At 72.9% G+C, this 55138-nt stretch carries 57 protein-coding genes and 1 tRNA gene (2 of these 58 cut by a window edge); 21 read left to right on the top strand and 37 right to left on the bottom strand.

Annotated features, from left to right (window positions below; translation table 11 throughout):
* From ACFY4B_RS14765 to ACFY4B_RS14750, 4 genes are all read left to right on the top strand, one after another.
* Positions 1 to 244 carry the final stretch of a hypothetical protein gene (locus tag ACFY4B_RS14765; RefSeq protein ID WP_387968127.1) on the top strand. Its footprint begins 314 nt before the window's first position, so 244 of the gene's 558 nt are visible here — the last part of the coding sequence; the start codon falls outside the window, past its left edge; its stop codon occupies positions 242 to 244.
* A gap of 67 nt (positions 245 to 311) precedes the next feature.
* Positions 312 to 1025: an RNA polymerase sigma factor gene (locus ACFY4B_RS14760; protein ID WP_387968125.1), complete on the top strand. Its 714-nt coding sequence runs from the start codon at positions 312 to 314 to the stop codon at positions 1023 to 1025.
* Complete coding sequence (locus tag ACFY4B_RS14755) at positions 1022 to 1777, top strand: hypothetical protein (RefSeq protein WP_387968123.1); 756 nt, start codon at positions 1022 to 1024, stop codon at positions 1775 to 1777. Before ACFY4B_RS14760 ends, ACFY4B_RS14755 begins: the two co-directional genes overlap by 4 nt.
* A gap of 208 nt (positions 1778 to 1985) precedes the next feature.
* Complete coding sequence (locus ACFY4B_RS14750; protein ID WP_387968121.1) at positions 1986 to 3719, top strand: hypothetical protein; 1734 nt, start codon at positions 1986 to 1988, stop codon at positions 3717 to 3719.
* A gap of 15 nt (positions 3720 to 3734) precedes the next feature.
* Here the strand turns inward: ACFY4B_RS14750 and ACFY4B_RS14745 are convergent, their stop codons facing one another.
* Complete coding sequence (locus tag ACFY4B_RS14745; protein ID WP_387968119.1) at positions 3735 to 4088, bottom strand: ArsR/SmtB family transcription factor; 354 nt, start codon at positions 4086 to 4088, stop codon at positions 3735 to 3737.
* Between the two features lie 109 nt (positions 4089 to 4197).
* On the opposite strand from ACFY4B_RS14745, the gene ACFY4B_RS14740 reads away from it, so the two are divergent.
* On the top strand, positions 4198 to 5253 hold the full coding sequence (locus ACFY4B_RS14740; protein WP_387968117.1) for a zinc-binding alcohol dehydrogenase family protein: 1056 nt from the start codon (positions 4198 to 4200) through the stop codon (positions 5251 to 5253).
* Between the two features lie 258 nt (positions 5254 to 5511).
* Here the strand turns inward: ACFY4B_RS14740 and ACFY4B_RS14735 are convergent, their stop codons facing one another.
* Positions 5512 to 5697, bottom strand: a complete 186-nt coding sequence (locus tag ACFY4B_RS14735; RefSeq protein WP_117487948.1) for a hypothetical protein — start codon at positions 5695 to 5697, stop codon at positions 5512 to 5514.
* A 177-nt stretch (positions 5698 to 5874) separates the two neighbouring features.
* Here ACFY4B_RS14735 and ACFY4B_RS14730 point away from each other — a divergent pair, with 177 nt between their 5' ends.
* Both ACFY4B_RS14730 and ACFY4B_RS14725 read left to right on the top strand, forming a co-directional pair.
* Positions 5875 to 7161: a LuxR C-terminal-related transcriptional regulator gene (locus tag ACFY4B_RS14730; protein ID WP_387968115.1), complete on the top strand. Its 1287-nt coding sequence runs from the start codon at positions 5875 to 5877 to the stop codon at positions 7159 to 7161.
* A 123-nt stretch (positions 7162 to 7284) separates the two neighbouring features.
* Entirely contained in the window at positions 7285 to 8148 is an 864-nt protein-coding gene (locus tag ACFY4B_RS14725) for an NAD(P)H-binding protein (protein WP_387968113.1), read from the top strand.
* Here ACFY4B_RS14725 and ACFY4B_RS14720 read toward each other — a convergent pair.
* The gene (locus ACFY4B_RS14720; RefSeq protein ID WP_387968111.1) at positions 8129 to 8791 is read right to left on the bottom strand and encodes a hypothetical protein; all 663 of its coding nucleotides are present in this window, start codon (positions 8789 to 8791) and stop codon (positions 8129 to 8131) included. The genes ACFY4B_RS14725 and ACFY4B_RS14720 overlap by 20 nt on opposite strands.
* 204 nt (positions 8792 to 8995) lie before the next feature.
* A complete protein-coding gene (locus ACFY4B_RS14715) occupies positions 8996 to 10483 on the bottom strand; it encodes an MFS transporter (protein ID WP_259316882.1) in 1488 nt (495 codons plus the stop codon).
* 220 nt (positions 10484 to 10703) lie between these two features.
* Here ACFY4B_RS14715 and ACFY4B_RS14710 point away from each other — a divergent pair, with 220 nt between their 5' ends.
* Complete coding sequence (locus ACFY4B_RS14710; RefSeq protein WP_387968109.1) at positions 10704 to 11159, top strand: MarR family winged helix-turn-helix transcriptional regulator; 456 nt, start codon at positions 10704 to 10706, stop codon at positions 11157 to 11159.
* A 100-nt stretch (positions 11160 to 11259) separates the two neighbouring features.
* Positions 11260 to 11904, top strand: coding sequence for a hypothetical protein (locus ACFY4B_RS14705; protein WP_387968107.1), 645 nt, complete (start codon positions 11260 to 11262; stop codon positions 11902 to 11904).
* A 36-nt stretch (positions 11905 to 11940) separates the two neighbouring features.
* Here the strand turns inward: ACFY4B_RS14705 and ACFY4B_RS14700 are convergent, their stop codons facing one another.
* From ACFY4B_RS14700 to ACFY4B_RS14675, 6 genes are read right to left on the bottom strand one after another with little or no spacing between them, the layout of a single operon-like run.
* Complete coding sequence (locus tag ACFY4B_RS14700) at positions 11941 to 12678, bottom strand: hypothetical protein (protein WP_387968105.1); 738 nt, start codon at positions 12676 to 12678, stop codon at positions 11941 to 11943.
* A gap of 34 nt (positions 12679 to 12712) precedes the next feature.
* Positions 12713 to 13747, bottom strand: coding sequence for a 2-dehydropantoate 2-reductase (locus ACFY4B_RS14695; protein WP_387968103.1), 1035 nt, complete (start codon positions 13745 to 13747; stop codon positions 12713 to 12715).
* 57 nt (positions 13748 to 13804) lie between these two features.
* Positions 13805 to 14626 (bottom strand): class II aldolase/adducin family protein, encoded by an 822-nt coding sequence (locus ACFY4B_RS14690; RefSeq protein WP_375874743.1) that lies wholly within the window; start codon positions 14624 to 14626, stop codon positions 13805 to 13807.
* 43 nt (positions 14627 to 14669) lie between these two features.
* Positions 14670 to 15056 carry a hypothetical protein gene (locus ACFY4B_RS14685; RefSeq protein WP_049650290.1) on the bottom strand — a complete coding sequence of 129 codons (387 nt, stop codon included), beginning with the start codon at positions 15054 to 15056 and terminating at the stop codon, positions 14670 to 14672.
* 43 nt (positions 15057 to 15099) lie between these two features.
* Positions 15100 to 15363, bottom strand: a complete 264-nt coding sequence (locus ACFY4B_RS14680) for a hypothetical protein (RefSeq protein ID WP_074005068.1) — start codon at positions 15361 to 15363, stop codon at positions 15100 to 15102.
* Positions 15360 to 15728 (bottom strand): ATP-binding protein, encoded by a 369-nt coding sequence (locus ACFY4B_RS14675; protein WP_079272654.1) that lies wholly within the window; start codon positions 15726 to 15728, stop codon positions 15360 to 15362. Before ACFY4B_RS14675 ends, ACFY4B_RS14680 begins: the two co-directional genes overlap by 4 nt.
* 229 nt (positions 15729 to 15957) lie before the next feature.
* On the opposite strand from ACFY4B_RS14675, the gene ACFY4B_RS14670 reads away from it, so the two are divergent.
* The 3 genes from ACFY4B_RS14670 (at position 15958) to ACFY4B_RS14660 (ending at position 18105) form a co-directional block, all read left to right on the top strand.
* Entirely contained in the window at positions 15958 to 16809 is an 852-nt protein-coding gene (locus ACFY4B_RS14670; protein WP_063780084.1) for a helix-turn-helix transcriptional regulator, read from the top strand.
* 3 nt (positions 16810 to 16812) lie between these two features.
* Positions 16813 to 16998 (top strand): DUF397 domain-containing protein, encoded by a 186-nt coding sequence (locus tag ACFY4B_RS14665; RefSeq protein ID WP_049650293.1) that lies wholly within the window; start codon positions 16813 to 16815, stop codon positions 16996 to 16998.
* A gap of 342 nt (positions 16999 to 17340) precedes the next feature.
* Positions 17341 to 18105, top strand: coding sequence for a GNAT family N-acetyltransferase (locus tag ACFY4B_RS14660; protein ID WP_387968217.1), 765 nt, complete (start codon positions 17341 to 17343; stop codon positions 18103 to 18105).
* 1048 nt (positions 18106 to 19153) lie between these two features.
* On the opposite strand, the gene ACFY4B_RS14655 is transcribed toward ACFY4B_RS14660, so the two are convergent.
* Positions 19154 to 19663: a hypothetical protein gene (locus ACFY4B_RS14655; RefSeq protein WP_387968100.1), complete on the bottom strand. Its 510-nt coding sequence runs from the start codon at positions 19661 to 19663 to the stop codon at positions 19154 to 19156.
* A gap of 372 nt (positions 19664 to 20035) precedes the next feature.
* The gene (locus ACFY4B_RS14650; RefSeq protein ID WP_074005062.1) at positions 20036 to 20536 is read right to left on the bottom strand and encodes a ricin-type beta-trefoil lectin domain protein; all 501 of its coding nucleotides are present in this window, start codon (positions 20534 to 20536) and stop codon (positions 20036 to 20038) included.
* 441 nt (positions 20537 to 20977) lie between these two features.
* Here ACFY4B_RS14650 and ACFY4B_RS14645 point away from each other — a divergent pair, with 441 nt between their 5' ends.
* Positions 20978 to 21376 carry a hypothetical protein gene (locus tag ACFY4B_RS14645; RefSeq protein ID WP_198959475.1) on the top strand — a complete coding sequence of 133 codons (399 nt, stop codon included), beginning with the start codon at positions 20978 to 20980 and terminating at the stop codon, positions 21374 to 21376.
* A gap of 65 nt (positions 21377 to 21441) precedes the next feature.
* Here the strand turns inward: ACFY4B_RS14645 and ACFY4B_RS14640 are convergent, their stop codons facing one another.
* The 13 genes from ACFY4B_RS14640 to ACFY4B_RS14580 all read right to left on the bottom strand — a co-directional run bounded on the left by ACFY4B_RS14640 (position 21442) and on the right by ACFY4B_RS14580 (position 34236).
* Positions 21442 to 22005 carry a hypothetical protein gene (locus tag ACFY4B_RS14640; protein WP_387968098.1) on the bottom strand — a complete coding sequence of 188 codons (564 nt, stop codon included), beginning with the start codon at positions 22003 to 22005 and terminating at the stop codon, positions 21442 to 21444.
* Positions 22006 to 22088: 83 nt separating this feature from the next.
* Positions 22089 to 22679: a hypothetical protein gene (locus ACFY4B_RS14635; protein ID WP_387968096.1), complete on the bottom strand. Its 591-nt coding sequence runs from the start codon at positions 22677 to 22679 to the stop codon at positions 22089 to 22091.
* Between the two features lie 152 nt (positions 22680 to 22831).
* Entirely contained in the window at positions 22832 to 23605 is a 774-nt protein-coding gene (locus ACFY4B_RS14630) for an ABC transporter permease (protein ID WP_387968094.1), read from the bottom strand.
* A 26-nt stretch (positions 23606 to 23631) separates the two neighbouring features.
* Positions 23632 to 24603, bottom strand: coding sequence for an ATP-binding cassette domain-containing protein (locus ACFY4B_RS14625; protein ID WP_387968092.1), 972 nt, complete (start codon positions 24601 to 24603; stop codon positions 23632 to 23634).
* The gene (locus ACFY4B_RS14620) at positions 24603 to 25442 is read right to left on the bottom strand and encodes a DUF4097 family beta strand repeat-containing protein (RefSeq protein WP_049650301.1); all 840 of its coding nucleotides are present in this window, start codon (positions 25440 to 25442) and stop codon (positions 24603 to 24605) included. The genes ACFY4B_RS14625 and ACFY4B_RS14620 overlap by 1 nt, the downstream gene beginning before the upstream one ends.
* Positions 25443 to 25550: 108 nt before the next feature.
* Positions 25551 to 26123: a toxin-antitoxin system HicB family antitoxin gene (locus tag ACFY4B_RS14615; RefSeq protein WP_387968090.1), complete on the bottom strand. Its 573-nt coding sequence runs from the start codon at positions 26121 to 26123 to the stop codon at positions 25551 to 25553.
* A 178-nt stretch (positions 26124 to 26301) separates the two neighbouring features.
* A complete protein-coding gene (locus ACFY4B_RS14610; RefSeq protein WP_375874793.1) occupies positions 26302 to 27342 on the bottom strand; it encodes an adenosine deaminase in 1041 nt (346 codons plus the stop codon).
* Positions 27343 to 27477: 135 nt separating this feature from the next.
* Positions 27478 to 28773: a DUF445 domain-containing protein gene (locus ACFY4B_RS14605; RefSeq protein ID WP_259316613.1), complete on the bottom strand. Its 1296-nt coding sequence runs from the start codon at positions 28771 to 28773 to the stop codon at positions 27478 to 27480.
* Positions 28774 to 28864: 91 nt separating this feature from the next.
* A complete protein-coding gene (locus ACFY4B_RS14600; protein ID WP_375874752.1) occupies positions 28865 to 30166 on the bottom strand; it encodes a nucleotide sugar dehydrogenase in 1302 nt (433 codons plus the stop codon).
* Entirely contained in the window at positions 30163 to 31401 is a 1239-nt protein-coding gene (locus ACFY4B_RS14595) for a glycosyltransferase (RefSeq protein WP_053111993.1), read from the bottom strand. Before ACFY4B_RS14595 ends, ACFY4B_RS14600 begins: the two co-directional genes overlap by 4 nt.
* Positions 31402 to 31570: 169 nt before the next feature.
* On the bottom strand, positions 31571 to 32533 hold the full coding sequence (locus ACFY4B_RS14590; protein ID WP_049650304.1) for an ATP-binding cassette domain-containing protein: 963 nt from the start codon (positions 32531 to 32533) through the stop codon (positions 31571 to 31573).
* A 34-nt stretch (positions 32534 to 32567) separates the two neighbouring features.
* Entirely contained in the window at positions 32568 to 33446 is an 879-nt protein-coding gene (locus ACFY4B_RS14585) for an ABC transporter permease (protein WP_375874753.1), read from the bottom strand.
* Positions 33439 to 34236: an ABC-2 family transporter protein gene (locus tag ACFY4B_RS14580; protein ID WP_074005053.1), complete on the bottom strand. Its 798-nt coding sequence runs from the start codon at positions 34234 to 34236 to the stop codon at positions 33439 to 33441. Before ACFY4B_RS14580 ends, ACFY4B_RS14585 begins: the two co-directional genes overlap by 8 nt.
* Positions 34237 to 34509: 273 nt before the next feature.
* On the opposite strand from ACFY4B_RS14580, the gene ACFY4B_RS14575 reads away from it, so the two are divergent.
* Positions 34510 to 36858 (top strand): transglycosylase domain-containing protein, encoded by a 2349-nt coding sequence (locus ACFY4B_RS14575; protein WP_375874754.1) that lies wholly within the window; start codon positions 34510 to 34512, stop codon positions 36856 to 36858.
* 19 nt (positions 36859 to 36877) lie between these two features.
* Here ACFY4B_RS14575 and ACFY4B_RS14570 read toward each other — a convergent pair whose 3' ends face one another.
* From ACFY4B_RS14570 to ACFY4B_RS14560, 3 genes are all read right to left on the bottom strand, one after another.
* Entirely contained in the window at positions 36878 to 38047 is a 1170-nt protein-coding gene (locus ACFY4B_RS14570) for a winged helix DNA-binding domain-containing protein (protein WP_375874755.1), read from the bottom strand.
* Between the two features lie 137 nt (positions 38048 to 38184).
* Positions 38185 to 38487: a co-chaperone GroES gene (locus ACFY4B_RS14565; protein ID WP_049655715.1), complete on the bottom strand. Its 303-nt coding sequence runs from the start codon at positions 38485 to 38487 to the stop codon at positions 38185 to 38187.
* Between the two features lie 235 nt (positions 38488 to 38722).
* Complete coding sequence (locus ACFY4B_RS14560) at positions 38723 to 39064, bottom strand: DUF3618 domain-containing protein (protein ID WP_049655697.1); 342 nt, start codon at positions 39062 to 39064, stop codon at positions 38723 to 38725.
* Between the two features lie 166 nt (positions 39065 to 39230).
* On the opposite strand from ACFY4B_RS14560, the gene bcp reads away from it, so the two are divergent.
* A complete protein-coding gene (gene bcp / locus ACFY4B_RS14555; protein WP_049655699.1) occupies positions 39231 to 39704 on the top strand; it encodes a thioredoxin-dependent thiol peroxidase in 474 nt (157 codons plus the stop codon).
* 101 nt (positions 39705 to 39805) lie between these two features.
* On the opposite strand, the gene ACFY4B_RS14550 is transcribed toward bcp, so the two are convergent.
* A complete protein-coding gene (locus tag ACFY4B_RS14550; protein ID WP_375874794.1) occupies positions 39806 to 42163 on the bottom strand; it encodes a chitinase C-terminal domain-containing protein in 2358 nt (785 codons plus the stop codon).
* Between the two features lie 432 nt (positions 42164 to 42595).
* On the opposite strand from ACFY4B_RS14550, the gene ACFY4B_RS14545 reads away from it, so the two are divergent.
* Positions 42596 to 42679 (top strand) — tRNA-Leu (locus tag ACFY4B_RS14545).
* A gap of 74 nt (positions 42680 to 42753) precedes the next feature.
* On the opposite strand, the gene rdgB is transcribed toward ACFY4B_RS14545, so the two are convergent.
* From rdgB to ACFY4B_RS14525, 4 genes are all read right to left on the bottom strand, one after another.
* Complete coding sequence (rdgB, locus tag ACFY4B_RS14540; RefSeq protein WP_074005051.1) at positions 42754 to 43359, bottom strand: RdgB/HAM1 family non-canonical purine NTP pyrophosphatase; 606 nt, start codon at positions 43357 to 43359, stop codon at positions 42754 to 42756.
* A 31-nt stretch (positions 43360 to 43390) separates the two neighbouring features.
* Positions 43391 to 43780 (bottom strand): hypothetical protein, encoded by a 390-nt coding sequence (locus ACFY4B_RS14535; RefSeq protein ID WP_049655703.1) that lies wholly within the window; start codon positions 43778 to 43780, stop codon positions 43391 to 43393.
* A 269-nt stretch (positions 43781 to 44049) separates the two neighbouring features.
* The gene (gene rph / locus ACFY4B_RS14530) at positions 44050 to 44775 is read right to left on the bottom strand and encodes a ribonuclease PH (RefSeq protein ID WP_049655704.1); all 726 of its coding nucleotides are present in this window, start codon (positions 44773 to 44775) and stop codon (positions 44050 to 44052) included.
* Between the two features lie 129 nt (positions 44776 to 44904).
* Positions 44905 to 45138: a glucose PTS transporter subunit EIIB gene (locus tag ACFY4B_RS14525; RefSeq protein WP_030060521.1), complete on the bottom strand. Its 234-nt coding sequence runs from the start codon at positions 45136 to 45138 to the stop codon at positions 44905 to 44907.
* Between the two features lie 397 nt (positions 45139 to 45535).
* On the opposite strand from ACFY4B_RS14525, the gene ACFY4B_RS14520 reads away from it, so the two are divergent.
* The 4 genes from ACFY4B_RS14520 to ACFY4B_RS14505 all read left to right on the top strand — a co-directional run bounded on the left by ACFY4B_RS14520 (position 45536) and on the right by ACFY4B_RS14505 (position 51311).
* Positions 45536 to 46825 carry a PTS transporter subunit EIIC gene (locus ACFY4B_RS14520; RefSeq protein ID WP_387968085.1) on the top strand — a complete coding sequence of 430 codons (1290 nt, stop codon included), beginning with the start codon at positions 45536 to 45538 and terminating at the stop codon, positions 46823 to 46825.
* A 386-nt stretch (positions 46826 to 47211) separates the two neighbouring features.
* On the top strand, positions 47212 to 48489 hold the full coding sequence (locus ACFY4B_RS14515) for a PTS transporter subunit EIIC (RefSeq protein WP_049655708.1): 1278 nt from the start codon (positions 47212 to 47214) through the stop codon (positions 48487 to 48489).
* Positions 48490 to 48954: 465 nt separating this feature from the next.
* Positions 48955 to 50028, top strand: a complete 1074-nt coding sequence (locus tag ACFY4B_RS14510; protein ID WP_387968083.1) for an LLM class flavin-dependent oxidoreductase — start codon at positions 48955 to 48957, stop codon at positions 50026 to 50028.
* Positions 50025 to 51311 carry an LLM class flavin-dependent oxidoreductase gene (locus tag ACFY4B_RS14505; RefSeq protein ID WP_387968081.1) on the top strand — a complete coding sequence of 429 codons (1287 nt, stop codon included), beginning with the start codon at positions 50025 to 50027 and terminating at the stop codon, positions 51309 to 51311. Before ACFY4B_RS14510 ends, ACFY4B_RS14505 begins: the two co-directional genes overlap by 4 nt.
* 35 nt (positions 51312 to 51346) lie before the next feature.
* Here ACFY4B_RS14505 and ACFY4B_RS14500 read toward each other — a convergent pair whose 3' ends face one another.
* The 3 genes from ACFY4B_RS14500 to ACFY4B_RS14490 all read right to left on the bottom strand — a co-directional run bounded on the left by ACFY4B_RS14500 (position 51347) and on the right by ACFY4B_RS14490 (position 54114).
* Positions 51347 to 52669, bottom strand: coding sequence for an LAETG motif-containing sortase-dependent surface protein (locus tag ACFY4B_RS14500; RefSeq protein WP_387968079.1), 1323 nt, complete (start codon positions 52667 to 52669; stop codon positions 51347 to 51349).
* A 260-nt stretch (positions 52670 to 52929) separates the two neighbouring features.
* Positions 52930 to 53676: an MBL fold metallo-hydrolase gene (locus ACFY4B_RS14495; protein ID WP_074005047.1), complete on the bottom strand. Its 747-nt coding sequence runs from the start codon at positions 53674 to 53676 to the stop codon at positions 52930 to 52932.
* Between the two features lie 246 nt (positions 53677 to 53922).
* Complete coding sequence (locus tag ACFY4B_RS14490) at positions 53923 to 54114, bottom strand: MarR family transcriptional regulator (RefSeq protein ID WP_079272642.1); 192 nt, start codon at positions 54112 to 54114, stop codon at positions 53923 to 53925.
* A 189-nt stretch (positions 54115 to 54303) separates the two neighbouring features.
* Here ACFY4B_RS14490 and ACFY4B_RS14485 point away from each other — a divergent pair, with 189 nt between their 5' ends.
* Positions 54304 to 54762 (top strand): type II toxin-antitoxin system PemK/MazF family toxin, encoded by a 459-nt coding sequence (locus ACFY4B_RS14485; protein WP_387968077.1) that lies wholly within the window; start codon positions 54304 to 54306, stop codon positions 54760 to 54762.
* Between the two features lie 3 nt (positions 54763 to 54765).
* Here ACFY4B_RS14485 and ACFY4B_RS14480 read toward each other — a convergent pair whose 3' ends face one another.
* On the bottom strand, positions 54766 to 55138 hold the 3' portion of the coding sequence (locus tag ACFY4B_RS14480) for a PLP-dependent cysteine synthase family protein (protein WP_049654320.1). The gene runs 596 nt beyond the window's last position; 373 of the gene's 969 nt are visible here — the last part of the coding sequence; its start codon lies off the right edge, out of view; it ends in the stop codon at positions 54766 to 54768.

Below are 55138 nucleotides of genomic sequence, written 5' to 3'. Positions count from 1 at the left end.
CCGCCCGCGTGCGGTGGTGCTCGCGGCCTCGCTCGGCGCCGTCGGCCTGGCCCTGCTGTGGACGCCGTTCGTCGGCTGGTGGGCCCTGCCAGGTACGGGCATGACCCCGCTCGGCCACACCCTGGTCGGCTTCCTCTACCTGCCGACCGTCGCCTGGGCGCCGCTGCTGGCGGCCGTCACCGTGTCGTACCACCGCCGCCACCGGGCGCCGTCGGCGGCGACGACGCTCCCGCGGACGGCCTGAAGCACAGCCGGGCAGGCATGTGACGCGGATCACGGCAGCGCCCGGGGCCCGCCGGACAGGACCGGGTGTGGAGCAATCGATACGGGCGCGGATCCGCGCCGGGGACGCCGAGGCGTTCGGGCAGGTCTTCGAGGATCACGCCCGGGCGGTGTACCGGCACGCCGTACGGATGACCGGGGACCGGACCGTCGCCGAGGACGTGGTCTCGCTGACCTTCCTGGAGGCCTGGCGGCTGCGCGCCCGGATCGCCCCCGAGCGGGAGGACGGCGCGGAGAGCCTGGCGCCGTGGCTGCTGGGCATCGCCGGGAACGTCATCCACAACACCCGCCGGGCGGCCCGCCGGCACCAGAAGGCGATGGCCAAGCTGCCGCCGCGCGAGGTGGTGCCGGACTTCTCCGGCGAGCTGGCGGGCCGGATCGCCGACGCCGAGGAACTGGCCGCCGCGAAGGCCGCGTTGGAGCGACTGCGGCCGGTCGAGCGGGAGGTCTTCGCGCTGTACGTGTGGGAGGGGCTGGACCACGCGGCCGTCGCCGAGGCGCTCGGCCGCCCGGTGGGTACGGTCCGCTCCCGGCTCTCGCGTGCCCGCGCCCGGCTGCGGGAGCTGACCGAGCGGGAGCTGGCCGCGGCGCGTTCGGCGCGGGCGGAGCAGCGGGGCGCGCCGCCGGCAGGCCACCAGGCCGGCCACCGGGCGGCGGAGACCGCGCAACGCCCGGGCAGCACCGGACAGGTACCAGGTGACCGCACCCCCGCGGTCCGGCCGACCAAGGAGACGATCCGATGAGCGCCACCCCCCGGCACCGGTCCGAACAGGCCGATCGGGAGGAGCTGGCCCGGCTGCTGCCGGCCCCGGCCGCTCCGGTCCTCCCCCGGAGCCGCCACCTCCTGCTCAAGGAGCACCTGTTGGACAGCATCACCGACCCGGACGGCACCCCCGACACCCCTCGGCGCACCACCCCCCGACGCACCGCCCGTCGACGCGGCCTGCTCCTGGGCGCCGCCCTCCCGCTGGGGCTGGCCGCCGCGCTGACCGGGGTCCTGCTCACCACCGGCACCGACGGCTCCGCCCCCGGCGGCGACGACAGCGGACGGTCGCTGGGCAGCAGCAGCGGTGTCGCGTACACCCTGGAGAGCGAGGAGGAGGTGGTCCGGCTGACCATCCTCGAGGACTACAAGCCGGTGGACGTGGACCAGTTGCAGCGCGACATCGACCGGTTCGGGATCCGCGCCCGGGTCTACCCCGGCGAGCCGGGCTGCAAGGCCCGCGAGCCGAAGCAGCCCTCCCACGTGGACCTCACCGCCGGGTGGGACATCGAGCACGGGCCCGGGGAGCCGCTCGTGCTGACCGTCCACCCCCGTCGGCTCCCGGCGGGCACGGAGATCTTCATCTACCTGCCGCTGGCCAGGACTTCGCCGGCCAACAGCTCCCGCGAGATGCAGGCCGGACTGATGAAGTCCCCGGGCCCTTCCTGCATGCCGGCCAAGGAGTACGTCAACCCGCTGGCGAGCCTGTACCCGACCCCGCCGGCGAAATGACCCGGCCCGGCCCGTAGGCGCCCGCCCCCTTCCGTGGAACCAGTCGGACTACATATGCAGTCCAACGACATATACAGTCGTCCGACAGTCGACAGAAGGGGGCGCGCCCATGCCACCCCGCACCACGACCCGGCCCGACCCGACCCGGCCCGACCCGACTCCGCTCGCCACCGGTCGAAGCACCGCCCGAAGCACCGCCCGAACCGCCGTGCGTGCCACAGCCGCCACCGTCCGCGCCGCCGTCGTCCGGACCGCCACCACCCGGCCCGCCGTCGTGCTGCTCGTCGGCTACCTGGCCGAGCTGCTGTTCCGTCTCGTCCTCGTCCGGTCCATGGACTTCCCGTCCGTCCACCCCGACGAGGACTCCTACCTCGCCGAGGCCCGGGTGCTGGCCGGCGGCTCGGCGACCGAGATCCCGGTCGGCGTGGTCATCCCCGGCGGCTACCCCCTGCTGATCTCCCCCGCGCTGCGCCTGGCCGACGACCCGACGACCGCCTACCACCTGGTCATGGGCGTCAACGCCGCCGTCAACGCCCTGGTCTTCCCGCTCGCCCACGTCGCGCTGCGCCGCCTCGGCCTGGACCGCCGCCTCTCGTACGCCTTCGCCGCCGCGACCGCGCTGCTGCCGCCGGTGGTCTTCTACTCGCAGTTCGTGCTGACCGACGCCGTCCTGCCCGTCCTGGTGCTCGCCTGGCTGCTCTGCCTGCACGGCTGGCTCGCCGACGGCCCGCCGCGGCGCCGCACCTGGCACGCCGTCGGGGCGGGGGCGTCGGCCGGCTACGCGATGGCGGTGCACGACCGCGGCGGCGTGGTGGTGGCGCTGACCGCCGCCGTCCTGCTCGGCGTCCTGCTGCTGCGCCGGGCGCCGTGGCGCGCCACGGCGGCCGGGCTCGCGGCGCTCGGCCTCGGTGTGCTCGGCGCCGAGCTGCTGTCGGCCTGGCTGCACGCGCGGTTCACCGTCCCGGACAGCGACGTCGGCGGCTCGCTCTGGAAGGGCCTGACCGATCCGGGCACCGCCGTGCAGACCCTCGCCCGGGCGGCCGGTCAGATCTGGTACTTCACCGTCTCCACCTGGGGTGTCGGCGGACTCGCCGTCGTCGCCTGCCTGTGCGCGGTGTTCGACCGCCGCCGGCCGCCCGCCCTGCGGACCACCGGCGGCGTGCTGGTGGCCCTGCTGTTCGGCACGGCCGTGGCCTCCGCCGCCGCCCTGCCGCTGGACGGCCGGGTCGACGACTGGGTGTACGCCCGGTACACCTCCTACCTCGTCCCGTCGGCCTTCGTCGCGGGCGTCGCGGTGCTCGCGCGGTACGGTCGCCGCGCGCTGGTCCGGACGGCGACGGTCGCGGCCGGACTCGTCCTGCTGCTCGCCGGGGTCGTGGCGCTGGCGGCCGGCGAGCGGCTGCACACGTCGATGTTCATCCCCTGGACCCTGCCCGACGTCTCCTTCCTGGCCGCGGACTGGGGCCGGATCGACCTGCCCCGCACCTGCGCCGCCGTGCTGGTCCTGCTCGGCGCGGCGGTCCTGGTCCGCCACGCCGGGGGCCGCCGGGTGCTCGGGGCGCTCGGCGTCTCGCTGGCGCTGTTCGCCGCCTTCGCCACCACGACGATCACCGCACAGGTCGCCCGGCCGCACGCGGAGGGCCGCGAGGGCCTGGCGACCGGCTTCACCCGCGCCGCCGGGATCACGGCGGACGACAACGTGGTGTTCGCCTGGGACGTCGACTGGTCGCTGCGCGCCGCCCAGACCTTCGAGGTCTACCGGGGGCGGGTCTGGTCCCGCGATCCCCGCTGGCAGCCCGTCCCGGCGGAGGCGAACGTGATGGTCCTCCCGCTGCCCGGGGAGGGGAAACCGCCGGAGGCGTACTGGCCGGGCCACCCCGCCGACTGGTACGTCGAGCGCTTCGACGCCCGGCAGAACTGGGCGGTCTGGCACCGGCGTTGAGCGCCCCGGTGTCGCCTAACCCGCCGTACCGGCGTGGGCGACGGCGGCGGCGTGGGCGGCGAGGACGGTGTCGAGCAGCCCGGGGAAGCGCTGCTCCAGGTCGACGGTGCGCAGGGCGGAGAAGCGCCGGTTGGCCTCCTCGCGCTGGACGATCAGGCCGGATTCGCGCAGCACCTTGAAGTGGTGGCTCAGGGTGGAGGGCGCGACGTCCACCGGGAAGGTGCCGCAGGCCCGTTCGGGCTCGGTGCGCAGAACGCGGACGATGGTCATCCGGGTGGGGTCGGAGAGCGCGTGCAGGACGTCGAAGAGGTCGATCTCCTCGGCTGCGGGGTGGGCGAGCGCCGGTCGTCGGCGGGTGCTGCGGGGCATGGGTCGACCTCCCTGATCTGCGATGTTCGACATCCATGGAAATGGCGTGGTACCACTGTCCCGCGCCAATTTCGTCGTTCGTCGAACATCGTAGTCGAGGGGGCCCGACATGCGTGCGCTGGTGATGACCGCACCCGGTGGAGCGGAGAACTCGGAGATCCGGGAGGTCCCGGTACCGCGCCCCGGACCGGGCCAGGTGGCGGTCGACGTCGCCCACGCCGGGCTGAACTTCGTGGACGTGATGACCCGCCGCGGCGACGCCGCGTACGCCGCCGAGTGGCCGTACCGGCCCGGCAAGGAGGTGTCCGGCACGGTCCGCGAGCTCGGCGCCGGGGTCACCGGCCTGGCGGTGGGCGACCGGGTGGTCGCCGCGCCGGTCGGCGCCGGACTGGCCGAGGTGGTGGTCGCGGAGGCCGCGCTCACCGTGCCGCTCCCGGACGGGGTGGCGCTGCGCGAGGCCGCCGCCGTCCCGCTGGGCCTGGCCACCTCGATGCTGCTGCTGACCGACGCGGGCCGCTTCACCGCCGGGGACACCGTCCTGGTCCACTCGGCGGGCGGCGGGATCGGCAACGCCGTCGCCCGGCTCGTCCCGCTGCTCGGCGGCGGCCGGCTGATCGGCACGGTCGGCCGGCCGGAGAAGGCCGCGGCGGCGCTCGCCTCCGGCTACGACCACGTCTTCGCCCGCGGCGCGGCCGACGGCCCTGGCGCCGACGGACCTGGCGCCGACGGAAGCGGTAGCGGCGAAAGCGGCAGCGGCGGCGGACCGGCCGAGGCGATCCGCGCCGCCACCGGCGGCCGGGGCGTCGACCTGGTGCTCGACCCGCTGGGCACCGCCGCCCTCGACCTCGACCTCGCCGTGGCGGCACCCGGCGCGCGGATCGTGCTGTTCGGCAACGCGGGCGGCGGCGCCGTCGCCGACCTGCCCCCGCTCGGCCGCCTGATGGCGGGCAACCTGACCGTCACCGGCTTCAGCCACCGCGGCCTGGCCGTCACCGCCCCCGAGCGGCTGGCCCGCGCCGTCCGCCGGGTCCTCGGCCTCCTCGCCGACGGCGGCCTGGACCTGCCGGTCACCGAACTGCCCGGCCTCGACGCCGTCCCGGCCGCCCACGACGCCATGCAGGAGGGCCGGGCGACCGGCAAGTACGTGGTGCGCGTCGGCGGTTGATCCCGCACCCGCGGGTACGGCAACGCGCCCTGCACGGGAAGTCGACTCCGCCGACTTCCCGTGCAGGGCGCGCTACGTCACTTCACCGGGCGGATCAGCTCGCGGACCCGGCGGAGGCCCCGGCGGAGGAGGCGGAGGACGCGGAGCCGACCCGGCCGGTGGCGGTGGGCGCGGTACGGACGGAACGCTTCAGAGCCATGTGCATGACAGGACTTCCCTTTCGATGAGGAGGGGACGGGAGTCGCCCGCGACGACGCGTCAGCTCAGCGGCTTGCCCGGGCACCAGGCGTCGCCCCAGGCCGTCGTCTGGACGCAGTGGTGGCCGTCGTGCACGCCGCCGGGTTCCGTCAGCGTCGCGCCGTCGAACACGGAGGCGCCGGCCGGAGCCACCCCGCCCAACCAGGCGGCGGCACCCAGCGCGACCACGGCCAGTGTCCGCGTCACGATTCCTCGCATGACGACAACTCCCATCACTTCGGGGACGGTTCCACACGTTCCGGGCGTTTCCGCAGTTCCTGCCGCATCGCCCGGTCCGTGCTCGTCACCCTGCCAGGCGGCGGATGGCCACGGCATCCCCCGCAGGGGATCATGAGCCTGCCTGGCAGCTTTAGGAGGCATGCGATGCACCCCGTGACCGGCCCCGACCCGACCGCCCCCGACCCGACCGCCGACGTGCCCGCGCTCGACAGCGCGGCCGTCACGCTCTACCGGTGGACGGTGGTGCACGAGCGCCTCACCCCGGCCACCCTCGCACAGGCGGCGTCGGAGACCGACCTGACCCTGCCGGAGTGCGAGGCGGCCGTCCGGCAGCTCACCGGGGCCTGCCTCCTCCAGGAACTGTTCCCCGACGACCGCCGCACGGATGGGACCCGTACGGACGCGCCCCCGGTCGCCTGGCAGCCCGTCAGCCCCCAGGCCGCCACCGCCCAGCTGCTCTCCGCCCGCGACACCGCCCTGCGCGCCCGGGAGGAGGCCCTGCGCGAGCAGCGGCGGATCGTCCAGCAGCAGCGCGACGGCCTCGCGGCGCTGGTGCCCGTCTACCTCCAAGCCCGTCAGCACGCCTTCCCCCAGGGCACCATCGACCGCCTGCCGGACAAGTTCGCGGTGCGCTCGCTGCTCGCCGACGTGATCGACTCCTGCCGCAGCGAGGTGCTGGTCTCCAAGCACGGCGGTTCGTTCTCCCCGGCCGCCCTGCGCGAGGCGCTGCCGCGCGACCTGGCGCTGCTCGACCGGGGCGTCCGGATGCGCAGCCTCTACCAGCACGCGACCCGCTTCGACCAGCCCACCCGGGTGCACGCCGAGCAGCTCATCGAGGCCGGCGCCGAGATCCGGACGCTGCCGGAGGTGTTGCCGCAACTGATCATCGTGGACGGCTCGCTGGCCCTGCTGCCCGCCAGCTCCGGCGGCGCCCTGATCATCCGCGAGCCCGACCTGCTCTCCTACCTGCTGACGGTCTTCGAACGGGACTGGGAGAACGCGGCCCCGTTCGCCAGCGGCCCGCAGGCCGCGCACGACGTCACCAAGACGATGAAGCAGAGCATCCTGGTGCTGCTCGCGAAGGGCCTCAAGGACGAGTCCATCGCCCGCCGCCTCGGCATCTCCCTGCGCACCTGCCGCCGCCACGTCTCGGACCTGCTGGACGGCCTCGGCGCGCACAGCCGCTTCCAGGCCGGCGTGGTCGCCGAACGGCTGGGCCTGACCTCGCACCCGGTCCCGGACGCCCCGGCCCCCGGCGAGGAGCCCGAACCGGCCCCGGCCTGCCCCGCCTGCGGCGGCCCGCTGACGGCCACCGCCCCCTCCCCCGGCGGCCCGCGCCCCGGCGGCCGCCCGCCCCGCTACTGCTCGCCCCGCTGCCGCTCCCGCGCCTACCGCACCCGGCAGCGGGAACGCGCGGACGGCGTCACGTAACCCCCCGGCGGCGCGACGTAACCCGGGACGCGCCCGCGAACCGGGCCGGTGGAGTCGGGCCGGTGGAGTCGGGCCGGTAGCCGCCCGGGCATAGCCCCGGGCGCACCGGTGTCGGGGGCGGGCATGACCAAGGTTCTGGTGATCGGCGCAACCGGCAGTGTGGGCAGGCACGTTGTGGCCTCGCTGGCCGAAGGCGGCCACGAGGTGCGGGCGTTGGTGCGCGACGAGGCGACGTCCCGGCTCCCGGCGGGGGTCGAGGCCGTCCAGGGCGACCTGACCCGGCCCGAGAGCCTGGAGCCGGCGCTGGCCGGCGGGGTGGAGGCGGTCTACCTGATGTGGCCCGGGCTGCCCGTGCGGCCCCGGGTGGTGGAGCTGATCGCCCGGCACGCCCGGCGGGTCGTCTACCTGTCGACGGACGTGGCGGACCTCGCCGACGACGAGCCAGCCGTCGTCTTCCACCAGGAGATCGAGCGGCTGATCCGGCGCTCGGGCCTGGAGTGGACCTTCGTCCGGGCGATCGACTTCGCGGGCAACCTGCTGGCCTGGGCCGACCAGGTGCGGGAGGGCGTGGTCCGCTGGCCGTACGGGCGGGCGCGGCGATCACTGGTGCACGAGCGGGACATCGCGGACGTCGCGGTGCGGGCGCTCACCGAGGACGGGCACGGCGGCGCCGCGTACGTGCTCACCGGCCCGGAGTCGCTCTCGCACGCCGAGCCGGCCGGGATCATCGGCGAGGAGCTGGGCGTCGCGGTGCGGTGGGAGGAGCTGCCGCCGGAGACGGCCCGCGAGGAGCTGACGGCGGCCTGGGGCAACGCCGCGTTCGTCGCGGCCCGGCTGCGCGCCTGGGAGTCGTTCACCTGGGAGCCGGAGCGGGTGACCGGCACCGTGCGGGAGGTGCTCGGGCGTCCGCCGCGCGATGTCCGCAGCTGGGTGCGGGACCACGCGGCGGGCTTCCGCCAGGCCGGGGTCAGTACCGGACGGCCTTGACCACCACCGGCAGCAGCGTCCGGTCGGCCGGCTGCCTGCTGAAGGCGACGGGCTCGGCCGTGCCGTTCGCCGGGACGTTCTCGGCGCCGACGACGGCGCTGTCCACGGTCTTGCCGCTGGTGTCGGTGAAGTCGACCTGGACGGCGTAGGAGGCCGCTTCGAGCCCCCGGTTGCGGATCGTGACGACCACGGCGTGCAGGCCGCCGGTGTTCTGCCGGTTGATGCCGGTGATCGCGACGTCGTTCACCGCGTTGCCGCCGTCCGGCTCCCCGCTGAGCACCGAGGCGGCCTTCTCCCTGGTCGTCACCTGCTGCGCCGAGACGGAGGCCTCGAAGGCGGAGGCCGCCGCGGCCTTGGAGGCGACGGACGCCGCGGAGGCCTCCGAGGCCGAGGCGATGGCCGCGGACGCCGAGGCCAGCAGCGACTCGGCGGCGGAGGCGACGGCGGAGGGCGGCTCGCCGGAGAAGGCGCCCGCGTTGGGCGGGGTGGCCGTCGCCGAGCCGGCCGCCGTGCCCGAGGAGCTGCTGCTGCAGGCCGCGAGCACGGCGACGCCGGAGGCCGCCACGATCAGCGCGACCGTCCGCCGCGGCGTCCACCTCCGGCCCGGTCGGCGGTGGCTGGGGGGACTGTGGAGTTCACGCACCGAGGGATCCCTCTCCTGGTCGGTGTTCGGCGGCCGAGGGGCCCGTACGTCCCCATGCTTGGCAACATCCCGCTCCACAGCGACAGCTCCTGACCCGTCCGAGTGGCCCGGGCCGCCGGCGGAACGGCGGACTCGGGAAAGACGAATCGCCCCGGGCGCGCGAGCACGGCGCGCCCGGGGCGGGGCTTCGAGGACCGGCGGAGCTCAGGCCGTGGCCTGGTCCGCCTCCTCGGCACCGGCCCCCGCCGGCACCGGAACGGAGCGCAGCCGGGACGCGGGCGGCGCGGGGATGACGGCGGCGACGGCGGCCGCGATCAGCGCGACGCCGCAGCCGATCACCAGGCCGACCCGGAAGCCGCCCTCCGAGGGCAGGGTGTGGCCGCCCAGGGTGACGGTCATCTGCGACAGCACCACGCCCATCACGGCGGCGGACACCGAGGTGCCCAGCGAGCGCATCAGGGTGTTGAAGCTGTTCGCCGAGGCCGTCGCGGTCAGCGGCACCGCGCTCATGATCAGCGCGGGCATCGCGCCGTAGGCCAGGCCCACGCCGCTGTTGCAGACGATCGTCACGATCAGCACGCCCCAGGTGGAGCCCATCAGCGGCAGCGCCAGCCCGTACCCGACGGCGATCGTCAGCGCCCCGGCGACCAGGGTGAACTTCGGTCCGCGCGCGGCCGACAGCTTGCCGCCGAACGGGGAGACGACCATCATCATCAGCCCGCCGGGCGCCATCCACAGGCCCATCGCCAGCATCGACTGCCCGAGCCCGTAGCCGGTGGCCTCCGGCAGCTGGAGCAGCTGCGGCACGATCAGCGCCTGGGCGTACATGCCGAAGCCGACCAGGACGGAGGCGGCGTTGGTCAGCAGCACCCGGGGGCGCGCGGTGACCCGCAGGTCCACCAGCGGCTCGCTGACGCGCAGCTCCCAGCGGGCCCAGAGCAGCAGGATCGCGGCGGAGGCGGTGAACAGGCCGAGGGTCCGGGTGCTGCCCCAGCCCCAGTCGCCGCCCTTGGAGACGGGCAGCAGCAGGCAGACCAGGCCGACGCTGAGGCCGATCGCGCCGACGTAGTCGAAGCGCCCCCCGGTGGCGGGGCGGCCGTCCGAGGAAGCGGAAGCGGCCGGGGCCGGGGCCGGGATGATGACCCAGAGCAGGCCGATGATGACGACGGCCAGTACGGCGGTGCCCCAGAACAGCACGCGCCAGCTGGCGTAGTCGGCGACGCCGGCCGCGATCGGCAGGCCGAGGCCGCCGCCGATCCCCATGGAGGCGCTGACCAGGGCGATCGCCGAGCCGAGCCGCTCGGGCGGCAGCACGTCGCGCAGCAGGCTGATGCCGATCGGCACCAGGCCCATGCCCATGCCCTGCAGGGCCCGTCCGGCGATCATCGGCACCACGGAGTCGGCCACCGCGCACAGCACCGAGCCGAGCAGCAGTGGGACGCAGGAGGCGATGAGCATCGTCCGCTTGCCGAGGAGGTCGCCGAGGCGGCCGCTGATCGGGACGAAGACGGCGGCGGAGAGCAGGGTCGCGGTGATGACCCAGGAGGCGTTGGACGCGCTGGTGTGCAGGAGTTGCGGGAGCTGGCTGATCAGCGGGGTGACCAGGGTCTGCATGATCGCGGCGACGGTGCCGGTGAAGGCGAGCACCGCCACGATCGGACCGGTGCGGGGGGTGGGGGCGGGGCCGTTGATGACGGGCCTCCTCGGGCGGTCGAAGAGCAGTCGAAGAACGTTCGAAGAGCGTTCGAGAGCGGAAACATGCACAAAACACACGATGTGCATGAAACACAAGACGGTCAGCTTACACAGGATGTGCGCGATGCACATCATGTGTGCCGCGCATGCCTCTGGCATACTGAAGGGTGATCCACGGAGAACCCGCAGGTCGAAGCGGTGATGAAGGGACTTCGACATGACCAGCCCCACGCACGAGGTCGCCCTCGAGTTCCTGGTGTTCGCCCGGCACCGCGACCTCAGCCAGGTCAACGCCCGCCCCGAGGGCAGCCAGCTCGAACGCAGCGCCTACATCCTGCTCAGCCGGGTCGACGCCGAAGGGCCGATGTCCATCGGCCAGCTGAGCGACGCCTTCGCCCTGGACGTCTCCACCCTCAACCGGCAGACGGCGGCCCTGAAGAGCGCGGGACTGCTCGAACGCATCCCGGACCCGGACGGCGGCATCGCCCGCAAGTTCCGCCTCACCGAGGAGGGCCGCCGCCGGCTGGACACGGAACGCGAGGCGCACGTACGGGCACTGAACCTCGTGATGACGGACTGGCCGGAGGAGGACATCGCCTCCTTCGCCGGCTTCCTGCGCCGCTTCAACACCGGCATCGAGCGGCTCGACGGCCGCCCCTGGCCGCGCGACTGAGCCGACGCGGACGCCGCACGGGACGTCGGCCGGGCAGGGGAGCGCGCGGGAAGTCGGCCGGGCCGACTTCCCGCGCGGGGCGGCCTGGAGAATGCCCGGCATGGGAACGGACATCAACGGATTCATCGAGTGCCGGGCGTGGTTCCTTCGCGACGAGGACGGGAAGCCGGCCTGGCAGGCCGCCGTCGCCCTCGACCTCCTCAACACCACCAGGAACTACGACGCCTTCGGCTGCCTCTTCGGGGTCCGCAACCACGCCAACTTCCGTCCGCTGGCCGCCGATCGCGGACTGCCGCCGGACGCCTCGCAGACCGTGCGGGCGGCGGTGGACACGTACGGGGCGGCCTTCTACGGCACCACCTGGATCACCTGGGCCGAGGTGAGGGCCGTGGACTGGGCCGAGGCGGCGGAGGCACCCGACAGCCGGCTCCACGAGTACCGGCGGACCCCCGACGGGCTCACGCTCGTCGGCAAGAGCGCCTGGAACCGGCGCTTCGGCGAGACCCTCGGCATTCCCGAACCGGTGCCGACACCGGGACCGGGGTCGGAGCCGGGCGAGGTCCGGACCTGGCCCGAGGGCAGCGAGTGGGTGGTCGACGACGCCGTCTACCGCTCCGAGCGGATGGACCGCCGCGACGCCGTCCGCGACGACGGCGAGTGGAAGCCGGTCTGGACGGTCATGGAGGCCCTCGCCTCGCAGCACGGTGACGACAACGTCCGGCTGGTGGTCTGGTTCGACTACTGAGCGGCGCCCGCCCGCAAGCGCCGCCCAGCGGCCGGCTCAGCCCTCGGCCCGGATCCGGTCGGCGACCGGGAAGTCGGTCCCGCAGTCGGGGCAGGTCGCACCGCCGAACACGTGGGTGAGCGCGTGCGCGACCTCGCGCTGTCCGTCGGCGAGCGCGAGGTCGTGGAGGCGCCGCCCGATGCCGTCCAGGTCCGCGGGGGCGGTCGGCCGCAGGGGCCGGGTCTCGATGTCCCCGTCGGCGAGCGCGTAGTCCTCGCCGGTGGAGAAGTGGCCGCGTTCGCCGAAGACGATGAACAGGCCCTCCCCGCAGCCCGGGCAGGAGACCTCGTACTCCTCGCTCCCGAGCCCCCAGGCCAGGTCCTCGCTCCACCCCGCGACGCCTTCGAAGCCCAGGACGGCCTCCAGGAGGTGGACGTACTCCCCGCGGTCCGTGGCCGTCCGCAGGTACCGGTTCGCGGCTGCCAGCAGTCCGGCGATCTCCGCCGCGTGCTCCGCGCGGACGTCGCCCGCCTCGTGCAGCTGGTCGGCGCCAGCCGTGATCGCGCCCGCCAGCACCACGGCGTTGACCGCCTGGTCCCGGTCCCCGCGCCCGGCCAGGTCGGCCAGCCAGGGCAGTGCCGCGAAGCTGGCCGGGTAGACGCTGCCCTGGTGGCACAGGGCCGACCACAGGTCGTTCCAGCGCTCGGCGCTGGGCTCCGCCGCGATCCGGTCCAGCAGGGCGGGTACGTCCTCGGCGGAGCCGTAGGCGTGGTGGAGGCGCGACCAGTCCGTCATGCGGCGATCCAACCAGGTCGACGGGCGCCACCCGTCAGCGGGCCGGGGGGAGTTGGGCGAGGAGGGCGGGGCCGGTCCAGGCGGGGGTGGCGGCGGGAGCGGCGGCCTCGGCCCGGCGGACGAGGGTGATCAGGCGGGCGTTGGCGGGAGCGGTGAGGCCGTGGCGTTCGGCGAGGGCGACGATCTCGCCCTGGAGCGAGTCGATCTCGGTGGGGCGGCCGCGCTGGAGGTCCTCCCACATCGAGGAGCGGGCGGTGGCGTCGATCCGCAGGCTCGCCCCGGCCAGCCGCTGGAACAGGGCGTCCGGCAGGCCGAGCACCCAGGGCATCAGCCCCGGCGGCACCGGGCCGAGCCGCGCCGGGGCGACCCCGGCGGCCCGGAACGCCGCCAGCGCCTCCCGCTGGCAGCGCGCCACGCACCGCCGGAACGCCCGCTGCCCGACCTGCTCGCGCAGCGGAAGCCCGGAGAGCGCGTTGACGGCGTTGTTGAGGTTCAGCAGCAGCTTGGCCGCCTGGACGGCCGGCATGTCCGGCCGCAGGTCCAGCCGGAGCCCGCTCGCCCGGGCCGCCCCGGCGAGGGCGGCGGCCCCCTCCCCCGCCGCCAGCATCAGCGACCCGCCGCTGCCCTGGTGAACGGCGGCGGGCCCGGTCCGCACCACGTTGTACGGGACCATGCCGGCCAGCACCCGGTGGGCGGGCAGCGCGGCCGCGAGCGCCCCGGCGTTGCGCAGGCCGTTCTGGAAGCTCACCACCACCGCGTCCGGGCCGAGGTGCGGGGCGAGTTCGCGGGCGGCGGTCGCGGTGTCGGCGGACTTCACGGTGACCAGGACGTGGTCGGCGCCGGCCACGGCCGCCGGGTCGGTGGCGGCGGTCAGGCCCCGTACCTCGCGGCGGGCCCCGCCCGGGCCGGTGAGGGTCAGCCCGGCCGCGTCGATCGCCGCCATCGCCGCCGGCCGCCCGATCAGGGTGACGTCGGCGGTCGCGGCGAGCATGCCGCCGAGGTGGCAGCCGATGGAGCCGGCGCCGAACACGGCGATCCGGAGCCTGCGTTGGGCGGGGCTGGCGGGCACGGGGGGCTTCTCCGAGGGGTGGGCGGACGGGGAGGGGGACGGGGAGGGCGGGGGCCGTCAGTCGAAGAGGTCGGGGTCCGAGGCGGTGATCTGGTCCCACAGCGGGCGGGCCTGGAACCAGCCGGCCAGCGGGGTCCCGACCTGGCCCCGGGTGATCAGCGCGGTCTCCCGGTCGATCGGCTTGGGGGTGCCGGCCGCCATCGCGAGCAGCTGCGCCTGGCAGGAGCGCTCCATGGTGACGAACCACCAGACCGCCTCGGCCACGGACTGGCCGACGGTCAGCAGGCCGTGGTTCTGCAGGATGACGGCCTTGTGGCTGCCGAGCGCGGCAGCAACCCTCTTGCCTTCCTCGGTGTCGGTCACGACGCCCCGGTAGTCGCTGTACAGGCCGTGGTCCTCGAAGAAGGCGCAGGCGTCCTGGGTCAGCGGGGCGAGCGGGATGCCGAGGCTGGAGAAGGCCTTGCCGTGGAGCGAGTGCGAGTGGGCGGCGGCGACCGCGTCGGGGCGGGCGGCGTGCACCTGGGAGTGGATGGCGAAGGCGGCCCGGTTCACCGGGCGGGTGCCGTGCAGCAGGGTGCCCTCGTGGTCGACCAGGATCAGGTCGGAGGCCTTGATCTGGCTGAAGCTCATGCCGAACGGGTTCACCCAGAACCGGTCCGGGTGCTCCGGGTCGCGGACGGTGATGTGCCCGGCGACGCCCTCCGAGAAGCCGAACCGCCCGAACAGGCGGAAGCCCGCGGCGAGTTGCTCCTTGCGGTACCGGCGCTCCTCCTCCACCGAGTCGAACACCGGCGGCAGCGGCAGGGTGACCCCTTCGGGGGCGGGGCCCACGACGCCGATCGCCGCGTACGGGTCGGCGGGCTGCTGCGGTACGGGCATGGCGGCTCCTCGGGGTGCGGTCGGTCCGGTCAGGGGTGAGGTGTCACGCCGGATTTCCGGCGGACGTACGGAAGCGGTGGAGCAGTTCGCGGGCGGGCGGGCTGTCTGCGTCGAAGGCCTGCATGCCGTGGAGGTCGGACGGCACCCCGGGGCCGGCGAGCCAGACGCCGTGGCAGCTGAAGCAGAAGGAGACCTCGAAGAGGAGCCCGCCGGGGCCGTGCGCCCGGATCCCGTACCCGGGCGCGAAGCACCGGCGCAGTTCGCCCTCCGGCAGCTCGCCCATCAGGTCGAGGGCCTGCCGGAGGTGCTCGGAATCCCAGACGGTGAGGACCTCGCCGGTGACGGAGTCCGAGCCGTAGGCGCTCCTCGGATCCGCGATCCGGACCACTTCGATGAGGACGGTCTGCGAGGCGACGTCGGGGAGCAGCATGCGAACAGGATCACAGAGCGGGACTGTTCCCGGGAAGGTGTCGTCACTCCAGCCGGTGGCGGACGTCGCGGTTGCGCTTGTACTCGCGCATGAGCGCCAGGAGGTTGATCAGAGTGCTGGCCGGAACGTTGCCGATGTCGACCAGGCGGCGGCCGTGGAGGTTGATGTCACCGGGGATGGCGGACGGCCAGAGGAGGCCGAACTCACGGCCCTCGGTGCGGAGTTCCACGATGAGTTCGGTGACCTGGCGCGAGGTGAGGTGGAGCAGGGCCGGGTCGGCGGGGTGGATCGGGTGGTGGGCGCTCACGCGGCACCGTCCTGCCGCAGCTCAAACCAGACGGTTTTGCCGAGATGCTGGGGGTCGACACCCCAGCGGTGGGTGAGGCCGGCGACGAGCTGGAGGCCCCGGCCGGTCTCGGAGAGGAGGGCGTGGGGGCCCAGGTTCGGGAGGAGTGGACTGCGGTCGGAGACGGCGACGCGGAGGGTGTCGACGCGGTGGTCGATGAGGATGACCGGGGAGGTCGTCTCGCCGTGGCGCCACGCGTTGACGATGAGTTCGACCATGGCGAGTTCGGCATCCGCGATGAGGGAGGGCGGCCAGCCGGCGCTGGCCATGCCGTCGCGGAGGGCGTCGCGGGAGAGGGTGAGGGAGGGGGAGTTGATGTTACGCACAGTTTCTCCCAGGGGGGATGGAAGGATGAACCGAGCGAGCTGTCACCGTGAGCCAGTCCGGGCATGGGTGCTCTGCGGTGCGAGGCAGCGTTACTGACGCCCGCATCGGTGGTCGGTGCGTCACCGACTGTAGGGCATCGGGGGTACATGTAGGGGTACTTTTACCCCAACCCTCACTCGATCGATGGATTGCTGGACCCTTCGCGGGATCACGATGGATGCTTGGGGCATGCCACCACGAACCACCCCTTCCGCCCGGCAGGAACGAGTCGGCATCGAACTGCGGAAGATGCGCGACTGCGCCGGCCGCACAACTGCCGAGGCTGCCGCGCTGTTTGGGTTCGCCCGACCGAAGATCACACAGATCGAGAAGGGGCAGTACCCGATCAGCGCCGAGCGCGTGAGGATGCTCGCCTCCGACTTCCAAGAAGGCGACTCGGGCTTCGTCGAGGCGCTCGCAGTCATGGCCGAAGAACGTCACAGAGGCTGGTGGGAGGACTTCCGTGGCTCCGTACCAGTCGGCTTCCTGAACATTGCGGAGATGGAGTACTTCGCCCAGGGGATGCTCACCTACCAGGTCTCGCATTGCCCTGGCGCCATGCAGACGGAGGCGTACTCAAGGGCCATCTTCGGCGAGGTCTACCCACCCTTGCCACCGCGCCTCCTCGAAGCCCGACTTGAGCACCGACTCAAGCGCTCGGAAGTGCTGATGCGCGAAGGGGCGCCACCGTACTCGGCTCTGGTCCACGAAGCGGCTCTGCGCATGCTGTTCGGTGGCCGGGACGCCGCGAAGCAACAACTCGACAAGCTGCTTGAGTTCTCGGAGCTGCCGCACGTCACACTCCGGGTCATCAGCTTCAACTCCGACGGATTCATCGGCGCAGGCCAAGGCGTCTTCTACGCGAAGGGTCCAGTGCCCCGCCTGGACACTGTGCAGCTCGACGCCGTAGGCGGTCCCGCGTTCCTGCACGAGCAGAAACAGCTTGAGAACTACCGGCACATCATCGAAACGATGGCCATGCGCTCTCTGTCCGAGAGCAAGTCTCGTGATGCCATCAGGACCATCAAGAAAGAGCTCTAACCCATGGAACCCATTCACTGGAAGCGGCCCAGGGCTTGCGCGGACGCCAACGCCTGCCCGGAGGTGTCCATAGCCCCCGACGCCGTCTACGTCCGCAGCAGCCTCCTGCCCGACGCCATCGCCCAGCTCACTCCCGACGAATGGCGCGACCTCGTCTCTGCCATCCGCGCGGGCGAGTTCGACGTCTGACGCCTCCCCCGCCGCACCGGCCGGCCCGCTCCACCCTCCGGCCGGTGCTCCGGCGGCCCCGATTCGGCGCACGGGCACTGAGCTGCTAATATTTCTTTCAGCGCGAGGGACATGAGCCCTCGTCAGGCGTCAGCGGTGCTACCAGAGCACGTCCTACTTTCAGTAGGAAGAGTCCGTGCAACCCGGGCCTGGCGCTCCATCACCGGAAGGGTCCGGCACCACACAGGTGCCGGACCCTTCCGCATTCCCCCGGCACTTAATCACTCGGCATCCCCTCCCCTGGCTGGCATCGTGACGGGCATGAACCAGACGAAGCCACCCGTTCCCGACCTGCACGGCAGCATCGAACAGAACCTCGCCGAGCACGCCTGTCACCTGCACCGCCACCTGGAGCACGCGACCGTCACCGAGACCGCCGACCTCGTCGTCGCCGACAGCGGGCTCGACGACGACACCTTCAACATCGTTGCGGCGGCACGCTTCACCGCCGACACCGCTCCCTCCCGGGTCGCGGAGACCGTCCGGACGCTCACCGCGACCGGCCGCCCCTTCTCCTGGTGGGTCGGCCCCGCCACCACTCCCCCAGATCTCCCCACCCTCCTCTCCACCGCCGGCCTCCAGGCCTCCGAGACCGAGACCGGGATGTGCCTGGACCTGCACACCGCCCCGCCGGAGCCGTCCGCCGACGACCTGGACATCCGCCTCGCGACCACTCCCGAACACCTCGCCGACTACGCGACGATCGTGGCCGCGAACTGGGACCCGCCGGCCGCCACGGTCCGCCGCTTCTACGCCGACGCGACCGAGTACGCCCTCTCCCCCGACTGCCCCGCCCGCTACCTCGTCGGGTACGTGGCCGGGCGGCCGGTCTGCTCGGCCGAGGTCTTCCTCTTCGCCGGGGTCGCCGGGATCTACAACATCGCGACCCTCGCCTCCGAGCGCCGGCGCGGCTACGGCGGAGCCATCACCCTGGCCACCCTGCGCACGGCCTACGACGGGGGCTACCGCACCGCCGTCCTCCAAGCCTCCTCCGACGGTGAGCCCGTCTACCGCCGCCTCGGATTCCAGTCCTGCGGCGGGTTCACCGAGTACGCGGTCACCCCCTGAGCCTGCCCGCCCGGCCTCGTGGCACCGCGATTCGGCACACCGGCACTGAACTGCTAATATTCCTGATGTCGCGAGGAACATGATTCCTCGTCAGGCGTCAGCGGTACTACCAGAGTACGTCCTACTTTCAGTAGGAAGAGTCCGTGCAACCCGGGCCTGGCGCTCCACAGTCGGAAGGGTCCGGCACCACACAGGTGCCGGGCCCTTTCGCGTTCGCGGGGCGAACCCTGGCGGACGGCGCGCACCCGGTCGGGATCCAGGTGCAGCTCGTACGGGGTACTGCAATCGCTGACCAGCGTGGCCACTTCCGCACCGCGGGGGCACAGCCGGTTCATGCCGCTCCGACCTGTGGTGCCGCAGCACCCCGCGTGCCCCCACCCCGGGGATGCGGCTGGAGTTCCGCCGCATCCCCGGGGTGGAGGACGACCGTGTCGCGGGGCCCCGCGACACCAGGAACCCGGAGCCGTCCGGGTCCACGACGGCGGGCCCGCCCGGGAAGACCGCCAGGCACTCCCTGGAGGGAACGAGCGGGGCGCCCCACGGCTCGGGCTCCACGGCGAAGAAGCCGAGCGGCACGGTGGACGTGGCCTACCGGGACCCGTCGGCCTTGCTGCTGCCCTGGCCCATCGGCCGCTCCGGGACCCCGGGGAGCCCGGTCAGCTCCCCGGTGGTCGGACGGTCGCAGGCCACGCACACGAATACGGTCAGCTGATGGTGATGGCACCCGGCCGGCGCCCGGCCAACCGGGTTCGGGCCGACAGCCTCCGACATGCGCACGCCCCACTGGAGTTCGGCAAGGCCCTGGTGCCGGGGACGCGATTCGGCGCACCGGCGTTGAGCTGCTAATATTCCTGATGTCGCGAGGGACATGAGTCCTCGTCAGGCGTCAGCGGTGCTACCAGAGCACGTCCTACTTTCAGTAGGAAGAGTCCGTGCAACCCGGGCCTGGCGCTCCACAGTCGGAAGGGTCCGGCACCACACAGGTGCCGGACCCTTCCGCGTTCCTCCCGACACTTGATCACTCGGCGCCCAGTCGCCCGCCGAAGCCTCAGTACGTGAACTGGATCTGTCGGCCGTCCACGGCGTGGTTCCTGATGTTCGGCGCCGGACCGCCGGCCGGCTTCACCGCGAGGGACACGTTGTAGGTCGTACCGCGGACCAGGGACTGGTTGACGGGCGTCTCCTTGCGCACCTCGGCGGAGGACTCCAGGGGGACGCCGGTCCACGACACGGCCTGGCCGTTCGCCGGGTACACGGCCGCGGTGCCGCTGCCGTCCTTGAGCCACAGGTACACGTCCGCGGACGTCGCCGGGTCCGCCTTGGCGTAGGCCACCATGTAGACGGTGTTCCCGGCCCGCCGGAAGCAGACCCTGATCGTGCTCCCTGCGGCGTCACCGGGCGACTCCGCAGCGCACTGCTCCCCCGCCACCGCGGCCGGCGGCGGCTCCGGGTGCTGCGCGGACGGTGTCGAACCGGCGCTGCCCGTACTGGTCGCGTACTTGACCGCGAGCAACCCCCCGCCCAGGACGATGGCCACCGCGGCACCGAGGGACGCCACGATCCGGACCGTCCCATGGGCCCGGGGCGAATCCGGTGCCGAAACACGGCCCCGGACTCCTTCGGCGTTCTTCTCTACCTCCAACATGACCGGCTGGACGGGGCCCTGGCCTGCGGAGTTCTCCGCCCCCGCGCCCCCCGCGTCCTCCGGGGCCGACGCCAGCCTGCCGCCGGGCCCGCCCCTGAACCGTTCCTCTGCTCTTCCATCCACACTCCGTCCGCGTCGGCGAGAGTGGGCAAGAGTGTGGCAGATCGCCCGGCCCTCCTTCACCGCCGCGATCCGGTTCACTCCGGTCGGGCCGCCATCAGGAACACATCGACGACCCGGCCGGAGGGAGGCGGATCCGGCGGGAACCCTCAGACCATCGGTCGGTCAGTTCGGGGACACCACGTCCCAGAGCTGACGCGGGCTGTTGTCGCGGAGCGCCTTCACCACGGGGCTGTCGTTGCCCTGTGCCGCGATGACGTAGTCCTCGTCCGTGGCCTCGGCGATGACGTACTTGTCGCCCGCCCGGTCGAGCTGCCAGTGCTGGGTCGGGACGTCGACGTTGCACGGAACGAGCGGGACCTCCGAGCCGGGCTTCATGATCGCCTGGAGGCACTTGTCCGGCTTCGCCTTGGCCTCGACCAGGTACCCGTTGGAGGTCGGGCGGAGGACCCAGTTCTGCCACTCCGTGCCGTTGGCCTGCCAGGTGATGGCGACGGGCCCGTGCTTGGCCGAGTCCAGGAAGCCGTTCACGGCCTCGTTGAAGAAGCGCACTTCCTGGCCCGGGCCCCGCACTCCGCCCGCCTTGACGGGCTCCGCCGCGCCCACCGAGCCGGCGACGGCCAGGGCGGCGGCCGTGACGACGGCCGCCTTCTTGATGCTGAACAAGGATCTCTCCTTCTGCGAGGGTGATTCCTCGAATCGCGTGACCGCACTTCCGGTCACGAACGCGAGGGAACCACCCGCACCGGGCCCCCGCAACGCCGAGTAACCCGGGTGGAGTCAGCGTACGAATCGCATTGCCCCGTCTGCCGCAGCGCGGGGCCGCGCCCGGGCTCCCCCTCCCCCCGGCGCAGTCCCTCGGCCGAGCCTGGACGGCGCGCTCGCGGCACCGGGGCAGGGCCGGTGATTCCCCATCGCCCCATTGCACCAATCATATTGGCGCATGATCAGAAAAAGGCCTGATCTCATCCTCTGCGAATTCCCGGAACGGAAGCCGGTTTTCCGCCACCGGGGGCCGGGGTAGGGCCGAGACGTTCGCATCCCGACCGTTTCATCATCACGGCGGGCGCGAAATCCTTGATGCTTTCTTATCGGAAGGACACCCTCATGCACAGGACCCTCCGCAACGCCCTCGCCACCGTCATCGTGACGGGTGCGCTCACCACCGCCGCCGCTCCCGCCGCCCTGGCCGCCGAGCAGACGCCGCCGACCGCGGGGGTGCAGGCGGAGCTCCGCAACCCGAAGACGATCAAGGTGGCCGACTACAACCAGGCCCGCGGCACCCTGATCAACGCCGGCAGCAAGACGGCCGCCAAGTCCCACCCGGCGCACGGTACGAAGGACGTCCCGGTCTCCCACGGCGTCAGCCTGCTGGCGGAGGCCCGCGACGAGTTCCGCGCCGCCGACAAGAACCTGCCGGCGAGCCAGAAGAGGTCCGACATGTCGATCCCGCACTACAACGCCATCCACAACGCGGCCAACACGATGCACATCGACACGTGGTGACACCGCCCCGCTGAGCCCGAACGCCCCGGCCCTCCCCCGGACTTCGGAGGAGGGCCGGGCCGGACTCAGCCCTCCGGGGGCTTGGGCTCCTCCCGGGGCGCGCTCAGGCTGCCGTCCGGGTGGACGTCGAAGACCGTGAGCTTCTTGCGGCCGGTGATGGTGATCCGGTCCGGGCCGGACCAGTCGGCGCGCACGAAGTCGCCGCCCCGGGTGTCCCAGATCCCCATGCTCCAGTGGCGGGCCGACCAGCCGCTGCCGGCCACCAGCTCCACCCGGTAGACCGGATCGATCGAGGCCACGTTGGTCATGGTCAGCACCCGGTCCGGGTGGCCCGGGGCGGCCGTCCGCGCGGTCCGCCCCTCGCTGCTCACGAGCGCCAGGAACACGATCAGCGGCCCACCGAAGACCAGTGCCACCATGGCGACGGCGCAGCCGATCTGCGACACCCAGGTCCGGAACTCCATCCCGATGTACAACGCGACGGCGGTCAGCACGACCGCCGTCCCGACCAGCAGGACCGGGTGGTCGAGCCAGCGCTCGACCACCACGAGCCCTCCCGACCGGGACTCGTACCGACCCACCGCGTAGGCCAGCAGCGCCAGGAGCGCCGCCCCTCCGAGCCCCCACACGATCCTTCTGCGGCGTACCGCTGTCACCTTCGCCCCCCGGCGGTTCTTGACCGAACGTTGGCGCGGACCCTACTACAGGCCCGCTACCGCGGCCGGGGCGTGGACGACGGGCCGGCCGGCGTCCCGTCCTCGCCCACGGTGAAGACCTCGATCTCCTTCTCCAAGGTCACCGTGATCCGGCCCGGACCGGACCACTCGGCCCTGACGAAGCCGTCCTCCTCCTCCCAGGTGCCGAGGCCCCAGTGACGGGCCGACCAGCCGGTGCCGGCCACCAGCTCCACCCGGTAGACCGGATCGATCGAGAAGGCGACGTCGGTGACGCTCAGCACGTGGTCGGAGCGGCTCGGGTCGGGCTTGCGGTCGACCAGCCGGCCGTCGCCGCCGAAGACGTACGCCAGGCCGCCGACCGCCGCCCCGATGACGAGCAGCGGCGACAGGACGGCCGCGAAACCGATCTGCGCCCACCTGGTGCGGAACTCGACCTGGGCCACCGCCGAGGCCATGGCCAGGGTGACGGCCGTGCCGAGCAGCAGCACCGGGTGGTTCAGCCAGCGTTCGACCTCGACCAGCCCGCCCTGGCGGGAGGAGAAGTAGCCCGGCAGGTACACCAGGAAGGCCGCCAGCGCCGCGCCACGGAGCCACCAGACGACCTGCCCGCGGCGCGTCACCGTCATTTGCTCCCCCCGGAGTTGCCCTTTGCCGGGACTTTACTACGGGGGTGCCGGGCGGCCCGGACGGCGGGTGCTCCGCTGTCCGGGCCGCCCGGCCTGGTCACTCCGCGCTGGTCACCCGGCGCTGGTCACTCGGCGCACCGGCGATACCCCCGTCACCGCCGGTAGAAGACGCTCCGCGACCAGAAGTAGCCGACCAGCGTCAGCGCGGTGCACCAGGCGAGGGCGATCCAGGCACTGGTGCCGATCCCGGTGCCCAGCAGCAGCCCGCGCAGGGTCTCGATCATGGGCGTGAAGGGCTGGTACTCGGCGAACCAGCGCAGCGCCGTGGGCATGGAGTCCGTCGGCACGATGGCGCTGCCGATGAAGGGCAGGAACTGCAGCGGCATCGGCATGTTGCTGGCGCTCTCGACCGTCTTGGCCACCAGGCCGATGCCGGCCGATATCCAGGTCAGGGCGATGGTGAGGAAGAGCAGCAGCCCGGCCGCGGCCAGCCACTCCACTGGTCCGGCGTTGGGCCGGAAGCCCATCGCGAGGGCCGTGCCGACCACCAGCACCAGCCCGATCATGGTCTGGATGACGCTGCCGACCACGTGCCCCGCCAGGAAGGCGGAGCGCGAGATCGCCATCGTGCGGAAGCGGTTGACGATGCCCTCGGTCATGTCGGTGCAGATGCCGATCGCGGTGACCAGCGCCCCGGACGTGGCCGCCATCAGCACGATGCCGGGCGTGACGTAGTCGATGTAGTGGCCGCCGCCGATGCCGGCGCCCAGCGTGCTGCCGTAGGCGTAGTTGAAGAGCAGCAGCATCATGACCGGCATCACCACGACCGCGAAGGTCAGGGACGGGTACCGCAGCGCGTGCTTGAGGTTGCGGCGCAGCATGGTCAGCGAGTCGCCGAGCGCCTGGCCGGCGGTACTGGTGGCCATACGCGTGGCCGTGTGCGTGGCCGTGCTCATCGCGAGCCCTCCCCGGTCAGTTGCAGGAACACGTCGTCCAGGTCGGCCGTCTCCACGACCAGCGACTCGGCCTGCACGGACGCGTTGTCGAGGGCGTCCAGCACGGCCTTCACCGTGAGGACGGAGTTGTCCCCCGGGATCTCCAGCCGCAGCGCCTCGGTGTCGGCCGTGGCGTACGGGAACAGGACGGCGGCGGCGGCCAGCGAGCCGGCGTCGGTGAACCGGAGCCGGATCCGCCCGCCGGGGGCGTACCGCTTCAGCTCCTCGGCCGTGCCCTCGGCGACGATCCGGCCGCCGTCCAGGACGGCTATCCGGTCGGCGAGTTGGTCGGCCTCCTCCAGGTACTGGGTGGTGAGGAAGATCGTCACCCCGTGGTCGGCGACCAGGCTCCGGATGATCTCCCACATGGTGCGCCGGCTGCGCGGGTCCAGCCCGGTGGTCGGCTCGTCCAGGAAGATCACCTTCGGGTCCCCGACCAGGGTCATCGCGAGGTCGAGCTTGCGCCGCATGCCGCCGGAGAAGGTGGTGACGGCCTCGCGGGAGGCCTCGGTGAGGTCGAAGCGCCGCATCAGCTCCTCGGCCCGCCTCCGCCCCTCCCGACGGCGGAGGTGGTTGAGGTCGGCCATCAGCAGCAGGTTCTCCTCGGCGGTGAGCAGGTTGTCCACCGCGGAGAACTGGCCCGTCACCCCGATCGCCTTCCGCACCCCGTCCGCCTCGCGTTCCACGTCGTGCCCGGCCACCCGGGCCGAGCCGCCGTCGGCGGGGATCAGGGTGGAGAGGATCTGCACGGTGGTGGTCTTGCCGGCGCCGTTGGGCCCGAGCAGGGCGAACACGCTGCCCGCCGGAATCTCCAGGTCGATGCCCCGCAGGACCGCCTTGTCCCCGTAGGACTTGGTGAGCCCCGTCGCCGAGACCGCCGGGAGCGAACGGACCGCCACGTCCGCCGGGGCCGCCGCGTTCGCCGCCATCACGCCCGCCGGACGATGACGTTGCCGACCTGGGTGCGGCCGCGGACCTCGACCGTCTCCACCGCGTCGCCCGGGCCCTTGGTGGGGCCGAGGTCGTTGCGGACGCCGCCGACCTTGCTGTGCACGTCGAGCCAGGCCGCCGTGCCCTCCGCGATGCCGACCTCCACGTCCCCCACGCTGGTCTGCAGGGTGACCTGGCCGCGGACCACCCGGCCGACCCGGATGTGGCCGTGCGCCGACTTGGCGGTCACGTTCCCCTCGGCCTGACCAACGTGGATCCGCCCGTTGGAGGCGTTGGCGTGCAGCTCGCCGCGGACCTCGTCGATCTCGGTGTCGCCGCTGCTGTTCTTGACCGTCAGCCGGCCGCCGACGGAGCCGATCTCGATCCGGCCGGCTCCGGAGACCTCGGCGTCCCAGGCCGTCCCCCCGAGCCGGATGTCCCCGAAGCCGCTGTCGAGCCGGGCGCTGTCGGCGTGCTCGACCTGGATCCGGCCGAGCGAGGTCTTCAGCCGGCAGGCGCCGAGCGCCCCCTCGGTGACGAACTCGGCCATCGGGGACTCGCTGTGGACCTCGGAGCCGACCGGCAGCTCGACCAGGATCTCGACCGCGCCCTTCTTGCCGCTGAAGACGGAGCGCTGCTTGGGGGCCTTGATGCCGAGCCGGCCACCCGAGAAGTCGACCTGGGTCTGCTCGGCGGCCTTGACGTCCGCCTCCTTGGCCGGGTTGGCGGGCCGGACCTCGACCACGGCGTCGGTGCGCTTGCTCGCCTTGATCCAGACCGAGCCGATGTCGAACTCGAGGATGGCGGAGATCGGTCCGTCGGTCTCGTACGTAGGCATGGCTGTCCCGTCCTCTTGACTCGTGTGGGTGTCCCCGCTGGTCGGAGCGGGGGTGACGTCGAAGGTGCAGAAGGTGGTGCGGGAGGTGCTGCGGGCGCTACGGAGCTGTCAGTGGACCCAGCCGGTGAAGCCCTGGCCGCCGATGCTGCGCGGGACCCGGCTGCCCGGGTCGGCGACCGGCCGGCGGGCCGGCTCACCGCCCTCCAGGGCGCCGGCCAGGGCCCGGACCAGCCAGGCGTTGAGCGAGAGGCCGGCCTCGACGGCGGCCTCCTCCGCCCGGGCCTTGAGGTGGGCGGGCAGCCGGAGGTTGATCCGGGCGGTGCCCGTCTCGTCCGACTCCGACGCCACCGGAGGCACCACCGGTGGCACCACGGGCGGCACGACTGGTGCCACCGGTGCCGGCGGTGGCGCCATATCGCCGTGGAAGGCATCCGATCCGGGCGGCGCCGTCACCACGAACTCCGGGTCGAGTCCGCGCAGGCGCACGTCCACCGAGCCGGGGGCGAGGTCGCGGGTGACTTCTCCCATGGCCGCCGACAGCGCGTTGAGCAGGGTGAGCCGCACGGCCGACTCCAGCGGGAGCGTCAGCCGCTCGGCCAGCGCGCGGGCTTCGTCCCCGCCGGTGGCGGCGGCCACCGCGAGCTCGTTCCGGAGGTTTTCCACATATGGCGTGAGGTCCATGGCCGTAAGCATGGCACAGCGATGGCACCATGTCGAGCATTTATGGCACCACTGTGGCGCCATCACCCGAACGGCGGTGGCGCCAACCCATGCCGGAACACGGAACCGCCCCGCCGACCCCCGGGAACGAGGGGGTCGACGGGGCGGTTCACCAGGGGAAACGCGGACCGCGGGACGGTCAGGCCTGCTGCCAGCCCGCCAGGTAGGCGTCGATCTCCCCGGTCAGCCGGGTCTTGCCCGCCCCGTCCAGGAAGGAGGCCTCGACGGCGTTGCGGGCCAGCCCCGCCACCCCGGCCTCGTCCAGGCCCAGCAGCCGCGCCGCCACCGCGTACTCGGTGTTGAGGTCGGTGCCGAACATCGGCGGGTCGTCGCTGTTGACCGTCACCAGCAGTCCGGCGTCCACCATCCGCTTGATCGGGTGGTCCTCGATCCGCTCCACGGCCCGGGTGGCGATGTTGGAGGTCGGGCAGACCTCCAGCGGGATGCGGTGCTCGCCCAGGTGATCGAGCAGCGCCGGGTCCTTCACCGCCTGGGTGCCGTGCCCGATGCGCTCGGCGCCGAGCATCCGGATCGCGTCCCAGACCGTCTCCGGCCCGGTGGTCTCGCCCGCGTGCGGCACGCTGTGCAGGCCGGCCGCCCGGGCCCGGTCGAAGTACGGCTTGAACTGCGGGCGCGGCACGCCGATCTCCGGGCCGCCCAGGCCGAAGCTGACCAGGCCCTCGGGGCCCAGCTCGGTGGCCAGCCGGGCGGTCTCCTCGGCGGACCGCAGCCCGGCCTCGCCCGGGATGTCGAAGCACCAGCGCAGCACCACGCCGAGCTCCTTCTCGGCGCGCAGCCGGGCGTCCTCGATCGCCTCCATGAAGGCGACCTCGGGGATGCCCCGGCGGACCGAGGAGTACGGGGTGATGGTCAGCTCGGCGTACCGGATGTTCTGCCGGGCCATGTCCTCGGCCACGCCGTAGGTGAGCGCGCGGACGTCCTCGGCGTCCCGGACCAGGTCCACCACGCTGAGGTAGACCTCGATGAAGTGCGCGAAGTCGGTGAAGGTGAAGTACTCGGCGAGCGCCGCCGGGTCGGTCGGCACCTTGGAGTTCCCGGCGTACCGGGCGGCCAGCTCCGCGACGACGCGCGGCGAGGCCGAGCCGACGTGGTGGACGTGCAGCTCCGCCTTGGGCATCCCGGCGATGAACGCCTCGATGCTCCGGTCGGTGGAGCCGATCCGGCTGGTGTGGGGGACGATCCGACTTCCGTCCGGCTGGACCACGGTGGTTCCCTTCTTCCTTCTCCGTGCTTCTACGCGCGTATCGCGAAGTTCGGCCCAGGATAGGCCCACGCCGGGGGCGCCGTCCCCGGATCACCCCCCGAGCGCGACCGCCACGGTGTGGATCAGCAGCCCGGCCAGGGCGCCGACCACGGTGCCGTTGATCCGGATGAACTGGAGGTCGCGGCCGACGTTGGCCTCGATCTTGCGGGAGGCGTCGTCGGCGTCCCAGCCCGCCACCGTCTCGGAGATCAGCGAGGTGATCTCGGTGCGGTAGGTGTCGACCAGGTACTGGGCGGCGTCCTGGAGCCAGCCGTCCACCTTGGCCTGGAGCTTGGGGTCGGTGGCCAGGCGCTCGCCGAAGCGGCGCACGCCGTCGCGGATGCGCCGGCGCAGTTCGCTGTCCTCGTCCTCGGCCGCGCCCATCACCAGGGTGCGCACGGCCGCCCAGGTGGAGTTGATCAGGTCCTGCACCTCGGGGCGGGCCAGCAGTTCGCCCTTGGCCCGCTCGACCCGGGCGATGGTCTCCGGGTCGGTCTGCAGCTCGGTCGCGAAGTCGGCGAGGAAGTTGTCGATCGCGCCGCGGGCCGGGTGGTCCGGGTCGTCCCGGATCTCGGTGACGAACCGCATCAGCTCCTTGTAGACCCGCTCGCCGACCTGGTGGTCGATGAACCTGGGCGTCCAGCCCGGGGTCTTCTGGGTGACCTTCTGGACCACCTCCTCGTGGTTGGTGGTCAGCCAGCCGTGCGCCCGGACGGCGACCAGGTCCACCACCCCGTGGTGCCCGCCGTCCGCGACCACCTTGCCGAGCATCCGGCCCATCGGCTCGGCCACCGAGGTGGCCGCGGCCCGCCTGGTCACCGCCTCGGCGACCACCGCCCGCACGTCGTCGTCGCGGAGCACCGCGAGCAGGCCGCGCAGCGCCGCCGAGGCCTCCTTGGTGACCCGCTCGGCGCTGCCCGGCGCGGCCAGCCACTCCCCCAGCCGGCGGCCGATGCCGAGCGCCGCCAGGCGGCCGCGGACCACGTGGCCGGAGAGGAAGTTCTCGCCGACGAAGTCGCCGAGCGAGCGGCCGAAGGCGTCCTTCTTGGTCGGGATGATCGCGGTGTGCGGGATCGGCAGGCCGAACGGCCGGCGGAACAGCGCGGTCACCGCGAACCAGTCGGCCAGCGCGCCGACCATGCCCGCTTCGGCGGCGGCCGCCACGTACCCGGCCCAGGGGCCGGCGCCGGCCGCCTTGGCCCAGGTGGCCAGGGCGAAGACCAGGGTCGCGAAGGCCAGCAGGCCGGTCGCGATGGTCTTCATCCGGCGGACGCCGCGTCTCTTCTCCTCGTCGGCCGCGGTGAACCGGACTCCGGGGCCGGTCCCGCTGAAGGCATCGTCACTCACCCCGCCAGTCTGCCCGTTGCCCGGCGCGGACGGGGGCGCGCATCGCGATCACGCGCCCCCGGGGGCCTCACATGCCGGGCGAGGAGGGGCCTCACTCCCCGCCCAGCACCATCCGCCGCACCTCCGCGCCCGCCCAGCGCTTCGGGTCCGTGCACCGCCGCCCGTCCAGCAGCACCCTCACCCCCGGCAGGTCCACCGGCGCCAGGTCCCGGTACTCCGGGTGGTCCGCCTGCAGCACCGCCGCCACCACCGGCTCCCCGCCGTACGGCGGCAGCCCGAGCGCCGCCAGCTCCTCCGCCTCGTACAGCGGGTCGCTGACGTACGGCCGCGCGCCCGCCGACCGCACCGCCTCGACCAGCGGGAACACCCCGGAGTACGCCGTCTCCTTGACCCCGCCCCGGTACGAGGCGCCGAGCACCAGCACGCCCTGCCCGGCGATCCCGCCCGGCACCGCGCCCGCCAGCACGCCCACCGCGTACCCCGGCACCGCCAGGTTGGCCTCGCGCGCCGCCCGGACCACCGTCGCCCCCGGGTCGTTCCACAGGTACAGCCGCGGGTACACCGGGATGCAGTGCCCGCCGACCGCGATGCCCGGCCGGTGCAGGTGGCTGTACGGCTGCGAGTTGCAGGCGTCGGCGATCTCCGCGAAGTCCACCCCGACCTCGTCCGCGTAGCGGGCGAACTGGTTGGCCAGCGCGATGTTCACGTCCCGGTACGTCGTCTCGGCGAGCTTGCTGAACTCGGCCGCCTCCACCGAGGCCAGCTCCCAGACGCCGTTGGGCCGGGGCAGGTCGGGGCGCGGGTCGAAGTCCAGCACCGCCCGGTAGAACTCGGCGCCGCGCCGGGTGGAGGACGCGTCCAGACCGCCGACCAGCTTGGGGTAGCGCCGCAGATCCGCGAAGACCCGTCCGGTGCGGACCCGCTCCGGACTGAACACCAGCGCGAAGTCCGTCCCGGCCGCGAGCCCCGACCGGGCCGACAGTCGCGGCGCCCAGCGCTCCCTGGTGGTGCCGACCGGCAGGGTGGTCTCGTAGCTGACCAGGGTGCCCCGGCGCAGCCCGGCCGCGACGGCGTCGGTGGCCGCGTCCAGCAGGGCGAAGTCCGGGCTGCCGTCGGCGGCGGTGACCAGCGGGACGACCACGACGACGGCCTCGGCCCGGGCGACCGCGGCCGTGGTGTCGGTGGTGGCCCGCAGCAGGCCCTCGGCGACGACCCGCTTGAGCGCCTGGTCCAGGCCCGCCTCCCGGGGGAACGGCGGCACGCCCCGGTTGACGCTGTCCACCACGCCCGGCGCGATGTCCGCGCCGGTCACCCGGTGGCCCTTCAGCGCGAACTGCACCGCCAGTGGCAGGCCCAGCTTGCCCAGCCCGATCACGCAGACGTCCAGGCTCATCCCCGTCCTCCGTTCACCGAGTCGGCCAGCCGGCGCCACGCCGGGTTCCTCCGCAGCCCGCGCCGCACCTGCTCCGGGACGAGACCGCGCCACAGCTGCCGCGCCAGGTCCAGCGGCCCGGCGGCCGCCTCGACCTCCGCCACCGCCGCCTCCTCGCGCAGCAGGAACAGCTCGTCCGGCAGACCGAGCCGGGCGTCCCGGAACGCCGGGTAGCCCGCGTACTGCCGCCGTCCGTCCACCACCACCGGCGGATCGCCGTGCGCCGCCTCGTAGCGGACCTGGTCGCGCAGCGCCTCCGGCCGTACCGCGCAGGCGAGTTCGAGCCGCACCCGCTCGGCGACCGGCAGCCGGTGGTACACCTCGCGGGCACCGAACCGCTCGACCAGCCGGGCGGTCTCGACGCACACCCGCTCCTGCATGTCCGCGGTCAGCAGCAGGAAGCCCTCCCGCAGCAGCCGGGGCACGTCCCAGCCGAAGCTGCGGGCCCGGATGGCGTCCAACTCCTCGCCCGGCTCGGCCAGTTCGACGGCCACCTGCTGCAGCGCGGCGATCCCGCGCAGCCGGTCCAGCACCCCGGCCCGCTCGGTGACGTTGCCCCGGTCCTCGCGCAGCACCAGGAAGTAGCAGTCGTAGGAGGCGAGGACGGACACCCTGGCCGCCCGCAGGCAGGCCTCCAGGGTGAACGGCTGGTCCGAGAAGACCTTCAACCCCTCGTCGCGGCGCAGCCCGTGGCGCCGGACGAGGTCGAGCCGGAACAGCTTGGTGTCGGCCAGCGCCCAGGCCAGCGCGGAGTCGGCGAAGCCCACCGACTCGGCGTCGGCGTGGAAGATCCCCTGCGGCACCAGCCGCCCGTTCACCCCGACCTGCTTGGGCACCACCACGTCCGAGCCCCAGGCGTCGGCGGCCGTGACCAGTCGCTCCAGCGCCTCCTCGCCGAGCCAGTCGTCCGCGCCGAGGAACAGCACGTAGCGGCCGCGGGCGAGCTCCAGGCCGCGGTTGGTCGGGCCGGCCGGGCCGCCCGAGTTGGACTGGTGCACCACCGTGAACAGCCCGGGGTGGCGGGCGGCGTACTCGTCCAGCAGCTCCCCGCCGCCGTCCGTGGAGCCGTCGTCCACCGCCACCACCTCCAGCCGCCCCGGCGCCAGGGACTGCCCGACCAGCGAGTCCAGGCAGGCGGTGAGGTACGGCATGGTGTTGTAGACCGCGACCACCACGGTCACGTCGGGTACGGCCATCGGGTGGCGGGCCTCCGGTTCCGGACATCGGCGAGTGATGCCGGGTCAACTCACGGTGGGGGCCGGGGGTCACGACGATCACCCACACCGGTGACGCGGAACAGAACGCACCCCCGACCGTCGCACGGGTGAGCGACGGCCGGGAAGGCGAACCGCGGTCCGGCACCCGTCAGCCGATCGCGACCTCCGCGTACATCCGGGCGATCACGTCCTCGATGGCCGGCTCCCGCACCGACAGGTCCACCAGCGGGTAGCGCGCGGCGACCGCCGCCACGATCGGCGCGGCGCTCTCCTGGGCCGGGAAGGCCAGCCACTGGCGCGGCCCCTCGACCCTGGTGACCCGGGCCCCGGGCACCTCGACCGGGTGCCCGAGTTCCTGCGCGAGGTCCACCACCAGCGTCCGCTCGCTGCGGCCGGTGGCGTGCAGCCCCTCCAGCCCGCCGTCGTACACCAGCCGGCCGTGGTCGATCACCATCACCCGGCCGCAGAGCTGCTCGATGTCGGTCAGGTCGTGGGTGGTGAGCAGCACGGTGGTGCCCCGGTCCCGGTTGACCTCGCGCAGGAACTCCCGCACCCGGCCCTTGCTGACCACGTCCAGGCCGATGGTCGGCTCGTCCAGGTAGAGCACCCGGGGGTCGTGCAGCAGCGCCGCCGCGAGGTCGCCGCGCATCCGCTGGCCGAGCGAGAGCTGGCGCACCGGGGTGTCCAACAGCCCGCCGAGGTCGAGCAGTTCGACGCAGCGGTCGAGGTTCTCGCGGTACCGGGCGTCCGGGATCCGGTAGATCCGGCGGGCGAGCTCGAAGGAGTCGCGCAGCGGCAGGTCCCACCAGAGGGTGGTGCGCTGGCCGAAGACGACGCCGATCCGGCGGGCCAGCGCGACGCGCTCCCGGGCCGGGTCGACCCCGGCCACCCGCAGCCGTCCGGAGCTGGGAACGAGGATGCCGGTGAGCATCTTGATGGTGGTGGACTTGCCGGCCCCGTTGGGCCCGATGTAGCCGACGCACTCGCCGGCCTCGACGGTGAAGCCGAGCCCGTCCACCGCGCGGACCTCGCGCCTGGCCCGGCTGAACCGGCCGGTGCGGGTCCGCACGGTGAAGGTGCGGTGGACGTCCTGCAGTTCGATCAGTGCCATGGGGTTCCTCACGAAGCGAAGCGAAGCGGGGGGTTCAGCTGCCGGTGCCGCGGTAGGCGCGCAGCCCGGCCCGCCAGGCGAGTCCGGCGGCGAGGACGCAGACCGCGGCGGCCACCGGGGAGGCGAACTGGAAGGCGGTGGGCAGGCCGAGCGGGTCGGGCCGGTCGAGGATGCGCAGCGTGGGCAGCCAGTTGACGAAGGCCAGCGGGACGCCGAAGACCACCGCGGCGACCAGCTCCTTGGCGAAGATCGTCGGCGGGTAGTGCAGCAGGGTCGCGCCGCCGTAGGTGAAGGAGTTCTGGATCTCCTTGGACTCGCCCCACCAGAACTGGACGGTGGCGCCGCCGACGTAGACCGCGCCGAAGATGACGGTGCCGCAGAGCAGCAGGACGGGCACCAGCAGCACCCGGTCCCAGGTCCAGTGCACGTCCAGGGCGGTCAGCGACCAGACCAGCACGGCGACGGCCTGGAGCGGGCGGCCGAGCCGGCGCAGCGAGAAGCGCTCCGCGCACAGCTGGGAGAGCGCGGGCGCGGGCCGGATCAGCATGGTGTCCAGCGAGCCGCTCCTGATCCGCGCGCCCAGGCCCTCGGCCGAGCCGACCAGCAGGTTGGCCGTGCCGAGCGAGAAGGCCGCGGTGGCGTAGAGGAAGGCGGTCTCCGGCAGGCTCCAGCCGCCGAGCCGGTCGGTGTGCCGGAACATGATCACCAGCACCACGAAGTCGAGGGAGTGGGTGACCAGGCTGGCCACCAGGTTCAGGGCGAAGGAGGCCCGGTAGGCCATCATCGAACGCATCCACATCCGGGCGCAGAGCCACCAGGAGCGCAGCGCCCAGGCGGTGCGGGGCCCGAGGGGCTCGCGGGGCCCGAAGGAGTCGCGGGGCCCGAGGGGCTCCCGTACGAGCTGCTCAGCCACCCTGCACCACCACCCTGCGGGTGGCCAGCCACTGGGCGCCCCGCCCGGCGGCGAGCAGCACCGCCGCCCAGCCGAGCTGGAAGCCGAGCGCCCCGAGCAGCGCGGCGCCGCCGGTCCGCTCCAGGAAGACGTCGGTGGGGACGTTCACCAGGGCCGACCAGGGCAGCACCCGGCCGAGGTCGCCGAGCCAGCCGGGGAACAGCGCGACCGGCAGCAGCATCCCGGAGAAGAACATCGAGACCACCAGCATCACCGAGCGCACCCCCTCCGAGTCGTGCAGCCAGAAGCCGGTGATCGAGACCAGGAAGCGCAGCCCGAAGCTGACGATCACCGCGAGCAGCGCCGAGAGCAGGAAGAACGCCCAGGTCAGCGGGTGTTCGGGCAGCCGGATGCGGAACACCAGCGCGCCGATCAGCATCGGCACGGTGCCGCGCACCAGCGCCTGGAAGCCGGCCCGGCCGAGGTCGGAGGCCAGCCACCAGCCCTGGAAGTCGACCGGGCGGTAGAGGTCGACGGCGATGTCGCCGCTGCGGAAGCGGTCCTGGAGGTCGTCCTGGAAGCCGCCGCCCCACACCGCGACGGTGACCAGCAGGCTCTGGCTGACCCAGATGTACGTGACGGCCTGGCTCTGGTCGTAGCCGCCGAGGCCGGGGCGGGCCTGCCAGAGGGCGAGGAAGGAGGAGGCCAGGATGATGCCGAAGACGGTGTTGGTGAAGGTGCCGGCCACGGTGGCGGCCCGGTAGGTGGAGTAGCGGCGGAAGGCGCCGCGGGCAACGGCGGCGTAGAGCATATTGTCTCCTTGTCGACAAATGTGGGCAGAGGGAGGCGCCCCTCGACATCCGCGCACGCCCCAGCGGCTCCGACCGGCCGTACCCGGGGGGTGCCGGGCCTGGCGGGCGGAGCTGCGGAAGTCGGTGCGCCGGAAAGCCGGTGCACTGGAAGGCCAGTGCGCCGAAAAGTCGGTGCGCTATGCGGTTTTCACCTTTCACCGTACCTCCGGCCCGCACCACCCGCACCCGGTTTTTCCGACCTGAGCCGACGTCAAATAGCAGATAATCTCGGCATGACCTTGAGCACCCGCCGCCAGGCCAAACGGGCCGCCCGCCGCGAGGCCCGCCGCGCCCTCCCGCTCTGGCGCCGGCTCCTGCCCACCTGGCGGATCACCCTCGGCACCCTCACCGCGCTGCTCCTGCTCGCCGCCGGCGGCTTCGCCGTGCTCTACGTCATCGTCCCGGTGCCCGACCCCAACGCCCACGCCGTCGCCCAGAACAACATCTACCTCTACGCCGACGGCACCACCGAGATCGCCCGCACCGGCGCCGTCAACCGCACCGACGTCACCATCGACCAGATCCCGCTCCCGACCCAGCAGGCCGTCGTCTCCGCCGAGGACCGCACCTTCTACCAGAACCGCGGCATCGACCTGAAGGGCATGCTCCGGGCCGGCTGGAACACCCTGCTCGGCAAGGGCATGCAGGGCGGCTCCACCATCACCCAGCAGTACGTCAAGAACTACTACCTCACCCAGGACCGCACCATCGAGCGCAAGGGCCGCGAACTGCTCATCGCCCTCAAGGTCGACCAGCAGCGCGACAAGCGCGAGATCCTCGCCGGCTACCTCAACAGCAGCTACTTCGGCCGCGGCGCCTACGGCATCCAGAGCGCCGCCCACGCCTACTACGGCGTCGACGTCTCCCAACTCACCCTCGGCCAGGGCGCCTACCTCGCCTCCCTGCTCCAGGCCCCCAGCCTCTACGACGTCAAGACCGCCACCCCCGCCAACCGCGAGAAGGCCGTCGCCCGCTGGAACTACGCCCTCGACGGCATGGTCCAACTCGGCTTCCTCACCCCCGCCGACCGCGCCGCCACCACCTTCCCCGACCCGATCGACCCCCAGCCCGCCACCGGCCTCGCCGGCCAGGCCGGGTACCTGGTCGGCGTCGCCGACGACTACCTCGTCTCCTCCGGCACCATCGACGCCGCCACCCTCAAGGCCGGCGGCTGGCGCATCACCACCACCTTCGACAAGCCCCGGCAGGACGCCTTCGCCAAGGCCGTCCAGGAGCAGCTCACCGGCGAACTCGACCCCCAGGCCCGCCCCACCACCGACACCGACGTCCGGGTCGCCGGCGCCTCCGTCGAACCCGCCACCGGCCGGGTCGTCGCCGTCTACGGCGGCCCCGACTACGCCAAGCAGCCCTACAACGACGCGCTGCGCCAGGACAACCAGATCGGCTCCACCTTCAAGCCCATCGACCTCGCCGCCGGCCTGGTCGCCCAGCACGACCTCGACGGCCGCCCGATCACCACCGAGTCCCGCTACGACGGCACCAGCGAACGCCCCGTCACCGGCGGCCCCACCCCCTACGCCCCGCCCAACGAGGACGGCGTCGACTACGGCAACATCACCCTGCGCTACGCCATGGTGAAGTCCGTCAACTCCGTGTACGCCCAGGAGGGCGTGGACGCCGGACTCGCCCGCGTCCGGGAGACCGCCGTCAGACTCGGCATCCCCGACAGCGTCCGCGGCATGGACCCGGCCAACACCTCGATGACCCTCGGCACCGCCACCCCCAGCGCCCTCGACCTGGCCGGCGCCTACGCCACCCTCGCCGACCACGGCCAGGCGCACACCCCCTGGTCCGTCCTCAAACTCGAACGCGTCAACCCCGGCGGCGCCGTCGACGTCCCCAAGATGCCCGAGCACAACCCCACCGACGCCCTCGACCGGGAGATCGCCGACTCCGTCACCGACGTGCTGCGCGACGTCATCAGCCCGCGCGGCACCGGCGCCGCCGCCCTCGACCTCGGCCGCCCCGCCGCCGGCAAGACCGGCACCACCGACTCCAACCTCTCCGCCTGGTTCGCCGGCTACACCCCCGAACTCGCCACCACCGTCGGCCTGTTCCGGGAGAACCCGAAGACCCACGCCAAGGAACCGCTGGCCGGCACCGCCGGACTCAGCCGGATCAACGGCGGCGCCTTCCCCACCCGGATCTGGACCGCCTACACCGCCGCCGCCCTCGACGGCACCCCCACCCAGGACTTCGACCTCCGGACCGGACACGGCGCCACCACCGCCACCCCCTGGCCCGGCGTGTCCGCTGGCAGCAGCCCCAGCGCCACCACCCCGACCACCGCCCCGGCCGCCGGCGGCGAACCCACCACCACCGACCCGGCCCCCGGCACGCCCGCCGGCCACACGCCCAGCGCCCCCGCCGCCACCGGCCAGCCCCCCACCGGCCCCAACACCCCCAGCCCGCAGGCCACCAGGCCGACGACCACCGACCCGGAGCAGCCCAGCCCCACCCCGAAGCCCACCCTGGTCCAGCCGACCCGCCCCACGGCCCTGCCCAGCGCCACCGGCGGCCCCGCGAGCCACCCGGTACCGCCGCCGCCCCCGACGCCCTGAGCCCCCGATCGGCTCCCGGTCAGCCCCTGAGCTCCTTCTCCAGCGGGGTGCGGAACCGCGGCGTCACCCGCACCTCGCCCAGCCAGCCCGCCAACCGCTCCGCCTCCGCCGCGACCGCCCGCTCCACCTCCGCCCCGGCCCCCCGGAACAACCGCCACACCACCTCGCCGTCCGCGCGCTGCGTCCAGCCGCCCACCACCTCGCCGCACCACCACACCGTCGGCCCGGCGTTGCCCGCCCGGTCGAACAGCGCCGACACGTCCTCCGGCCGCAGGTACCAGTCCCGCCCGCGCCAGCCCATCACCGCCGGGTCCAGCGCGGGCAGCAGCGCCGCCCACGGCTCCGGCTCCGCCACCGGCCCCTCGTCCCCCGGCAGCACCAGGGCCGGCGCCCCGTCGGCCAACGCCACGTCCAGCGCCCCGAGATCGGCCAGCGCCCGGCGGACGTCCCCCAGCGTCCAGCCCGTCCACCACTTCACGTCCTCGACCGTCGCCGGCCCGTACGCCGCCAGCCAGCGCCGCACCACCTCGGCCTTCGCCTCCCGCACCGGCACCTCCGGCCACTGCGGCACCAGCGCCCACGGGTAGCTGCTGCTCAGCCACGACCCGCGCGGACGGCAGCGGCGCACGTGCCCGTCCGAGGCCAGCAGCCGCAGCAGCCGGCTGCCCACGCTCTGCCGCGCCTCGTACGCCTTGCCCGCCGACATCAGCATCGTCTCGCGCAACTGCGGTACGTCCTCGGAGAGTTCCTTGGTCGTCGCCTCGCCGCGCCCGGCCAGCGCGGCCAGCACCTCGCGCTCCGCCTCCGCCAGCCGGGCCTCGTCCCAGCCCTCGGCGTGGTCCCGCAGGTGCTTCAGCAACGTCGCCCGCTCCTTCGCCGCGATCGCCCGCGCCGCCGCCGAACTCACGTACGGGGCCAGGCCCTCCGTCACCGCGAAGATCGTCCGCCGCATCGACAGCAGCTTCACCAGCGAGACGTCCTCGTACAGCGCCCGGTCCACCTCCGCCGCCGAGGGCTCGGCCAGCCGCGCGCAGGCCGACAGGTACACCGTGGCCGCGTCCGTCGCGTGCAGCCCGACCACCGCGTCGGCCACGTCCTCCACCCGCGCCGCCCGCACCGACGGCGCCAGCAGCTGACGCCGCCCCAGCCTGGCCCGACGCTCCCCGTCCCCGATCACCGGCACACTCATGCCGGGACCCTAGCGCGCGGCACCGACAACGCCCCCGATCCCCGCGGCGGACCGCCATGTCGCGGACCCCCGCCGCGAAAGCACGGTGCCCCCGACCCGGGTCGGGGGCACCTCAGGGCACGGAGCGGATCAGACCGTCACAGGTACAGCCCGGTCGAGCCCTCCGTGTCGCCGAAGCGGGTGGCGGCGACGGCGTGCAGGTCGCGCTCGCGCAGCAGCACGTAGGTGGCGCCGCGGACCTCGACCTCCAGCTTGTCCTCCGGGTCGTACAGCACCCGGTCGCCGGGCTCCACCGAGCGCACGCTCTGGCCCACCGCGACGGCCTCCGCCCAGGTACAGCGCTTGGACAGCTCCGCCGTGGCCGGGATCAGGATGCCGCCGGTCGAACGGCGCTCGCCCTCGCCGCCCTCGATCCGCACCAGCACGCGGTCGTGCAGCATCCGGATCGGCAGCTTCTCGCCGAGCCGGTCGTGGCGGGCGGGCTCCTGCGCGTCGTCGGAGCGCGTCGGTTCGTGGTTCGTACTCACGGTCCCGAAGGTACCTCCCCCGGGCGCGGGGCGTGACGCTGGCCCGGTATCCGGAAGGCCCGGCAGGCGGAGCGCCGGGCGCGCGGAAGCCCGGGCACGCGAAAGGCCGGGCACCCGTCGCGCCCGGCCCCGCCGTCCCGCTGTGCGCTCAGCCCTTGCGGCGCTTGCGCGCCGAGGCGACCAGCAGCACCAGGCCCACGCCGACCAGCGCGGCCGGGACGATCCGCTCGCGGCGCGGCTGCCCCTTCTCGTCCACGAACTGCGCCCGGACCTTCTCCACCACGCCGCTGGCGGCCACGTACGCCCGGGCGGTCTTCTCCTCGACGGCGGCCACCGCCTTGGCCTTGACCTGGGCGGTCACCGTGCTCGGGTGGACGCGGACGGCCAGCTCGTCCAGGGTCGACGCCAGCCGGTCACGCGTCCGCTCGATGTCCGCCTCGATCTGGGCGGTCGTCCGCGCCGACTTGTCCTGCGTGCTCGCCTCGCCCACTCGGGCCACCCCATTCACTCGCCGATGTTGTTCCATCCGATCCCTGCGATCGGTGCGACTGACCCAGTGTGTCAGCTGCCGCACACGGTCGCGCGGCCCCACCCACCATCGGAGGTAAGTTTGCCGTGGTACGACCGCCCGTCCCAGCATCCAGGAGAGTACGACCGTGAGTGAGCGTCTCCAGCCCGGCGACACCGCGCCCGCCTTCAGCCTGTCCGACGCCGACGGCAACCAGGTGTCCCTCGCCGACCACGCGGGCCGCAAGGTCATCGTCTACTTCTACCCCGCCGCCCTGACGCCCGGCTGCACCAAGCAGGCCTGCGACTTCACCGACAACCTGGAGGTCCTCGCGGACGCCGGCTACGACGTCATCGGCATCTCCCCGGACAAGCCGGAGAAGCTCGGCAAGTTCCGCGAGGCCGAGAACCTCAAGGTCACCCTGCTGTCCGACCCGGACAAGGAGGTGCTGGAGGCGTACGCCGCCTTCGGCGAGAAGCAGAACTACGGCCGCACCTACCTGGGCGTCATCCGCTCCACGATCGTCGTGGACGAGCACGGCAAGGTCGAGCACGCGTTCTACAACGTGCGGGCCACCGGCCACGTCGCCAAGCTGCTGCGCGACCTCAAGGTCGGCGCGTAAGCGTCGGCGCGTAAGCACGGCCGGTACGACGAAGCGGTGGCGGCACACCCCCCGACCGGGTGCACCGCCACCGCCGTCCTCACCTCAGCGGACCGCCCTGATCAGCAGGTCCCGAGGTCGCTCCAGACGCCCCACGAGCCGCTGGCCGCGGGGTCGTCGCCCTTGGTCCACCACTTGTTCTGGTAGTAGTGGCCCTTCCACGAGACCTTGGTGGGCGTCGCGTAGGTGGTGCCGGCGTCCCAGCTCGGGGCGGCCGCGCAGGTGCCCGAGGTCGGGGTCGCGGTCGGCGTCGGCGTCCCGGTCGGGGTGGCCGTCGGCGTGCCGGTCGGCGTGCCCGTGGGGGTCGGCGTCGGGGTGGCCGTCTGCGACGGCGTCGGGGTCGGGGTCGGCGTGCCGCCGTCCACCGCGCCGCGGGTCAGGTCGCCCTTGATCCCGTACAGCGTGCCGCCCACGTTGACCGTCCAGTTCGACGGCGTGGACACCGGCAGGTAGTAGACGAAGTCCATGTCGATCGAGGCGCCCGGCGCCAGCGACTGCCAGCCCGGCAGCTTGACCGACACCCGGTTGTAGGTGCCCTTCAGGCCGCCCACGTTGCCCGGGCCCGGGTTGTCCTGCTTGATGACCTGGAGGCCGAAGCCGGACTGGTCCTTGGCGTTGCCCGGGGCCGAGTTGCCGTAGTCGAACTGGAACTCGGTGCCGCCCGGCAGGGTCAGCGTCGAGTTGTTGACGATGTGCAGCTTCGGGTTGATCGGGTAGTTCGAGTCGCCCAGCGCGAAGTTGGTGAACGACACGTCGATCGGCAGGGTCTGCTGCGGCAGCGCGGTCGTCGCGCGGATCGCGCCGTACGGGGCCGCCGACTTGAACTTGTCGTACATCAGCGAGGTCAGCGTCGAACCGGGCACGTACTCGCCCTTGCCGCCGTTGGCGGCCGCGTCCCACTTGTAGTCGCCCGCGAGCTCCCAGATCATCGCGCCGCCGGCGCCCTGGTTGACGATGTAGTCCGCCTTGGCGCCCACCGACTGCTCGTCCTCGGTGGAGAGGAACACCTTCTTGGCGTCGTTCCACAGCCACGGCGCCACCAGCGCGGAGCTGTAGTTGCGGGTGTAGGTGCCCTGCAGCGCGGTGTCGGAGACGCCGTACTTGGCCAGGTAGTCGGGCAGGATGCCCTTCTCCAGGTTCTTGGCGTGCCACATCGGGTTCGACCCGGCCGGGGACTCCTTGCCCGCGTCGTCCTTGTCGTTCCAGATGTTGTCGATGCCGACCGCGCCGTCACCGCAGGCCGTCAGGCCGGAGCCGGCCGGGCAGGTGGTCGCCGAGGCGGTGCCCCAGAGGCCGTTGGTGCCGCCCTGCACGTTCTTGAAGCCGCGGGTGTAGTACGGCAGGCCGACGTTGATCCGGCCGCCGGGCATCGAGCCGCGGAAGTAGTGGTACGACCAGTCGGCGTTCAGGTAGCCGATGCCGCCGTACTGCCCGGTGCCGTAGACGTTGGCGGCGGCCAGCTCGCCGTCCTTGCCGTCGTCGTACAGCGAGGCGTTCGGGCCCACGTACTTGTTCCAGGCGCCGTGCAGGTCGTACGACATGATGTTGACGTAGTCCAGGTACTTCGCCACCTGGAAGGTCTCCATGCCGCGCAGCAGGTAGCCGGAGGACGGGGCGGCGACCGACAGCAGGTAGTGCCTGCCGTCGGCGGCGCCGGCCTTGTCCAGGCTCTCGCGCAGGGTCTTCATCAGCGCCGCGTAACCCTTGGCCAGCGAACCGCGCTTGGCGTTGGCGAGCTGCCAGTCCAGCGGGTTGCCGGCGTCCTTCATCGAGGTCGGGTACTCGTAGTCGACGTCGACGCCGTTGAAGCCGTACTTGCGGATGAAGTCGACCGAGGAGGCGGCGAAGGTGTCGATGCCGGCCTGGTTGACGCTGCCGTCCGGGTTGACGGTCATCGAGTAGAAGCCGCCGGAGTTGACGCGCTTGCCGTCGTCCCCGAAGTAGCCGCCGGTCTCGGTCCAACCGCCCACCGAGATCAGGGTCTTGACGTTCGGGTACTGCTTCTTGAACTTCGTCAGCAGGTTGAAGTGGCCCTTGTACGGCAGGCTCGGGTCCAGCTCGGCACCGGGGACGCCGGGGAAGGAGATCCCGGTGGCCTCGTTGGTCGGGCCGTCGGTGCCGACCGAGAGCTTGTTGTCGCCGCCGACGTGGCCGAAGGCGTAGTTGAGGTGGGTGACCTTGTCCCAGGGGATGTCGGTCGCCAGGTACGGGGCGTCGCCGTTCTTGCCGGTGCGCCAGCCGGTGAAGTAGCCGATGATGCGGCGCTGGTGGTCCGCGCCCATCTTCTCGCGCCCGCTGGTGTCGTAGACGGAGCAGTACGGGACGTCCACGCCGGGGGTCTGGTACAGGCCGTCGGGCCGACAGGCCGCGTTGTCGACGGCCGCCGACGCCTGCGAGGGCGCCGCACCCAGCGTCGCCATCAGCAGTCCGGCCAACGAGGCCGCCGCGAGCGAGGCCACACCGGCGCGGGCCGCCGGGCTCTTCCGGCGGTGCGCGGCGGTGGGACGCCGCTCCGCCGTGTTTCGGATCAACACTCGGTCCTCCAGGAGAGAGTGTCGGCGCGTGCCTGTGGGGGAGCACGCACGTGGGGGGTTGCAATTGGCGGAGAAGCTATGTGGTCTGAACCACATAGGTCAATAGGTCTGTACCAATTGGTAATCAACAGCCAAACATCACAGGTCGGAAGCGCGCGACATCCAGTCAGCCCCCTGGCCGAAACCCACTCCCGGCACCCCCGGGCCGACCCGACGGACCCGGCGCCACCGCCGCCGCGGGGCCCGGACGCGGCACCGGCGGGGCGACGGCGGAAGTCGCTGTCCCCACACTCGGCGAAGCCCTAGACTGGTCGCCATGCGGCCTTGGCGGAATTGGCAGACGCCTGGGTTTTAGGTGCCCATGGGAGAAATCCCGTGAGGGTTCGAGTCCCTCAGGCCGCACTAGCCTTAAATTCGAAGGCCCGCCCCGAGAGTGATCTCGGGGCGGGCCTTCGACGCGTCCGGCGGACGGGGCGTCAGGCGATGAGGTCCTTCACGACCGGGGCGAGGGCGCGGAAGGCCTTGCCGCGGTGGCTGATGGCGTTCTTCTCGTCGGCGGTGAGCTCCGCGCAGGTGCGGGTCTCGCCGAGGGGCTGGAGGATCGGGTCGTAGCCGAAGCCGCCGTCGCCGGCCGGGGCGGTGCGCAGGGTGCCGAGGAGGCGGCCCTCGACGACGCGCTCGGTGCCGTCGGGGAGGGCGAGGGCGGCGGCGCAGAAGAAGTGGGCGCCGCGGTGCGGCTCGGCGATGTCGGAGAGCTGGGCGAGCAGCAGGTCGAGGTTGGCGCGGTCGTCGCCGTGCTTGCCGGACCAGCGCGCGGAGAAGATGCCGGGCGCGCCGTTCAGCACGTCCACACAGAGGCCGGAGTCGTCGGCGACGGCGGGCAGGCCGGTGGCGCGGGCCAGGGCGTGGGCCTTGAGCAGGGCGTTCTCGGCGAAGGTGACGCCGGTCTCGGGGACGTCCGGGATCTCCGGGTAGGCGTCGGCGCCGACGAGTTCGACGTCCAGGCCGGCGTCCGCCAGGATGGCGCGGAGCTCGGTGACCTTGTGCTGGTTGCGGGTGGCGAGGATCAGGCGGGTGGACATATCGCCCACCCTACCGAGTGGCCGGAGGCGGTCAGCCGGTGCAGAGCGAGGTGAGGTTGCCGGCCGCGTTGCCGAGCGGCTTGAGGTCCGGGACCTCGTTCCTGTCCGCCGCCCGCTGCACGTTCTCGACCTGCTTCTGCAGATCGGTCACGGCCTTGGCGACGTCGGTGTTCTTGGAGTTCTTCCCGACCTGGTCGAGGTCGTTCTTGAGCTTCTGCAGGGCCTTCCCGGCGGCCGCCGAGTCGTTGCTCGCGTTGTCGTACGCCTGGGTGACGTCGGCGAGGTCGCCGGTGATCCTCACGGCGGTGTTGCCGCAGTCGAGCGCCTTCTGGGCGGCGGAGCAGCTCACCATGCTGAGCGGGAGGATCGCGATGAGTCCGGCCACGGCGAGGGCGGCGGGGCGGGCGATGCTCGACGGCATCCGATCCTCCTGGGGGGCGCGGGTTCCGTGGGGTGGGACGCGCGCAGAGGGGTGCGCGGTTCCCGCAGCGGGGGTGCTGCGGGAACCGTACGGTCTCCGGACCCGGCCTGTACAGCAGGCCGACCGTCAGGTCGACCCTTCGGCGGGCCGTTCGCCCCGCGGCCCCACCCGCGGCCCGTACGCGCGTCCGTACCGGTCCGAACGGCCGTCCCCACCCACGGGTTGACCGTCCGTCCGTTCCGCTCCACGGCCGCGGGGCCCTCGCCGGTTCAGCCTTCCAGGGCCTTGCGCTGGATCTCGTCGAGCTCCGCGCAGCCGAGGCTGCCGAGGTCGAGCAGCCGGTCGAGCAGCTCGCGGTCGAACGGGGCGCCCTCGGCGGTGCCCTGGACCTCGACGAAGCGGCCGTCGGAGGTGCAGACGATGTTCATGTCGGTCTCGGCGCGCACGTCCTCCTCGTACTGGAGGTCGAGCATCGGGACGCCGTCGATGATGCCGACGCTGACGGCGCTGACGCCGCCGGTGATCGGCTGGCCCTTGGCGCGCAGCAGCTTCTTGTCGCGGGCCCAGGCGACGGCGTCGACCAGGGCGACGTAGGCGCCGGTGATGGCGGCGGTGCGGGTGCCGCCGTCGGCCTGGAGGACGTCGCAGTCGAGGACGATGGTGTTCTCGGCGAGCGCGCGGTGGTCGACCACGGCGCGCAGTGAGCGGCCGATGAGCCGGCTGATCTCGTGGGTGCGGCCGCCGATGCGGCCCTTGACGGCCTCGCGGTCGCCGCGGGTGTTGGTGGCGCGCGGGAGCATGGAGTACTCGGCGGTGACCCAGCCCTCGCCGCTGCCCTTGCGCCAGCGGGGCACGCCCTCGGTGACGCTGGCGGTGCACAGCACCTTGGTGTCGCCGTAGGAGATGAGGACGGAGCCTTCGGCGTGCTTGCTCCAGCCCCGTTCGATGGTGATCGGGCGGAGCTGGTCGGGGGTGCGGCCGTCGATGCGTGACATAGGCACTGAGCGTAGTCGCTCCGGGGGGCCGCTTCCGGAGGCGAGCCGGAGAGGGCGGGGACGCGCCACGGCCCGCCGTCCCCCTGAGCGGGTCGGCGGGCCGGGCGGGCTGAACCTGGGTGGTTCAGCTCACATCATGTCCTCGATGTCGGCGGCGATCGGGTCGGCGTCGGTGCCGATGACGACCTGGATCGCGGTGCCCATCTTCACGACGCCGTGGGCGCCGGCGGCCTTGAGGGCGGCCTCGTCGACCAGGGAGGCGTCCTTGACCTCGGTGCGCAGGCGGGTGATGCAGCCCTCGACCTCTTCGATGTTGTCGATGCCGCCCAGACCGGCGACGATCTTCTCAGCCTTGCTGGCCATCTGGTTTCTCCCTCTGTCTCGGCCCTTCGGCGGCTCTGCCGGGTGCCGTCCTGCGCTGGTGCTGGGTGTCCCTCGACCGTCGTGCGGTGAGGTGCGTGCCGGTGGCTGACGCGGGTTCGGCCGCGGTCGGCCTGCGAGCGGCGCGACCAGCATCACCCGTGCCGGTCCGGTCCGCCACGTTAGTCCACTTTCGGCCCATTCCGGCGGGCAGGCTCCGGATCGCCGCCCGAGGATGACGATCAGCGGGGCTCGCGCCTCCGGAGTGCGACCTGCGTCAAGTGGTCTACACCAATATATGTGTACTCCGACGAACGCGGGAACGGCCCCGGGTGTTCCCGAGCCCTGCCCGAGGGTCCCGCCGGGCCCCCGGCAGGCAACTGCTCTCGGAGGGCGAAGGATGAGTTCGGCAGGCGCCACGGCCCCGCAGGCCAAACGATGGCACATCTTCTACGGCGGCCTCCAGAAGATGGGCCGCTCCCTGCAGCTCCCGGTGGCGGTGCTCCCCGCCGCGGGCATCCTCAACCGCCTCGGCCAGCCGGACGTGTTCGGCAAGGACGGCCTCGGCTGGGACAACGTCGCGAAGGTCTTCGCCTCCGCCGGCGGCGCGCTGCTCGACTCCTCCTTCGGCCTGCCGCTGCTGTTCTGCATCGGCGTCGCGATCGGCATGGCGAAGAAGGCGGACGGCTCGACGGCGCTCGCCGCCGTGGTCGGCTTCCTGGTGTACTACAAGGTCCTGCACGCCTTCCCGGAGAGCTGCAAGCCGCCGACGGTGCTGGTCAGCGACCAGTGCGTGGACTACAGCTCGGCGAAGGCGGCGGCCGCGACGTTCCAGAACCCGGGGGTGCTCGGCGGCATCCTGATCGGCCTGATGTCGGCCTGGCTGTGGGTGCGGTTCCACCGCACCAAGCTGGTCGACTGGCTCGGCTTCTTCAACGGCCGCCGCCTGGTGCCGATGATCACCGCGCTGGTCGGCATGCTGACCGCCGTGGTGGCGCTCTGGGTCTGGCCGCCGATCGGCCGCGGCCTGAACGACTTCTCGCAGACCCTCTCCGACCTGGGCGCGGGCGGCGCCGGCATCTTCGGCCTGTTCAACCGGGCCCTGCTGCTGATCGGCATGCACCAGCTGCTGAACACCTTCGTCTGGTTCCAGTTCGGGGAGTTCACCAGGCCGGACGGCGCGATCGTGCACGGCGACATCCCGCGCTTCCTGGCGGGCGACCCGACGGCCGGCCAGTTCCAGTCCGGCTTCTTCCCGATCATGATGTTCGCGCTGCCGGCCGCCGCGCTCGCGATCGCGCACTCGGCGAAGCCGCACCGGCGCAAGGAGATCTACGGCCTGATGCTCTCGGTCGGCCTGACCTCCTTCGTGACGGGCGTCACCGAACCGATCGAGTACTCCTTCGCCTACATCGCCCCGGCCCTGTACGCCGTGCACGCGCTGCTGACCGGCGCCTCGATGGCGGTGACCTGGGGGCTCGGGGTGCACAACGGGTTCAGCTTCTCGGCCGGCCTGATCGACTACGTGATCAACTGGGGACTGGCCACCAAACCGTGGCTGATCATCCCGATCGGCCTCTGCTTCGCCGTCGTGTACTACGCGCTCTTCCGGTTCATCATCGTCAAATTCAACCTGAAAACTCCCGGTCGGGAGGACGAGGCCGAGGTCGAGGACGTCACCAAGGCCTGAACCCGGGCGTCACCCGAGTTATCCCCGCAAAGGCCTCCGGACCACCGGTCCGGAGGCCTTCGGCATTTCCGAAAGCCCGGCCGACCGGGCCCAACGCGCCTGGCAGGGCCCACCGGAGCACGCTGTGCTTTTGTTGCGCGATTAGCCAAAATCGATTTTGTTGCGCAGTCGGCCAAAATCCCAATCGCGGTCGCTACCATGATCGCCATTCGGTAAGTAGGTTTCGATTTCATAGCGCTTCCCGGCGACACCGCTTTCCGGGGTTCCTCGACTTCTCCACCCGTGCTACAAAACTGGTCTACACCACGTGTGGTGTAGACCAGTTCGCGGTTCGGCCCCTGTGCCTTCCCCCCGACCGACCGCCATGCCGTTAGGAACCCACCCCCATGAGTCAGTCTGCGCAGGCACCGGCGCCCGCCACGGCTCCGGCCTCACCCAGCCCCGCCAAGAAGTTCGGCCAGAACCTCCTCCAGGGTCTGCAGAAGATCGGTCGCAGCCTCCAGCTGCCCATCGCCGTGCTCCCCGCAGCCGGTCTGCTGATGCGTCTCGGCCAGGACGACGTGTTCGGCAAGGACGGCCTCGGCTGGGACAAGGTCGCCGCGGTGTTCAACACCGCCGGCACCTCGGTCTTCGACGCTCTGCCGATGCTCTTCGCGGTGGGTATCGCGATCGGCTACGCCAAGAAGGCGGACGGCTCCACCGCCCTCGCCGCCCTGGTCGGCTTCCTGGTGTACAAGAACGTGCTCACCGCGTTCCCGATCACCGAGTACAAGATCCTCCCCGGCAAGGACGAGGCGGCCACCTACCAGAACCCGGGTGTGCTCGGCGGCATCGTGATCGGCCTACTGGCCGCGGTGCTGTGGCAGAAGTACCACCGCACCAAGCTGGTCGACTGGCTCGGCTTCTTCAACGGCCGCCGCCTGGTCCCGATCATCATGGCCTTCGTCGGCACCGCCGTCGGCGTCTTCTTCGGTCTGGCCTGGGGCCCGATCGGCGACGCCATCAAGAGCCTGAACGACACCCTGATCGGCGCCGGCGCGTTCGGTGCGGGCGCCTTCGGCCTGGTCAACCGCGGTCTGCTGCCGGTCGGCATGCACCAGTTCGTGAACTCCTACGCCTGGTTCCAGACCGGTGACTTCACCAAGCCCGACGGCACCGTCGTGCACGGCGACCTGACCCGCTTCTTCGCCGGCGACCCGACCGCCGGACAGTTCATGTCGGGCTTCTACCCGATCATGATGTTCGCGCTGCCCGCCGCCGCGCTGGCCATCGCCCACGCCGCCAAGGCGCACCGCCGCAAGGCCGTCACCGGCATGATGGTCTCGCTGGCCCTGACCTCCTTCGTGACCGGTGTCACCGAGCCGATCGAGTTCGCCTTCGTCTTCATCGCCCCGGTCCTGTACGTCATCCACGCGCTGCTCACCGCCGTCTCGATGACCGTCACCTGGGCGCTCGGCGTGCACGACGGCTTCACCTTCTCCGGCGGCCTGATCGACTACGCGCTGGCCTGGAACAAGGCCACCGACCCGTGGATGATCATCCCGCTCGGCCTGGCCTTCGCCGCGGTCTACTACTTCCTGTTCCGCTTCGCGATCACCAAGTTCGACCTCAAGACCCCCGGTCGCGAGGACGACGACGAGATCGAGGACGTCACCAAGGCCTGACGCCCGCGTCACCGCCCGCTCCCGAGGCCCCGCCCCGCCGCTGCTCCCCCAGCGGCGGGGCGGGGCCTTCGGCGTACCCGGGCGCGCCCGCGCGGCTCCGGCGGGCTCCCCGACCGGACTCCCGCCGGACTCCGGCGGGCTCCGGCGGGCTCCGGCGGGCGGAAACGACGGTTGACGAACCGCCGGACGCCCTGGTCAACTGAAGCGGTGAACGCCTCGTGCCCGCTGGTCACCCGTAGCCACATCGACTTCGGTCGCGTGTGGTCCGCGGCGTGTCGCGGCTGAGCTGACCGTTCCCCCACCGCCGCCCGGCTGACGTCCCGCCCGGCGCCGGTCCTCCCTCCCCCGCCCGTACGGGCTCCGCCCGCGGGCCGCCACCGCGCTCCGGCGCGCCCCCGCGCACCCGTGTCCCCGTACGGGCGCGCCGGTGCCCGCACGCGTCCGCACGAGGAAGCCAGGCTCACCATGCCCCGCCAGTTGCACCTGTCCGCAGCCCTCGACAGCCCCGGCCGTCTCGACGCCGGGCACTACACCGCCCTCGCCCGCCTCGCCGAGCGGGCCACCCTGGACTTCGTCACCCTCGACGACTCCTTCGCCGCCGAGCCGAGCCGCCCCGACGCGCTCGCCGCCCTCGCCCGGACCGCCCCGCTGACCGGCCGGGTCGGGCTGGTGCCGACCGTCACCACCACCCACACCGAGCCCTTCCACACCTCGATCTCGGTCAACACCCTGGACTGGGTGAGCGAGGGCCGGGCCGGCTGGCTGGTCGGCGTCTCCACGACCGAGGCCGAGGCGCGGGCCTTCGGCCGCCGCCCCGTCGCCGCCGAGGACGAGCTGTGGGCCGAGGCCGCCGACGCCGTCGAGGTGGCCGCCCGGCTCTGGGACAGCTGGGAGGACGACGCGGAGATCCGCGACACCGCCACCGGACGGTTCATCGACCGCGACAAGCTGCACTACATCGACTTCGAGGGCCCGCGCTTCTCCGTCCGCGGCCCGTCCATCACCCCGCGCCCGCCCCAGGGCCGCCCGGTGGTCGTGGTGCCCGTCGCCGCCGCCGACCTCGCGCCGGACGCCTCCCCGGGCGGGCGGGCCCGGGTCGACGCCGCGATCCGGCACGCCGACGTCGTCCTGCTCGACGCCCCCGACCGCGCCACCCGGCTGACCGCCGCCACCGAACTGCGGCTGCGGGCCGGCGAGAACCTGCGCGTCCTCGCCCGGCTCGACGCCGACCTGTCCGCCCTGCCCGACCGGGCCGCCGACGAGCGGCTGCTCGCCGAGCTCACCGCGCCCGGCACCGGCGTCGACGGCTTCCACCTCTCCCCCGCCGACCCGTCGCGCGACCTCGCCGCGCTGGCCGACCGGATCGCCCCCGCCCTGCGCGCCGCCGGACTGCTGCGCACCGGGTACACCGGCCGCACCCTGCGCGACCACCTCGGCCTGGCCCGCCCGGCCAGCCGCTACGCCGCCCGCCCCGCCGACGGCTCCCCTGCCTCCCCCGCCTCCACCGCCGCTCCCGCCCTCGCCGAGGTGACCCGATGACGGACCGACCGCTCAAGCAGATCCACCTCGCCGCGCACTTCCCCGGCGTCAACAACACCACGGTGTGGAGCGACCCGGCCGCCGGCAGCCACATCGAGTTCTCCTCCTTCCGCCACCTCGCGCAGACCGCCGAGCGCGGGAAGTTCGACTTCTTCTTCCTCGCCGAGGGCCTGCGGCTGCGCGAGACCAAGGGCCTCATCCACGACCTCGACGTGGTCGGCCGCCCCGAGTCGATCACCGTGCTGAACGCGCTGGCCGCCGTCACCGAACGGCTCGGCCTGGCCGCCACCGTCAACGCGACCTTCAACGAGCCGTACGAACTGGCCCGCCGCTTCGCCTCGTTGGACCACCTCTCCGGCGGCCGCGCGGCCTGGAACGTGGTCACCTCCTCGGACGCCTTCACCGGGGAGAACTTCCGCCGCGGCGGGTACCTGGACCGCGCCGACCGCTACACCCGGGCCGCCGAATCCGTCCAGCTGGCACGGGAGTTCTGGGACGCCGGGGAGGAGCCAGTCCGGCACTCCGGCCCGCAGTTCGAGGTCGAGGGCCGGCTCTCGCTGCCGCGGCCGCCGCAGGGCCACCCGGTGGTGATCCAGGCCGGGGACTCCGACGAGGGGCGCGAGTTCGCGGCCGCCGCCGCCGACGTGGTCTTCTCCCGGCACTCCACCCTCGCCGACGGCCAGGCCTTCCACGCCGACGTCAAGCGCCGGCTCGCGGCGTACGGCCGCAAGCCGGACGAGCTGAAGATCATGCCCGGGGTCACCTTCGTCCTCGGCGACACCGACGCCGAGGCGGACGAACGGGCCCGGGAGATCCGCCGGGCCCAGGTGAGCCCGCAGACCGCGATCGCCTTCCTGGAGCAGGTCTGGGGCGTCGACCTGTCCGACCACGACCCGGACGGGCCGCTGCCGGCCGTCGACCCCGACCCGGACAGCGGCCTGGTCCAGGGCCGGGTCCGGCACGCCGACCCGGTGGCCGTCGCCGAACGGTGGCGGGCGGTGGCCGCGGAGAAGAAGCTGACCAGCCGCGAACTGGTGATCGAGCTGACCGGCCGGCAGTCCTTCATCGGAGCGCCCGCCACCGTCGCCGCCGAGATCGACCGCTTCGTGCAGAGCGACGCGGCCGACGGCTTCATCCTCGTCCCGCACCTCACCCCGGGCGGCCTGGACGAGTTCGTCGACCGCGTGGTCCCGCTGCTCCAGGAGCGCGGGGTCTTCCGCACCGACTACACCGGCCCCACCCTGCGGGACCACCTCGGGCTGCCCGTCCCCGGCCTGCGCTAGCCGTCCGGCCGGGGACGGCACTGCCGTGCGCGGGGTCAGCCGGTGCGGCGGCGGCGGACCAGCACGAAGGCCCCCGCACCGACGCCGACCAGCAGCGCGCCGACGCCCGCGATCAGGCCGGTCCGGTCGCTGTCCGCACCGGTGGACGCCAGGTGGGCGTCCACCGGCCGGGCGGCCGCGGCGGGAACGTTGTCCGCGGACAACACGGCGGGCTGCGAAACGGCCGGAGCGGGGGCGGCCGGCGCCGTGGTGGTGTCGCCGACCGGCTGGGCGACGCCCGCGCCGCCGTCCGGCTTCGGCTGCGAGCCGTCGGAGCCGGCCGGCCCGGTCGAGGGCTCGCCGGCCTTGTGGGTGCCGGTCGGTGAGGGCTTCGGCGCGGGGGCGACGACCTCGGTGGTGGCGCCCTGCGAGCACATGGTGGTGCCCCGGAAGGGCATCTCCTCGCCCTCGTTGACGAACACGCAGGGGTTCAGCGCCGTCCTGCCCAGCGGGCTGTCGGCGGGGTAGCTGACCCGGACCCGCCGGGTGGTCGAACTCTGGGGCGCCGCCGAGGAGTTGCGACCGTCCAGGTAGTGGCCCGCCACGGGCTCCGCCGGGGCCGTGACGCCCGGCACGGTGGTCCACTTCCCGTCGGCGCCGCGGACCTCGACCTTGGCGAGGCGGTCGGTGAACAGCACGTTGCCGAGGTTGGTGTAGGCGGACGGCGTCGGGTTCGAGAGCACCGCGTCGAACTCGACGGGCTCGCCGCCCGCGACGACCTCGGCCGGGACCCCGGACACGCCGTTGCTGATCCCCTCCACCTTGACCACGTGGCTGTCGGTGAGCGGCGGCTCGACCGGGGAGTCCTGCGACCAGCCCTTGACGCCGGTGCGGAAGGTGAGGCTCGGACCGGTGCCGCCGTTGGTGGCCCCGTCGTGGGGCTTGCCCATCGGCACGCCGAGCCGCAGCCGGACGTCCGTGCCGCCCGCCGGGACCACGACCTTGCCGGTGCCGCCCGCGTTGACCACCTTGTCCGCCCCGGGGCGCTCCGTCAGCTCCACCGGCAGCCAGCCGCCGGTCAGCTCGCTGAAGTAGTCGAGGCTCAGGGCGTTCGGCGGCGTCCCGAGGTCGCTCTCGATCTCGAAGTCCAACACGACGGAGGTGCCCTGGTCACCCGGGTTGCCGAGGTGTTCGGTGAACTCGACCGGCCCGCCCGCGAAGCCGACCACCGCCGGGGTGTGCACGGTGAGGCTGAGCGGCCCGGCGGCGGCGAAGGCCGGGGCCGCGGTCACGGCGCCGCCGGCGAGCAGCGCGGCGGTCAGCGCCAGCGCCGGGGTGAGCCGGCGGGCCCGGTTCAGGGCACGGTTGGTCTTGCGCATGGGATTTCCCCCTGGATATCCGTCCCGGACCGGTACGACCGGATCCGGGCAGCACGAAGCGGGCCTGATGAGTAGTGTGATCGCGTCCGTGCCCGACGGGCCGGCCGTTCCGGCGGCGTTTCCCGCCGCTCACTCACAAGGACGTGCGGGGGGCGCGGAGGTTGCGGGTCGTCCCGAAGCTTTTTCCGGGAATCCCGCCCGACCTCGCCGGCCCGCTCTCAGGCCTCGCCGGCCCGCTCTCAGACCTCGCCGGTCCGCTCTCAGACCTCGTACACCGCGCCGGCCCGGGCGACCTCGACCGGCCCCGGGTAGGCGGCCGCGGCGTCCCGCCGGTTGTGCTCGGCGTCGGTCCACGGGGGGATGTGGGTCAGGACGAGCCGGCGGGCGCGGGCCGCGGCGGCGTGCTCGCCGGCCTCGCGGCCGTTGAGGTGGACGGCCTGGTAGGTGTCGCGCCCGTCGATGTACGCGGCCTCGCAGAGGAAGAGGTCGGTGTCGCGGGCGAGTTCGACGAGTTCGGCGCTCTCGCCGGTGTCCCCGCTGTAGACCAGCGAGCGGCCGTCGTGCTCCAGCCGGAAGGCGAAGGCGTCGACGGGGTGGTTGACCTGGGCGACGTCGATCCGGAACGGGCCGAGCCGGAAGCCGCCGGGGGTGAGGGTGCGGAACTCGAACACCTCCTTCATGCCGGGGTTCTCCGGCATGTCGTAGGCGCGGGCGAGCCGCTCGGCGGTGCCGGCCGGGCCGTACACGGGCAGCAGCTCGGGGCAGCCCTCGGCGCGGTAGTTGCGGGCCACCCAGTAGGCGCACAGGTCGACGCAGTGGTCGGCGTGCAGGTGGCTGAGCAGGACGGCGTCGACGTCGTAGAGGCCGGTGTACTTCTGGAGGGCGCCGAGGGCTCCGTTGCCGAGGTCGAGCACGACGCGGTAGCCCTCGGCCTCGACCAGGTAGCTGGAGCAGGGCGAGTCGGCGGCCGGGAAGCTCCCCGAGCACCCCACCACGGTCAGTTTCATCCGAGCCCCTCCGCCCCGACACATCCTGGCTGCTGCTGGAAAACGGCATCGCCGTCCTCCACGGGCACAGCGTGGAAAACAGCATGGAAAACGGCAGGCCGGGCCCGGTGGACCGGCCGGTAGCACTGCGTTGGTGTGTCGAGGGTAAGGGCGGAGCGGCACTTTGCCCCCGTCCCCGTGCCGGGCTGTGGGCGGAATCACCAGAACGCCCGGGGCGGGGGCGCGGGCGGTTGACGGGCCGGGGGATCAGCGGCGGCGGGGCCGGTTGCGGGCCCAGCTGCGGATGGTGAACGGGTACCACCGCGGGTGGCCGCTGCCGTCGATCACGTCCGGATCGGGCAGCAGCCGGTGCCTCCGGTAGCTGCGGACGGTCTCGCGCCGGACGTTGATGTGGCGGGCGATCTCGGCGTAGGACCACAGCTCGGGGCCACGGGCCACGGGGCACCTCCGGGGGACGGGGGCGGACGTTCGTGACGCAGCCTTGCCGGGACGGCCGGGGCTCCGGGCGCAGAACGGGCATTGTGGCAGTTCCGTGACGAACCGGGAGCAATGCGCGGACAAATGCCCCGACGGCTGCCCGGCCGCCGCGGTGGTGGCGTTCACCCCCGGCCCGGTACGGTTCGCCGCATGAACGACATGACCGCTACCTGGCTCGTCCTGTCGCTGCTGGGCGTCGCGCTGCTGGCCGCCGCCGCGGCGGCGCTGGTGCGGCGCGCCCGTCCGGCGCCGCGTCCGTCCGGGCCGACCGGTCCGCGACCGCGGACGGGGGCCGGCCCGCGGCCGCAGGAGGTCTGGTGGGCGCTGGTGCCGTTCGAGGACGGCCCCGGTGCCAAGGACCGCCCGTGCCTGGTGCTGCGGGTGCGCGGCCGGACCGCCACCGTCGCGAAGATCACCAGCAAGCACCACGCGGAGCGCCCGGGCGTGCTGCCGCTGCCGCCCGGCGTGGTGGGCGACCGGCAGGGCCGGGCCAGCTGGCTGGAGACCGACGAGCTGCGCGAGGTGCCGCTGGCGGACTTCCGCCGCCGGGCCGGCACGGTGGACCGACAGGTCTGGGCCCGGGCGCGGAAGGTGTTGCAGGGCGGATAGGCCCTACGCCCAGAGCTGGCCCTGCAGCGCCTCGACCGCGGCCTCGGTGGACTCGGCGGTGTAGATGCCGGTGGAGAGGTACTTCCAGCCGCCGTCCGCGACCACGAAGACGATGTCCGCGCGCTCGCCGGCCGCCGCCGCCTTGCGGCCGACGCCGATCGCCGCGTGCAGGATGGCGCCGGTCGAGACGCCCGCGAAGATGCCCTCCTGCTGGAGGAGTTCACGGGTGCGGCGGACGGCGTCCGCGGAGCCGACCGAGAACCGGGTGGTGAGCACCTCGGCGTCGTACAGCTCGGGGACGAAGCCCTCGTCCAGGTTGCGCAGCCCGTACACCAGGTCGTCGTAGCGCGGCTCGGCGGCGACGATCCTCACGCCG

This window comes from Kitasatospora sp. NPDC001261, assembly GCF_042896795.1.
Classification (GTDB): Bacteria; Actinomycetota; Actinomycetes; order Streptomycetales; family Streptomycetaceae; genus Kitasatospora.
Note: the sequence above shows the minus strand (reverse complement) of the source record. Positions and strands in the feature narration are given on the sequence as shown.

Coding starts and splice junctions, on each gene's coding strand:
- ACFY4B_RS14755 (WP_387968123.1), top strand. CDS start 1,022: ATGAGCGCCACCCCCCGGCACCGGTCCGAACAGGCCGATCGGGAGGAG.
- ACFY4B_RS14615 (WP_387968090.1), bottom strand. CDS start 26,123: ATGGACCTCACGCCATATGTGGAAAACCTCCGGAACGAGCTCGCGGTG.
- ACFY4B_RS14705 (WP_387968107.1), top strand. CDS start 11,260: ATGGGAACGGACATCAACGGATTCATCGAGTGCCGGGCGTGGTTCCTT.
- ACFY4B_RS14565 (WP_049655715.1), bottom strand. CDS start 38,487: ATGCTGCACGACCGCGTGCTGGTGCGGATCGAGGGCGGCGAGGGCGAG.
- ACFY4B_RS14550 (WP_375874794.1), bottom strand. CDS start 42,163: ATGGCGACGCTGGGTGCGGCGCCCTCGCAGGCGTCGGCGGCCGTCGAC.
- ACFY4B_RS14645 (WP_198959475.1), top strand. CDS start 20,978: ATGCACAGGACCCTCCGCAACGCCCTCGCCACCGTCATCGTGACGGGT.
- ACFY4B_RS14710 (WP_387968109.1), top strand. CDS start 10,704: ATGACCAGCCCCACGCACGAGGTCGCCCTCGAGTTCCTGGTGTTCGCC.
- ACFY4B_RS14620 (WP_049650301.1), bottom strand. CDS start 25,442: ATGCCTACGTACGAGACCGACGGACCGATCTCCGCCATCCTCGAGTTC.
- ACFY4B_RS14535 (WP_049655703.1), bottom strand. CDS start 43,780: ATGCCGTCGAGCATCGCCCGCCCCGCCGCCCTCGCCGTGGCCGGACTC.
- ACFY4B_RS14590 (WP_049650304.1), bottom strand. CDS start 32,533: ATGGCACTGATCGAACTGCAGGACGTCCACCGCACCTTCACCGTGCGG.
- ACFY4B_RS14665 (WP_049650293.1), top strand. CDS start 16,813: ATGGAACCCATTCACTGGAAGCGGCCCAGGGCTTGCGCGGACGCCAAC.
- ACFY4B_RS14635 (WP_387968096.1), bottom strand. CDS start 22,679: ATGACGGTGACGCGCCGCGGGCAGGTCGTCTGGTGGCTCCGTGGCGCG.
- ACFY4B_RS14520 (WP_387968085.1), top strand. CDS start 45,536: ATGAGTTCGGCAGGCGCCACGGCCCCGCAGGCCAAACGATGGCACATC.
- ACFY4B_RS14685 (WP_049650290.1), bottom strand. CDS start 15,056: ATGCTGCTCCCCGACGTCGCCTCGCAGACCGTCCTCATCGAAGTGGTC.
- rph (WP_049655704.1), bottom strand. CDS start 44,775: ATGTCACGCATCGACGGCCGCACCCCCGACCAGCTCCGCCCGATCACC.
- ACFY4B_RS14745 (WP_387968119.1), bottom strand. CDS start 4,088: ATGCCCCGCAGCACCCGCCGACGACCGGCGCTCGCCCACCCCGCAGCC.
- ACFY4B_RS14505 (WP_387968081.1), top strand. CDS start 50,025: ATGACGGACCGACCGCTCAAGCAGATCCACCTCGCCGCGCACTTCCCC.
- ACFY4B_RS14575 (WP_375874754.1), top strand. CDS start 34,510: ATGACCTTGAGCACCCGCCGCCAGGCCAAACGGGCCGCCCGCCGCGAG.
- ACFY4B_RS14485 (WP_387968077.1), top strand. CDS start 54,304: ATGAACGACATGACCGCTACCTGGCTCGTCCTGTCGCTGCTGGGCGTC.
- ACFY4B_RS14600 (WP_375874752.1), bottom strand. CDS start 30,166: ATGAGCCTGGACGTCTGCGTGATCGGGCTGGGCAAGCTGGGCCTGCCA.
- ACFY4B_RS14500 (WP_387968079.1), bottom strand. CDS start 52,669: ATGCGCAAGACCAACCGTGCCCTGAACCGGGCCCGCCGGCTCACCCCG.
- ACFY4B_RS14690 (WP_375874743.1), bottom strand. CDS start 14,626: ATGCCCGTACCGCAGCAGCCCGCCGACCCGTACGCGGCGATCGGCGTC.
- ACFY4B_RS14580 (WP_074005053.1), bottom strand. CDS start 34,236: ATGCTCTACGCCGCCGTTGCCCGCGGCGCCTTCCGCCGCTACTCCACC.
- ACFY4B_RS14515 (WP_049655708.1), top strand. CDS start 47,212: ATGAGTCAGTCTGCGCAGGCACCGGCGCCCGCCACGGCTCCGGCCTCA.
- ACFY4B_RS14595 (WP_053111993.1), bottom strand. CDS start 31,401: ATGGCCGTACCCGACGTGACCGTGGTGGTCGCGGTCTACAACACCATG.
- ACFY4B_RS14670 (WP_063780084.1), top strand. CDS start 15,958: ATGCCACCACGAACCACCCCTTCCGCCCGGCAGGAACGAGTCGGCATC.
- ACFY4B_RS14495 (WP_074005047.1), bottom strand. CDS start 53,676: ATGAAACTGACCGTGGTGGGGTGCTCGGGGAGCTTCCCGGCCGCCGAC.
- ACFY4B_RS14510 (WP_387968083.1), top strand. CDS start 48,955: ATGCCCCGCCAGTTGCACCTGTCCGCAGCCCTCGACAGCCCCGGCCGT.
- ACFY4B_RS14525 (WP_030060521.1), bottom strand. CDS start 45,138: ATGGCCAGCAAGGCTGAGAAGATCGTCGCCGGTCTGGGCGGCATCGAC.
- ACFY4B_RS14625 (WP_387968092.1), bottom strand. CDS start 24,603: ATGGCGGCGAACGCGGCGGCCCCGGCGGACGTGGCGGTCCGTTCGCTC.
- ACFY4B_RS14725 (WP_387968113.1), top strand. CDS start 7,285: ATGACCAAGGTTCTGGTGATCGGCGCAACCGGCAGTGTGGGCAGGCAC.
- ACFY4B_RS14630 (WP_387968094.1), bottom strand. CDS start 23,605: ATGGCCACCAGTACCGCCGGCCAGGCGCTCGGCGACTCGCTGACCATG.
- ACFY4B_RS14570 (WP_375874755.1), bottom strand. CDS start 38,047: ATGAGTGTGCCGGTGATCGGGGACGGGGAGCGTCGGGCCAGGCTGGGG.
- rdgB (WP_074005051.1), bottom strand. CDS start 43,359: ATGTCCACCCGCCTGATCCTCGCCACCCGCAACCAGCACAAGGTCACC.
- ACFY4B_RS14730 (WP_387968115.1), top strand. CDS start 5,875: ATGCACCCCGTGACCGGCCCCGACCCGACCGCCCCCGACCCGACCGCC.
- ACFY4B_RS14700 (WP_387968105.1), bottom strand. CDS start 12,678: ATGACGGACTGGTCGCGCCTCCACCACGCCTACGGCTCCGCCGAGGAC.
- ACFY4B_RS14740 (WP_387968117.1), top strand. CDS start 4,198: ATGCGTGCGCTGGTGATGACCGCACCCGGTGGAGCGGAGAACTCGGAG.